Source organism: Paenibacillus sp. FSL W8-0194 (assembly GCF_037969745.1).
GTDB classification, from domain to species: Bacteria; Bacillota; Bacilli; order Paenibacillales; family Paenibacillaceae; genus Paenibacillus_AQ; species Paenibacillus_AQ cookii.
Window position 1 is genome coordinate 4850520 of record NZ_CP150205.1, and the last position, 57671, is coordinate 4908190.

Annotated in this window: 52 protein-coding genes and 1 riboswitch (1 of these 53 only partly in view); of the genes, 13 read left to right on the plus strand and 39 right to left on the minus strand. The window is 55.0% G+C overall.

Annotation, left to right across the window (positions count from 1 at the left end; translation table 11 throughout):
- Positions 1-353 precede the first annotated feature (353 nt).
- The 11 genes from MKY58_RS22210 to cobD form a co-directional block, all read right to left on the minus strand.
- A complete protein-coding gene (locus tag MKY58_RS22210; RefSeq protein ID WP_339325226.1) occupies positions 354-1898 on the minus strand; it encodes a cobyric acid synthase in 1545 nt (514 codons plus the stop codon).
- A gap of 77 nt (positions 1899-1975) precedes the next feature.
- Positions 1976-2785, minus strand: a complete 810-nt coding sequence (gene cobS / locus MKY58_RS22215; RefSeq protein ID WP_339322150.1) for an adenosylcobinamide-GDP ribazoletransferase — start codon at positions 2783-2785, stop codon at positions 1976-1978.
- A complete protein-coding gene (gene cobU / locus MKY58_RS22220; RefSeq protein ID WP_339322151.1) occupies positions 2782-3339 on the minus strand; it encodes a bifunctional adenosylcobinamide kinase/adenosylcobinamide-phosphate guanylyltransferase in 558 nt (185 codons plus the stop codon). The genes cobS and cobU overlap by 4 nt, the downstream gene beginning before the upstream one ends.
- Before the next feature lie 5 nt (positions 3340-3344).
- Entirely contained in the window at positions 3345-4400 is a 1056-nt protein-coding gene (cobT, locus tag MKY58_RS22225; RefSeq protein ID WP_339322152.1) for a nicotinate-nucleotide--dimethylbenzimidazole phosphoribosyltransferase, read from the minus strand.
- On the minus strand, positions 4400-5206 hold the full coding sequence (locus tag MKY58_RS22230; protein ID WP_339322153.1) for an ABC transporter ATP-binding protein: 807 nt from the start codon (positions 5204-5206) through the stop codon (positions 4400-4402). Before MKY58_RS22230 ends, cobT begins: the two co-directional genes overlap by 1 nt.
- Positions 5203-6249 (minus strand): iron ABC transporter permease, encoded by a 1047-nt coding sequence (locus MKY58_RS22235; protein WP_339322154.1) that lies wholly within the window; start codon positions 6247-6249, stop codon positions 5203-5205. Before MKY58_RS22235 ends, MKY58_RS22230 begins: the two co-directional genes overlap by 4 nt.
- Positions 6249-7247, minus strand: a complete 999-nt coding sequence (locus MKY58_RS22240) for an ABC transporter substrate-binding protein (protein WP_339322155.1) — start codon at positions 7245-7247, stop codon at positions 6249-6251. Before MKY58_RS22240 ends, MKY58_RS22235 begins: the two co-directional genes overlap by 1 nt.
- A 275-nt stretch (positions 7248-7522) precedes the next feature.
- Positions 7523-7733, minus strand: a riboswitch (cobalamin riboswitch).
- A 163-nt stretch (positions 7734-7896) separates the two neighbouring features.
- The gene (locus MKY58_RS22245) at positions 7897-8520 is read right to left on the minus strand and encodes a histidine phosphatase family protein (RefSeq protein ID WP_339322156.1); all 624 of its coding nucleotides are present in this window, start codon (positions 8518-8520) and stop codon (positions 7897-7899) included.
- Positions 8511-9491 (minus strand): adenosylcobinamide-phosphate synthase CbiB, encoded by a 981-nt coding sequence (gene cbiB, locus MKY58_RS22250; protein WP_339322157.1) that lies wholly within the window; start codon positions 9489-9491, stop codon positions 8511-8513. The genes MKY58_RS22245 and cbiB overlap by 10 nt, the downstream gene beginning before the upstream one ends.
- The gene (locus MKY58_RS22255) at positions 9473-10195 is read right to left on the minus strand and encodes an adenosylcobinamide amidohydrolase (RefSeq protein ID WP_339322158.1); all 723 of its coding nucleotides are present in this window, start codon (positions 10193-10195) and stop codon (positions 9473-9475) included. The genes cbiB and MKY58_RS22255 overlap by 19 nt, the downstream gene beginning before the upstream one ends.
- Before the next feature lie 218 nt (positions 10196-10413).
- Positions 10414-11517 (minus strand): threonine-phosphate decarboxylase CobD, encoded by a 1104-nt coding sequence (gene cobD, locus MKY58_RS22260; RefSeq protein ID WP_339322159.1) that lies wholly within the window; start codon positions 11515-11517, stop codon positions 10414-10416.
- A gap of 288 nt (positions 11518-11805) precedes the next feature.
- Between cobD and MKY58_RS22265 the strand changes: the two genes are divergently transcribed.
- Positions 11806-12810 carry a lipoate--protein ligase gene (locus MKY58_RS22265; protein ID WP_339322160.1) on the plus strand — a complete coding sequence of 335 codons (1005 nt, stop codon included), beginning with the start codon at positions 11806-11808 and terminating at the stop codon, positions 12808-12810.
- A 269-nt stretch (positions 12811-13079) separates the two neighbouring features.
- Here MKY58_RS22265 and MKY58_RS22270 read toward each other — a convergent pair whose 3' ends face one another.
- A complete protein-coding gene (locus MKY58_RS22270) occupies positions 13080-13280 on the minus strand; it encodes a hypothetical protein (RefSeq protein WP_339322161.1) in 201 nt (66 codons plus the stop codon).
- A 795-nt stretch (positions 13281-14075) separates the two neighbouring features.
- Here MKY58_RS22270 and MKY58_RS22275 point away from each other — a divergent pair.
- Both MKY58_RS22275 and MKY58_RS22280 read left to right on the plus strand, forming a co-directional pair.
- Positions 14076-14867: a hypothetical protein gene (locus MKY58_RS22275; protein ID WP_339322162.1), complete on the plus strand. Its 792-nt coding sequence runs from the start codon at positions 14076-14078 to the stop codon at positions 14865-14867.
- Positions 14868-14871: 4 nt separating this feature from the next.
- Entirely contained in the window at positions 14872-15333 is a 462-nt protein-coding gene (locus MKY58_RS22280) for a hypothetical protein (protein WP_339322163.1), read from the plus strand.
- Positions 15334-15472: 139 nt separating this feature from the next.
- Here MKY58_RS22280 and MKY58_RS22285 read toward each other — a convergent pair whose 3' ends face one another.
- Both MKY58_RS22285 and MKY58_RS22290 read right to left on the minus strand, forming a co-directional pair.
- On the minus strand, positions 15473-16066 hold the full coding sequence (locus MKY58_RS22285) for a hypothetical protein (RefSeq protein WP_339322164.1): 594 nt from the start codon (positions 16064-16066) through the stop codon (positions 15473-15475).
- 150 nt (positions 16067-16216) lie between these two features.
- A complete protein-coding gene (locus MKY58_RS22290; protein ID WP_339322165.1) occupies positions 16217-17107 on the minus strand; it encodes a copper amine oxidase N-terminal domain-containing protein in 891 nt (296 codons plus the stop codon).
- A gap of 300 nt (positions 17108-17407) precedes the next feature.
- Between MKY58_RS22290 and MKY58_RS22295 the strand changes: the two genes are divergently transcribed.
- From MKY58_RS22295 to MKY58_RS22310, 4 genes are all read left to right on the plus strand, one after another.
- On the plus strand, positions 17408-18073 hold the full coding sequence (locus MKY58_RS22295; RefSeq protein WP_339322166.1) for a copper amine oxidase N-terminal domain-containing protein: 666 nt from the start codon (positions 17408-17410) through the stop codon (positions 18071-18073).
- Between the two features lie 269 nt (positions 18074-18342).
- Entirely contained in the window at positions 18343-18810 is a 468-nt protein-coding gene (locus MKY58_RS22300) for a copper amine oxidase N-terminal domain-containing protein (protein WP_339322167.1), read from the plus strand.
- Between the two features lie 63 nt (positions 18811-18873).
- Positions 18874-19755, plus strand: a complete 882-nt coding sequence (locus MKY58_RS22305) for an AraC family transcriptional regulator (RefSeq protein WP_339322168.1) — start codon at positions 18874-18876, stop codon at positions 19753-19755.
- A gap of 57 nt (positions 19756-19812) precedes the next feature.
- Entirely contained in the window at positions 19813-20916 is a 1104-nt protein-coding gene (locus MKY58_RS22310; RefSeq protein WP_339322169.1) for a DUF1835 domain-containing protein, read from the plus strand.
- Between the two features lie 84 nt (positions 20917-21000).
- Here the strand turns inward: MKY58_RS22310 and MKY58_RS22315 are convergent, their stop codons facing one another.
- Positions 21001-21261, minus strand: coding sequence for a YqkE family protein (locus MKY58_RS22315; RefSeq protein WP_212952288.1), 261 nt, complete (start codon positions 21259-21261; stop codon positions 21001-21003).
- 167 nt (positions 21262-21428) lie between these two features.
- On the opposite strand from MKY58_RS22315, the gene MKY58_RS22320 reads away from it, so the two are divergent.
- Positions 21429-22331, plus strand: coding sequence for a DMT family transporter (locus tag MKY58_RS22320; RefSeq protein ID WP_339322170.1), 903 nt, complete (start codon positions 21429-21431; stop codon positions 22329-22331).
- 39 nt (positions 22332-22370) lie between these two features.
- On the plus strand, positions 22371-23168 hold the full coding sequence (locus tag MKY58_RS22325) for a Cof-type HAD-IIB family hydrolase (RefSeq protein ID WP_036715721.1): 798 nt from the start codon (positions 22371-22373) through the stop codon (positions 23166-23168).
- Between the two features lie 133 nt (positions 23169-23301).
- Here the strand turns inward: MKY58_RS22325 and MKY58_RS22330 are convergent, their stop codons facing one another.
- The 5 genes from MKY58_RS22330 to cysT all read right to left on the minus strand — a co-directional run bounded on the left by MKY58_RS22330 (position 23302) and on the right by cysT (position 28434).
- The gene (locus MKY58_RS22330) at positions 23302-24072 is read right to left on the minus strand and encodes an MBL fold metallo-hydrolase (RefSeq protein WP_339322171.1); all 771 of its coding nucleotides are present in this window, start codon (positions 24070-24072) and stop codon (positions 23302-23304) included.
- 250 nt (positions 24073-24322) lie between these two features.
- On the minus strand, positions 24323-25390 hold the full coding sequence (locus MKY58_RS22335) for a sulfate ABC transporter substrate-binding protein (protein WP_339322172.1): 1068 nt from the start codon (positions 25388-25390) through the stop codon (positions 24323-24325).
- 368 nt (positions 25391-25758) lie between these two features.
- Positions 25759-26823, minus strand: coding sequence for a sulfate ABC transporter ATP-binding protein (gene cysA, locus MKY58_RS22340; RefSeq protein ID WP_212952291.1), 1065 nt, complete (start codon positions 26821-26823; stop codon positions 25759-25761).
- A 1-nt stretch (position 26824) separates the two neighbouring features.
- Complete coding sequence (locus tag MKY58_RS22345) at positions 26825-27622, minus strand: sulfate ABC transporter permease subunit (RefSeq protein WP_339322173.1); 798 nt, start codon at positions 27620-27622, stop codon at positions 26825-26827.
- Positions 27619-28434 carry a sulfate ABC transporter permease subunit CysT gene (gene cysT / locus MKY58_RS22350; protein ID WP_339322174.1) on the minus strand — a complete coding sequence of 272 codons (816 nt, stop codon included), beginning with the start codon at positions 28432-28434 and terminating at the stop codon, positions 27619-27621. The genes MKY58_RS22345 and cysT overlap by 4 nt, the downstream gene beginning before the upstream one ends.
- Before the next feature lie 299 nt (positions 28435-28733).
- On the opposite strand from cysT, the gene MKY58_RS22355 reads away from it, so the two are divergent.
- Entirely contained in the window at positions 28734-29135 is a 402-nt protein-coding gene (locus MKY58_RS22355; protein WP_339322175.1) for a secondary thiamine-phosphate synthase enzyme YjbQ, read from the plus strand.
- A 316-nt stretch (positions 29136-29451) separates the two neighbouring features.
- On the opposite strand, the gene MKY58_RS22360 is transcribed toward MKY58_RS22355, so the two are convergent.
- From MKY58_RS22360 to MKY58_RS22370, 3 genes are all read right to left on the minus strand, one after another.
- On the minus strand, positions 29452-30036 hold the full coding sequence (locus MKY58_RS22360; protein ID WP_036715393.1) for a TetR/AcrR family transcriptional regulator: 585 nt from the start codon (positions 30034-30036) through the stop codon (positions 29452-29454).
- A gap of 5 nt (positions 30037-30041) precedes the next feature.
- Complete coding sequence (locus MKY58_RS22365) at positions 30042-30674, minus strand: YigZ family protein (protein WP_339325227.1); 633 nt, start codon at positions 30672-30674, stop codon at positions 30042-30044.
- 104 nt (positions 30675-30778) lie between these two features.
- A complete protein-coding gene (locus MKY58_RS22370; protein WP_339322176.1) occupies positions 30779-32134 on the minus strand; it encodes a glucose-6-phosphate isomerase in 1356 nt (451 codons plus the stop codon).
- A 244-nt stretch (positions 32135-32378) separates the two neighbouring features.
- Between MKY58_RS22370 and MKY58_RS22375 the strand changes: the two genes are divergently transcribed.
- Positions 32379-33278, plus strand: a complete 900-nt coding sequence (locus MKY58_RS22375; RefSeq protein WP_339322177.1) for an NAD(P)-dependent oxidoreductase — start codon at positions 32379-32381, stop codon at positions 33276-33278.
- Positions 33279-33454: 176 nt separating this feature from the next.
- Here the strand turns inward: MKY58_RS22375 and MKY58_RS22380 are convergent, their stop codons facing one another.
- The 12 genes from MKY58_RS22380 to MKY58_RS22435 all read right to left on the minus strand — a co-directional run bounded on the left by MKY58_RS22380 (position 33455) and on the right by MKY58_RS22435 (position 51883).
- Positions 33455-33775, minus strand: coding sequence for a pyrimidine/purine nucleoside phosphorylase (locus MKY58_RS22380; RefSeq protein ID WP_339322178.1), 321 nt, complete (start codon positions 33773-33775; stop codon positions 33455-33457).
- A gap of 56 nt (positions 33776-33831) precedes the next feature.
- Entirely contained in the window at positions 33832-35850 is a 2019-nt protein-coding gene (gene tkt / locus MKY58_RS22385; protein ID WP_339322179.1) for a transketolase, read from the minus strand.
- Positions 35851-36457: 607 nt separating this feature from the next.
- Positions 36458-39466: a VWA domain-containing protein gene (locus tag MKY58_RS22390; RefSeq protein WP_339322180.1), complete on the minus strand. Its 3009-nt coding sequence runs from the start codon at positions 39464-39466 to the stop codon at positions 36458-36460.
- On the minus strand, positions 39450-41420 hold the full coding sequence (locus MKY58_RS22395) for a VWA domain-containing protein (RefSeq protein WP_339322181.1): 1971 nt from the start codon (positions 41418-41420) through the stop codon (positions 39450-39452). The genes MKY58_RS22390 and MKY58_RS22395 overlap by 17 nt, the downstream gene beginning before the upstream one ends.
- A gap of 39 nt (positions 41421-41459) precedes the next feature.
- Positions 41460-42395: a DUF58 domain-containing protein gene (locus MKY58_RS22400; RefSeq protein ID WP_339322182.1), complete on the minus strand. Its 936-nt coding sequence runs from the start codon at positions 42393-42395 to the stop codon at positions 41460-41462.
- Positions 42392-43381, minus strand: coding sequence for a MoxR family ATPase (locus tag MKY58_RS22405; RefSeq protein WP_339322183.1), 990 nt, complete (start codon positions 43379-43381; stop codon positions 42392-42394). The genes MKY58_RS22400 and MKY58_RS22405 overlap by 4 nt, the downstream gene beginning before the upstream one ends.
- Before the next feature lie 58 nt (positions 43382-43439).
- On the minus strand, positions 43440-45101 hold the full coding sequence (locus tag MKY58_RS22410; protein WP_339322184.1) for a phage tail tape measure protein: 1662 nt from the start codon (positions 45099-45101) through the stop codon (positions 43440-43442).
- Between the two features lie 89 nt (positions 45102-45190).
- On the minus strand, positions 45191-46135 hold the full coding sequence (locus tag MKY58_RS22415; RefSeq protein WP_339322185.1) for an ABC transporter permease: 945 nt from the start codon (positions 46133-46135) through the stop codon (positions 45191-45193).
- Positions 46132-47061 (minus strand): ABC transporter ATP-binding protein, encoded by a 930-nt coding sequence (locus MKY58_RS22420; protein ID WP_339322186.1) that lies wholly within the window; start codon positions 47059-47061, stop codon positions 46132-46134. The genes MKY58_RS22415 and MKY58_RS22420 overlap by 4 nt, the downstream gene beginning before the upstream one ends.
- Entirely contained in the window at positions 47058-49466 is a 2409-nt protein-coding gene (locus tag MKY58_RS22425) for a hypothetical protein (RefSeq protein WP_339322187.1), read from the minus strand. Before MKY58_RS22425 ends, MKY58_RS22420 begins: the two co-directional genes overlap by 4 nt.
- Positions 49467-49791: 325 nt before the next feature.
- Positions 49792-50694 carry a formyltetrahydrofolate deformylase gene (purU, locus tag MKY58_RS22430; protein WP_036714779.1) on the minus strand — a complete coding sequence of 301 codons (903 nt, stop codon included), beginning with the start codon at positions 50692-50694 and terminating at the stop codon, positions 49792-49794.
- A 67-nt stretch (positions 50695-50761) separates the two neighbouring features.
- Positions 50762-51883 carry a deoxyribonuclease IV gene (locus MKY58_RS22435; protein ID WP_339322188.1) on the minus strand — a complete coding sequence of 374 codons (1122 nt, stop codon included), beginning with the start codon at positions 51881-51883 and terminating at the stop codon, positions 50762-50764.
- Positions 51884-52005: 122 nt separating this feature from the next.
- Here MKY58_RS22435 and MKY58_RS22440 point away from each other — a divergent pair, with 122 nt between their 5' ends.
- Together MKY58_RS22440 and MKY58_RS22445 are read left to right on the plus strand one after the other, a co-directional pair.
- A complete protein-coding gene (locus tag MKY58_RS22440; protein ID WP_339322189.1) occupies positions 52006-52476 on the plus strand; it encodes a DUF2621 family protein in 471 nt (156 codons plus the stop codon).
- A 128-nt stretch (positions 52477-52604) separates the two neighbouring features.
- Positions 52605-53522, plus strand: a complete 918-nt coding sequence (locus tag MKY58_RS22445; RefSeq protein WP_339322190.1) for a TIGR01777 family oxidoreductase — start codon at positions 52605-52607, stop codon at positions 53520-53522.
- On the opposite strand, the gene MKY58_RS22450 is transcribed toward MKY58_RS22445, so the two are convergent.
- From MKY58_RS22450 to MKY58_RS22465, 4 genes are all read right to left on the minus strand, one after another.
- Positions 53501-55477 (minus strand): DUF6382 domain-containing protein, encoded by a 1977-nt coding sequence (locus MKY58_RS22450; RefSeq protein WP_339322191.1) that lies wholly within the window; start codon positions 55475-55477, stop codon positions 53501-53503. The two genes, MKY58_RS22445 and MKY58_RS22450, sit on opposite strands and share 22 nt — an antisense overlap.
- A 12-nt stretch (positions 55478-55489) precedes the next feature.
- Entirely contained in the window at positions 55490-56002 is a 513-nt protein-coding gene (locus tag MKY58_RS22455) for an A24 family peptidase (RefSeq protein WP_339322192.1), read from the minus strand.
- Between the two features lie 72 nt (positions 56003-56074).
- Complete coding sequence (locus tag MKY58_RS22460; RefSeq protein ID WP_339322193.1) at positions 56075-57076, minus strand: TadE family protein; 1002 nt, start codon at positions 57074-57076, stop codon at positions 56075-56077.
- Positions 57045-57671: the final stretch of a hypothetical protein gene (locus MKY58_RS22465; RefSeq protein WP_339322194.1), read on the minus strand. It continues 1608 nt past the right edge of the window; only the last 627 of its 2235 coding nucleotides appear in the window; its start codon lies off the right edge, out of view — the gene reads right to left on this strand; its stop codon occupies positions 57045-57047. The genes MKY58_RS22460 and MKY58_RS22465 overlap by 32 nt, the downstream gene beginning before the upstream one ends.

Genomic DNA, 57671 nt, shown 5'->3' on the forward strand with positions numbered 1-57671 from the left:
TTTATAGCACCCCTTGTTATTCTTAAGGCCCTTCAGCGTTCCCCGTCCGCAGGCGGAAATTGCTTGGCCTTTGATGATGTATGATGACTGGCCGAAAGCAAGCTTTAACGCCGGTAGAATCGGCGAGCTTCTCAATCAGCTTCGAAAGTGATTTTAAGTTTAGCACAATTCATAGTATTTGGATAGGATTAATTTTAGGACAATTTCGGGGATATGACGCAAAAAGAAGTCATCCCTTGTAATTTTGGATGACTTCTCCTCAGTTTTTTCCTATTTCGTTCAATTTATAACCGCATCCGCCGGTTTCTGCTTTTTTATCCGAAGGCGGACATGCCCCGCAGGAACCTCGCATCTCATTTCATGCCTAGCAGCTTGTAAATCTCGTCCATGCGCACATGCTGTCTCACCGTTTCAGCGACGCGGTCGAATTCCCGTTCCTTTAGCGCTTGCACCGAAAAAGTCTCCGCCTCCCGCCGCAGCCCCTTTGCCGCGCGGATCGCATTCAGCCAGCTCCTGCGGAACCCGTCGTTATGGAAAATGCCGTGCACATACGTGCCCCACAACCGGCCGCTGGCCGTGCCGCATCCTTCCGATTTGGGTTCCCCGCCGGACTCATGGATTTGGAAAAGCGGTTGGACCTTCAAATGATCGCTTTCAAGCACGGCGGTTCGTCCCATATGTATCTCGTAACCTTCTACCGTGAGGGATTCACGGCCTGGATCGTGTTCCAGGCGCAGCGGGCATTCCGGCAGCACTTGGCCGCTGACCCGCACCGTTCGTTTGTCTTCGGCAAAAACGGTGGCAAGCGGCAGATAGCCGAGGCCATCCGTCTCCGCCGCATGCGGGTTTTCCAGCCCTGCCGGATCGGACAGCGTTCTGCCCAGCATCTGGTACCCGCCGCATATGCCGATGAGCTGGACCGTTTCGGACCGCATCGCCTCGGCAATCGCAGCTTCGAAGCCCTGCTCCCGGATGAACCTGAGATCTCCGATCGTGTTTTTCGTGCCGGGCAAAACGATGACGTCCGGCTGCCCCAGCTCGGCGGATCGGCTGACGAAACGCACGGACACGCCGGCTTCTCTGCCGAGCGGATCGAAGTCCGTAAAATTGGAAATGCGCGGCGTGCGGATCACCGCGATATCGATGCCGCCGGAAGGCGCTTTTTCAGCCGCGGGCTGTTTTCGCTCTTCAAGTGCTACGGAGTCTTCCGCTTCCAATCGAAGATCATGGATATAGGGGATCACGCCAAGCACGGGAATGCCGGTCCGCTCCTCCAGCCAGTCCAGCCCCGGCTGCAGCAGCGACAGGTCCCCGCGGAACTTGTTGATGATAAATCCCTTGACGCGCGCACGTTCATGGGGCTCCAGCAGCTCCAGCGTGCCCACGAGGAAGGCGAACACGCCCCCGCGGTCGATGTCCGCCACCAGCACGACGGGCGCGTCCGCCCAGCCGGCCAAATTCATGTTGACGATATCCCGGTCTTTCAGATTGATCTCGGCGGGGCTGCCCGCGCCTTCCATCACGACGATATCGTATGCGGAGCGCAAGCGTTTCAGCGCCTCCATGACGGTTGCTTTGGCCGTCGGTAAATACCGGCTGCGGTAGTCCGCCGCGCTCATATTCGCCAAAGGCCGGCCATGGACGACGATCTGGGAATGCATGTCATGCGTCGGCTTGATCAGGATCGGGTTCATGTCCGTCGTCGCTTCGATCCCGCACGCCTCGGCCTGCATGCCTTGAGCCCTCCCGATTTCCTTGCCGTCGGCCGTCACATAGGAATTCAGCGCCATGTTTTGCGATTTGAACGGAGCCGTGCGGAAGCCGTCCTGCACGAAGATCCGGCAGAGCGCGGCCGTAAGGACGCTTTTGCCCACATCCGAAGCTGTCCCTTGCAGCATCAGCACCGCCGCTTGTTTAACGCTCCCTGTTCCCTTGTCCTCCGTCACCTGCGGTTTCCTCCTCTATCTATATCCATTTATAACCGATACTGAATGATCGCAAGCACGAGCAGCAGCAGCGTTTCGATCCCCTCGTTCAGCGCGCCGTACGTGTCGCCGGTCAGGCCGCCGAGCTTGCGGGCCATGCGCCGCGCCGCCCACGTTCCTCCCGCCCAGGCTGCAAGAGGCAACGCCACCCAGGCCAGGCCTGCCTGCAAATACGTCCACTCCCCGATGCCGAGCAGCGGACACAGCGCTGCCGCGGCTGCGGCAAGAAGAAGGGCCCCCGGCAGTGCCGCCAAACTGTGGCGTTTCTCCATGCCGTTAAAATTGCTGCCGGCCAGTCCTTTGTTGCCGCGGGCCATCGGCCACGACGCCATCGCATGCACCATAAACCACCGGCTCCAGACCGGCGGCAGCAGCAGCATGAGCGGCGGCCAGCCCCTGATTAGCAGCGAATAAAGCAGCGATGCCTTCAGCAGCAGAAGCAGCACGCAGGCCATGACGCCCATCGCGCCGACCCGGCTGTCCTTCATAATCTCCAGCATCTGCTCCCGCGGCCTGTAGCTCAAGAGCCCGTCCGCGGTGTCCATCCATCCGTCCAAATGCAGCCCGCCGGTCAAGGCAACCCACACGGCCAGCGTCAGCACCGCGGCAGGCAGCGGCGGAAGCAAGTACAGAGCAGCGGCCGCGACACACCATACCACCGCGCCAATCGCCGCGCCCGCAAGCGGATAATGGCGCGTGCTCCGCCGGAACAGCTCGGGCGTGTAATCCAGCTGCGCTTTGACCGGAAACCGGGTCAGAAATTGAAAAGCCGCCGCTACGGCTTGCAGACCCGGATTCATAACCGGTACTCCCTGCTTTTGAGCTCGATCGGGATGCCGACCGTCACCAGAAAGACCTGCTCGCAGACGCGGGCGACCGATTGGTTCAGAATTCCCGCGTAATCGCGGAACAATCTGCCCAGCGGATATTCCGGCACGATCCCGTCCCCGACTTCGTTCGTGACGAGCACGAGCGGCCCGGGGTAAGCTTGGACCGCTGCCACCAGCCGGTCGATGGCTTCCCGGATCGACGGCTCCATATGTTCCTGTTCCTCCGCCGCCAAAATCACGTTGGTCAGCCACAACGTCAAGCAGTCCACCAGCACCGCCGGCGTCTCGGAGCCGGCATGCAGCGACGAAAGGAGCTCCGGCAGCCTCAGCGGCTCCTCCATCGTGTTCCAGCGGAATTCCGCCCGATCCCGCTGCTGCTTATGCAGGGCGATCCGCTGTTTCATCTCCGCGTCGAACGCCTGCGACGTAGCCACGTACACGGCCTCCTGCGCGTTCGCCATGATCCAACGCTCGGCAAACGAGCTTTTCCCGCTCCTGGCCCCGCCGGTAACCAAAATGCCCATCGCCCTCACGCTCCGTTTCCGGAGATGCCGGCGCTTTCGAACGTCGCCATCTCGCTGACGATGCGGCAGGCCGCATCCACCAATGTAAGCCCAAGCACGCCGCCCGTTCCTTCGCCGATCCGCATGTCCAGATCGAGTCCGGGACGAAGATCCAGCGCCTCAAGCAGCTGGAGGTGCCCCTTCTCCTGGGAGATATGGGAGGCCACCATGTACCCGGCGGCTTCCGGGGAAATGACACGCGCCAAAAGCGCCGCGGCGCTTGAGATGAAGCCGTCGATCACGACCGGACAGCGGTTCGCCGCCGCGCCCAAAATCACCCCGATCAATCCGCCGATCTCGAGTCCCCCGACTTTGGCCAGTACGTCGATCGGATCCGCCGCATCCGGCGCATTCAGCTGCAAAGCTTTTTCAATGACCCCGATTTTATGCTTCAGCCGTTCATCATCGAGGCCCGTGCCGCGCCCAGCCGCTTTCGCCGGATCGGTGTTGGTTATGGCGCACATGACGGCGGCGCTGGCCGTCGTGTTGCCGATCCCCATTTCGCCGGTCACGAAAATGCCGACGCCGCGCCGAACCTCGTCTTCGACGATGCGGATGCCGGTCTCGATGGACCGGATCGCCTCTTCGCGCGTCATCGCGGGGCCTTTGGCCATGTTGGCCGTGCCGAAGCGGACTTTGCGGGAAACGAGCGCCGGATGGGAGATATCGTTATTGACGCCGATATCCACGCATACCACCTTCGCCCCTGCTTGGCGGGCAAGCACGTTAACCGCGGCGCCGCCGGACAGAAAGTTGTGGATCATCTGCGTCGTCACTTCCTGCGGAAATGCGCTGACCCCCTCTTCGCATACGCCGTGGTCCGCCGCCATGACAATGACCGCTTTTTTTTCGAACGAAGGTTTGATTCGTCCCGTAATGCCCGCCAGCTGAACGGCAAGCGATTCCAGCTTCCCCAAGGCGCCGGGAGGAACCGTCAAGTTCCCGATATGGGCCGCCGCCGCGCGCGAAGCTTCCATATCCAGCTCGGGGATCCGTTCCACATACTGCTCTAGAAAGCCCATTAATTTCCCTCCTCCTTATTTCGCTTTAACGCTGCCTTGGACAAAAGAACCTGGGGCGCGCCATAGACGGGATGCGCCACGATGACGGGCTCCACGTCGTATACGGACCGGATCCGCTCCGATGTCAGCATGTCCTCCGGCGTCCCCATGCTGACGGCCCTTCCGTCACGCAGCACGAGCAGCTTGTCGCAATAAAGCGCAGCCAAATTGAGATCATGCAGCACGGCGACCACGGTGATCCCCGCCTCATCCCTCCACTTGGCCACAAGCTCCATAAACTGCTGCTGGTAATGAATATCCAAAAAAGTCGTCGGTTCGTCAAGCAGTAATATTTGCGGCTCTTGCGCCATGACCTGCCCCAAGGCCACCCGCTGCCGCTGTCCGCCGCTCAATTCATCCACATGACGGTCCGCCAAATCAAGGAGATCGAGCTTCTCCATAATGCCGTCGATCATCACGTCCACGTTTTCTTTCGGATCCTGCCCGAGCCAATTCAAGTAGGGGTGGCGGCCCATTTCCAGCACTTCGCGCACCCGGTAAGGAACAGGCATCATCCCTTCCTGCTGGAGGACGGCCATCATCCGCGACAACTCCTTGCGGCCGTAGTCTTCGACCTGCCGGCCCCGGATGCGGATCATCCCGGAGCTTGCGCGTTCCACGCCCGACAGCAGGCGCATCAGCGTCGATTTTCCGCTTCCGTTCGGACCGATGATCCCCCACCATTCGCCTTCCCGGACCGTCCAGTCCAATCCATGCAAGGCCGTGACGCCGCCATACGCCTTCCCTGCGCCGATGGCTTCGATCATGCGCCCATCCCCTTTCGCTGTTTCTTGCTGCGGTATAGCAAATAACCGAAAAACGGAGCTCCGACAAAGGCGGTCACGACGCCAAGCGGAATTTCGGTCGGCGCCAGCAGGGAGCGCGCGATCGTATCCGCCCAGACCATAAATATGCCGCCGCCGATCGCGGAAAGCGGCACGATCAGCCTGTAGTCGGAGCCCGCGATCAGCCGGACCACGTGCGGAATCACGAGCCCCACGAAGCCGATCACGCCGGCCATCGAGACGGCTGCCGCCGTCAGCAGGGTGCTGACGAGCAGCACCGTAAGTTTGAGCCCTTCGACGTTCACGCCCAAATGCGCGGCCTGCCGCTCTCCGAGCGCCAGCAGGTTCAGCGAGCGGGCCCGGCTCCAAACGAGCAGGAACCCCGCCAGAAAATAAGGCAAAAGGATGGCCGTATACGACCATCCACGCAGGCTCAAGCTGCCCATTGTCCAATATAAAATTTCGTTGACCGTTTCCTTGGACATCGCGGTCAAAAACGAAACCACCGCCCCGAGAAAGGACTGCATCACGACGCCCGACAAAATGAGGCTGTTCGTCGGAATTTTGCCTCTTTCGCGGGCCAGCGCCATCACGCCCCACAACGTCAACGCTCCCGTGACAAAAGCGACCGCAGGCAGCGTCCACGCGCCGATCAGCGAATACTGCAAACCGAAAAAGATCAGCATCGACGCCCCGACGGCCGAACCCGAGGAGACGCCGAGCGTAAACGGATCGGCGAGCGGATTGCGCAGCACGCCTTGAAAGCCGGAGCCTGCCACCGCCAGCGCGGCCCCGACCAGCATGCCCAGCAGCACGCGCGGCAGCCGCACCTTAAGGATGATTTGCTCAAACGACGGATCCCACGTCGGATGAATGAGACCGGAAACTCCCGGCAGACGGTGAAGCACGATCAACGCGATATCCTTCACCGGCAGCGCGACCGAGCCGATCCCCAGACAGACCAGCAGGGTCAGCACCAGCAGCGCCAGGCCGATCCCTCCGTAACCTGCCAGCTTTTTGCTCATTATTTAAACAACTCCGGATAAATGGCTTTGGCAACCTCTTGCAGGCCTTGCGTCACGCGCGGGCCCGGACGGCTGAGCAGGTTGTCGTCCAGTCCGATGACCGCTCCGTTTTTGACGGCCGTAATTTGATCCCAGCCGCTGCGGCCTTTGATGATGTCGCCCAAGCCTTTTTTCGTTTTATCGTCGACCACGCTTTTGGCATACAAAATGACGTCGGGATTGTCTTTAATAATCTTCTCTTCGCTGATTTCATTCCAGCCCTGCGTGTCCGCGGCCACGTTGATTCCCCCGGCCAAGTTGATCAGCTCATCCATAAACTCGCCTTTTCCGACGGTCCAGCCCGGGGAAAACTCGATGTACACTTTTTTCTTCTTGTCGCCGGACAAGGATTTGACGGCCTCGACGACTTTGTTTTCTTCTGCTTTCATCTGGTCGACCACTTTTTGGGCCTCGGCCTGATGATCGGTGATTTTGCCGTACGTTTCGATATTTTGAATGACGTCGTCCACCGTTTTCGGATCGGTTTTGAAAATCTTGATGCCGAGCCCGCGCATTTTTTTGACCGCTTCCTCGCTCATGGAAATGCCCGTAAAAACGATATCCGGCTGTGCCGCAATGATCGCTTCCTCGTTCGGCTTCATGATGCCGCCCATTTTCGGCTTGCTTTTGGCCTCTTCGGGATAATCGTCAAAATCGGATACGCCGACGATTTCGTTCCCGAGCCCGATCGCAAACAGCGCTTCGGTTTCGGCCGGCGACACCGACACGATTTTTTTCGGGGCTTCATTGAACGTAAAGGATTCGCCCGTCGCGTCCTGCAGCGTAAGCGGGTACGTCGTTTTCAGGCTGTCCGCCTGCGTTTGCTGCTGGGAGGCCTCCTGCTCCTGCTTAGCAGGCTCCTGAGGCGCGGATTGTTCCTTGCTGCCGCAAGCCGCAAGCGATAACGCGAGCAGCAACGCCGCAAGGCCGGTGGACCATCTTTTGATAGACAAATTCATGTACTGTTCTCTCCTCTATGGGTTCTTTTTCTTTGACGCACAAGAGGCCTGGCAATAGAACGTTCATGAATGCGGCTTTGACGGTACCTCGCGAAAGTTTATCCTTGCTGATATCGTCAAAAAAACCCTGATTCTTATCGTCAAAGAACCAGGGATCACGTTGCCTGCCGCATCTTGCGGAAAAACCGCGGGAATGGGCAGGCACACCTCATGGGCGAATGGCATGAATGCCTTCCGCCGGAAAGTGCTGCAACGTAATCCTTTTCCTCGAAGGACCGTCATTAAGCTCATGAGGCAGGTCTCCTGACTTACAGGCGGGGCGATATCGTCCCGGCCTTCCCATCCCGCCTTCGTGGCGGAACAGTGGCATATCGGGACATACCTGTTTTACAGTGGCGGGACCGTGCCGGATTTGCACCGGCTTCCCTTTTCACCCGAAGAAGCGGCGCTGCGCCGCTTTCCGGGACCTCATCAGCGTTCATTATTCATTTATTCCAGGCAATGCATCTCTAGTTGTTGATTATAGGGGAAGATGGAAGAGGTGACAATCTGATTTTGAGAGAATCGTTCGCGCCGACCGCCGGAATCCAACGAGCCATTACGGTGTTTAGTGCGGAATCCGTTTATGGCCGGGCGTGGTTTCCTTACGTCACAAACTCCCAAGCTCCGCGCCGCTCCAGCCTTCCTCCGTCCGTTCCAGCGTCAGGACAAGCAAGTTTCCGGGTTCGATACGGATATCCCAAAAAGCGACGGCGTGCATAAACACATGTACGATCTGCCGGATGACCCCGCCATGCGCCACAAGCAGGACGGGAGCGGACTCCCCGTGTTCAGGCGCTCCTGGTTCCGCTTCCTGCAGCATGCCTGCCAAAAACTTGGCGATTCGGCTATCAAAAGCCTCCCAAGATTCGCCTTGCGGCGGGGTCGCATGTTTCGGATCGTCCAGCCATTGCCGGTACAAGGCGATATCCTTGAGCTGGTCATAGGTGTGCCCTTCCCACGCGCCAAAATCCATTTCGCGCAAGCGGGAATCGTACACCGCTTTTTCGATCAAGTCCGGACGCACCTCGCGCAAACTTTCCCGGCACCGCGACAAATCGCTGCAATAGATCATGCCGAAGCTCCGGTCCCGCAGCTTTTCGCGGACGGCAGCCAGCTCGTCCCTGCCCCGAGGGCTAAGGCCGATGTCGGTGTGCCCCAAATATCGTTTCTCTTCGTTCCACGGCGTTGAGCCATGTCTCATCAAAACGATCTCCAGCCGCTTCATGTCCATAACGCGCCTCCCGCCGCCCAAACGGCCAGCAAAGCCAGCAGGACGAACAACACCGAGACGGTCAGCAGCAGCCGGTTAGCCAGCAAAATGTCGCGGGATTCCATCGGTCTGAGCGCGTCTCCCATATAGGCCCTGAACGATTCGACGCCGTGGTATACGTTGACCCCGCCGAGCCGAATCCCGAGCGCGCCCGCGACGGTCGATTCGGGAAAACCGCTGTTCGGGCTCGGGTGCTTTCGCGCATCCCGGCGCATCGTGCGCCAGGCTCTGCGCCCATTCATCCGGAGAAAAAAAGCCGACACGGTGAGCAGCAGCGCCGTCAATCTTGCCGGAATCCAGTTGGCGATGTCGTCGAGCCGGGCCGAAGCCCAGCCGAGGTGAATGTATTTTTCGTTTTTGTAGCCGACCATCGAATCGAGGGTGTTCACCGCACGGTAGGCCATGGCCAGCGGGGCTCCGCCGATCAGCGCATACAGCAGCGGGGAAATGACCGCATCCACGATGTTTTCGGCGACCGTTTCGACCGTCCCCCGGACGATCTCCGGATCGTCCAAATGCGAGGTTTCGCGCCCGACGATCATGCCGAGGCTCCGGCGCGCCGCCGTCAGATCGCCGGAAGCGAGATGACGGTACACCTCCATCCCCGCATCCTTCAGCCCTTTAACGGCAATCGTCGTGGCGATCAGCACCGCCTCCGCCGCCCAGCCAAGCCAGGGATGGATCGCGTTTAGTACCTTGAGCAGCGCCCAAGTGACAACCAATGACCCCCCGGCGACAACGACAGGCAGCAGGATTCCCGCCAGCTTGAATTGTTCGGGCCGGAATTGCCGGCGAATCCCATTCTCCATGGCTTTGATCGCCTTGCCCATCTGAATGACGGGATGCGGAATCCAGCGCGGGTCGCCGATCAGCAGATCCAGTATAAAAGCCCCGGCCAACACGGCCATCGCCGTCAATGCCGCTCCGCCCATGCCGTCAGCAATGCCTCCTTCACCGCGCCGTACACCGCGCGTCCCACCATGGCCCCGAGATCGGTAGCCGTTCCTGCATACATATGCTCCACGGGATATGCTGCGCTTTGGCTCACTCCGAGCATGATCGCATCCGAGGTCGTTCCCGTCGCCACAAGCCCGTTCTCCGCATCGCGCACGTCAAGGTCGGCGAGAGCGGCCGCCTTCGCTTCCACCGCCGTCATGATCGTATTGACCATCGCCGCCTGGGTCAGCTTCGCATCGATCATCAGCATGATGTTCACCGTTCCGGGGCGATACGCCGGATAGGTCGTCCGTTCCGAGCCCGCTTTGGCGGCATTGGAGGTTCCTGCGGTCACGCAGCAGAAGACGGCAGCCTCCCCGTTGTGCTCCTCCATAACCGAAGCGTGCTTCAGCTGAACCGCGGTCAGAAGCCCGGCGGTCGTATCCACGGGGTATCGCCATTCCCGCAGCCAATCGGCCACGTCGCGCACCGGATCGGAGCAGTCGTAATGTTTGTCCACATAAATGTTGGCCATTCTGCGCAGCCGCGCCACGCCCCCGCCGTACACCGCGCTTCCCATCGCGTCGAACGGTCCCGGCGCCTGAAGCAGCAGATGCCGCTCCCCTTTCCGAAGCACGAGCCCCGGCCAAATGTTTGATGCGTATTCGGTTTCTATTTCGGTCAAAAAAGGTGTTGCCAAACCGCTTCCCCCTTAGATTGTATCTCTTTATTTTTCCAGTCCTCGTTCAAAAATCCCTATTGATAGACACGGCTTCGGCCGCAGGTTTTCACCCGTCAAAACGCCTCCGATCCGCCCACGGACCGGCAATCGCAGCCAGCTGAAGCCAAGCGAAACACTTGAAACGTTACCTTCCCTTTAGCTGATCATCTTAATTTTTCCAAATTTTTTTTGGCTTCTTAGCTGCCAACGTTCCAGAGCGGCGTTCCGGCGATGACCTCTCCCATGACGTCCAACAGCCGCGTATTGTCCGCATGCGTTTTGACCGCAACCCGGATATGCTCTCGGCCCAGCCCGGGGTACATGGCGCAGCTTCGGATCAGCACGCCCCGCCGGCCCATTTCCGTTTGCATCTTCTCCGCCGTCCATGGAGCCGGAAGGCCCGCCAGCAGAAAATTCGCTACTCCCTCGGTCACGTCGCAGCCCAGCTTCCTTAAACCTGCGGCCAACAATCCTCTTTGTTCCGTAATGAGATTGATCGTATCCCGCTCGTAACCTTCGCCGCTTTGCAAACAGGCTTCCCCGGCAAGCAGCGCCAACCCGTTCACGCTCCACGTGACCTGCTTGCCGGTCATGGCCTGCACCAGATCCGGATGCGCCGCGGCAAACCCGAGCCGCAGGCCCGGAATCGCGTAAAACTTCGTCATCGAACGGACCAGCATCGTCCGCGGATACCGGGCAAGCTCCGGCAGCAGCGTCTGCCGGTCCTTGTCCGGTATAAAATCGATAAACGCCTCGTCGATCACCAAATAGGTGCCGCAGCGCTCGGCCGCGCCTGCCAAACGGCGCAAAACTTCCATATCGTACTGGATTCCGTTCGGATTGTTGGGCTGGCCGATAAACAGCAGATCGACGGCTCGAAGCAGCTTTTCGATCTCATCGGCCTCGGCCCTCCATCCGTTGTCACGCGTGCCGTACACCGACTGCACTTCGGCCCCGAACTGCTCCGACAACTGCCGGTATTCCGAAAAACAAGGTTCGACGATCCCCACCTTCCGGGGACGCAGCGCCAGCAAAATGAGCGCCATGCACTCCGCCGCCCCGTTGCCGATGCACAGCTGCTCCGGCCGAACGCCCAAACGGACGCTCAGCAGCTCTTTCAGCCCCCGGTGCCCCGGGTCGGGATAACGAATGACCGCAGGCAGCGCGTCCCGCAGCTTCTCCATGACGCCGGGAGGCGGCCCCAGCGGGTTGATGTTGGCGCTGAAATCCAAAAAAGCGCCCCGGCCGTAAGTTTCCGCAGCGCTTTCCAAATCCCCGCCATGCCCGTATCTTTCCAGCATATGCTGCACTCCTGTCTGTTCACCCTAATTGAATCCATTATGGCGTCAATGTTTTTGCGGCGTCAATGCAAATTCTTTTTTGTTTCTTGCAATCGATTGGTTTACAATAGATTCGTAAGCTGCTTTGAATTTTGCGAAAGCCGGTTTAAGCCGCATTCGGGCTATGTTTTTAGGGAGGTTGCAGGCGCGTTTGGCGTATGTATCCAAAAAGATCCCAGCGAAGCTCGTTTTTCGTTTTGCAAAAACCAAAGAGATCGAATACAGGCCTTTAAACGGAGGAGTCAAGCCATGCTGTTTATCGATAACCAAGGCATCACCGACCCGGCCATCAACCTGGCCATCGAGGAATTTACCCTTAAGCATTTGCCGATGGAGGAAGACAGTTACCTGCTGTTTTACATCAACCGTCCTTCCATCATTATCGGCAAGCATCAAAATACGATCGAAGAGATCAACCAGGAATACGTCAGAGACCACAATATCCAGGTGGTGCGGCGGCTTTCCGGCGGGGGCGCGGTTTATCACGACCTCGGCAACCTGAACTTCAGCTTCATTACCAAAGACGACGGCCAGTCCTTCCACAACTTCCTGAAGTTTACCCAGCCGGTGATCGACGCGCTGCGCAGCATGGGGGTGAATGCCGAACTCAGCGGCCGCAACGACCTGCAGGTCGGAGAGCAAAAAATTTCCGGCAACGCCCAGTTCGCCACCCGGGGCCGGATGTTCAGCCACGGCACGCTCATGTTCAACCTGAACCTGGATGACGTCCAAGCTTCCTTGAACGCCAATCCGGAAAAATTCAAATCCAAAAGCACCAAATCCGTCCGCAGCCGCGTCGCCAACATCAGCGACCTGATGGACCGGAAAATGACGATCGAGGAATTCCGCTCCGAACTGCTGCGTGCCATTTTCAACATGGATCCGAAAGACGTGCCGCAATATCGTCTGACCGAAGCCGATTGGGAAAAGATCAACCAAATCTCCAAAGAGCGGTACCAAAACTGGGAATGGAACTACGGCCAATCGCCGGAATCGAACGTCAAACATACGAAACGTTTCCCCGTCGGCATCATCGACATCCGGATGGACATCAAGGACGCGCGCATTCAGAACATCAAAATCTACGGCGACTTTTTCGGCGTGGGCGACGTGGCCGACATCGAGGACAAGCTCCGCGGCAAACGTTACGAAGAGTCCGAAGTTCGTGAAGCGCTTCAAGGCGTCGATATTAAACATTACTTCGGCAATATCGAAATGGACGACTTCATCGGGCTCGTCTTTTTGGAAGATTAAACTTAGGCGATTACGCTTTTTAAACATAACTGCAAAAAAACAGCATCTTGCTTCCGGCAAGGATGCTGTTTTCTTATTATTACGGGGCAATTACGATTCTTCATTGAAAGGGTCAGTTCGCCCCGGGCAGCTCAGGGTAGGATCATTCCGCAGCTGCCGGCATGAGCGCTTGGGCAGTTTCGATGCTCCGAGCATAAGCCCCTACTTCGGGTGCTCGTGGCTCCGGTATTCGTTGATTTTCCTCCTGCCGTCGCCCGCCTTGCGGCCGTTCATTTCAAGCCGGTACGAGCCAAGCGCCGTGGCGTACGCTCGGGCACGAACGATCCCTCCATCCAACCGGAAGCCGCTTGCAGCACATGCCTCTCCCCTTGGCCCGCCTCCAGCCTCCAGCTCAGTCTCGGCCGGATCGGCCCGATGCCGAGCGGACTCTGCATATATTCGCATCTCACATCGTAAACGCGCAGCCTCACGGACTGCTCCTTCTTCGCCCCATGTATCCATTTCCTGCCTCTGGTATATTGAACCGAACAACATAAAAAATGAGGCATTCATTGCATTCGAATAGGGGATACCGGATCGCGGATTAAACCAGTCATCTCAGGCCCTGAACGGACATCATCAAAAAAGAGACCATTTGGCTAATGGCAACCATTGTAATGGACTGGGGTTTATTATGATCTCAATCTTCCAATAATACGAATTAGGCAAATTATGAGTGTAAAAAACAGGAAGGGTCCATTCCTTATGGTCTATATTTTTGTGTTTTTTTTATTGCTGATCGCGGCATCCTTTTCAGTCCCTAAAAATCTAAGCAGGATCGAGATTTACGCTACGTCCTTCTTTGCCTACTCGTTTGGTCTCACAACGGATGTGGTGCTCGACCTGCATTATAACCTTTACGGTTATCTCTCCCCTGGCTTTCAGTGGCTGGCCTTGTTGGGAATTCTAATGTATATTCCTTCCATTAGCTTTCTGTTCCTGAACTTTTTTCCTGTGCATGGGAGATTGCTGTCCAAAATCATTTATATCCTGGTCTGGTCGGCGTTTTCAACCGGCTTTGAGTGGCTCACGTTGCAGACCGACTTTTTTTATTACAATGGTTGGAAACTGTGGTATTCCGCTTTGTTGTATCCCTTTATTTTCTGGATTCTTGTCTGTAATCTGAGTTTCGTGAAAAAGCAGATCGATCATAGTCAAGAACGGTAGAAGTATCAATTTTATCTGGAATTATGCGACTTTTAAATGGACATTCATGGAGGTAACCCTTGGACAATTACAGAAATGTAGAAAACAAGTTCCGCCGATACAAAGCCCATATCTCCATTGCCGGTACCACCCAAATACATATCCGCAATCCGTATTTCATTGCCTGGTGGTCTGCAGCCTTCCCTGGTTTTGGTCACCTCCTGTTAAGCAAATATTTACGCGGTCTCTCCTTGTTTATGTGGGAAGTGATTGTAAATTGCAACGCAAAGATCAATCTGGCCATGGTATATTCGTTTTGCGGCAATATTGAGGAAGCGAAAAAAGTGCTGGACCCCCGGTGGATGCTCATGTATATTCCGGTGTATCTGTTTGGCATTTGGGACAGTTACCGGACCTCGGTCGATATGAACAAAGTTTATTTGCTCGCGGAAAGGGAAAACGCGCCATTCAACTCATTTTCGATCGGAGCGATGGAGATCAATTATTTGGACAAACGAATGCCCGCCATGTCGGTCATATGGTCCTTATTTATGCCGGGGCTTGGGCAGCTGCACATCCATCGCTTGCTTACCGCGTTTTTTACACTGGCTTGGACAATCATATTTGTATATTTTTCCAAAATTCTTTTATCCGTCCATTACCTGTTTCTTGGTCAAATTGCAATGTCAACCGCCGTGCTTGACAAACAATGGTTGCTGTTTATGCCTTCCATATGGGGATTTGCAGTCTATGATTCATATGTGAACACCGTAGAAAACAACAAGCTATTTGACTCCGAACAAAAGGACTTCCTGATCAAACATTACCAAAGCCCCTCATTTCAAGTGAAAAAGGGAAAAGTGGTGGTATAAAACGATGGTACAGATATTTTCAACGTTTGAGCATTCCACGAATTTAGAAATCGCGATTACTGAGCTGGAGAAAAACGGAATTAATAAAGAACATATTTTCGCTGTCCCCTTAACGAATCGCAAAACGGAGCGGCGATTGTTGGATAGCATCCATAACGCCGACGGCATTTCACTGATTAGCACCGGAGCAACCCTTGGGACTGCGTTTGCCGTCATTGGGGCTAGCGTTGGTTTTAAACTGGCATGGGGGCCGATTTATTGGGGACTGATCGGTGCAGCAAGCGGTTTTTTTCTCGGGATTTGCATCGACGTATTCTACTATAAGGTCATCAAAAAGAAACAACGTTTGTTGCGCGGGAAAAATTCGGAAGTAATCCTCATCATTGAGTGCGATGAAGCCCAAGCTGACACGGTGGAGGATATTTTGTGGCATCATTATGCATTCGGGACAGCACGAGTCATTTAGGAAATAAATTTTGGAAGTCCGATCCTCCAAGCGTCATCAGCATCGGAATTCCATTCTTCGTCTTCAAGCCGGACTAACAAAAAAGAAGTTCCTGCTATTCCGGTATGACACCGGTTCGCCAGACCATATCTAACATTTTTCAATTTCCATCCATTGTTGCAATTAGCCATTGCCCACTCATTTTATCCTTTAATAATGAATAGGTCATCGTACCTTGCTCAAGTTCCTTATCTTTTATATTCCTTAGAAAAGTAACGATGACTTGGATACGTTTCACATCTTCGTCGTAGGTAATTTCATTGACTTCCTTGAATTCAAATTTAACTCCCTTTTCATACTTATAGCCAAACCAATCCATGTTAAATTTTATGGAACCCTCATCAAGCATGTTCTCTTTAAAATTTTTTTCATCATGCTGAACAATGGCTTCCATATTATTCGCAATTTTGTCCGCAATATCTTGCGTGAAGAAACCTTTAACATCATCCGATAAGTCGAAAGAAATTCCCTCTTTAAAATTTGAAAGTTCGGATTTTTGCGTATTAGATTCTTTTTTATAAAGAATCGTCGTGCTTCCTATCTTGTTTTTTGAACCGGTGGTTCCTTGATTGTTTCCTGAATGATTGGTATCCGCTGCTTGCTTTACATTCACACTTTTTGGCTCATGACCGCATCCCGATGTAAAAACGATCGATAAAAGTGCGATCATTCCCATTACTTTTTTAAACTCCATTTTAATCATCTCCTAATAGAGTCGATACGTTTGAATGTAAAACTAAAAAAGAACCAAAAACATAATATCGTTCCTGGCTCATAGCTGCTATTCGTATAATCAAACTTGTTAAGCCGTATGTGCTGAAATAATAATGTTCAACTACTTTTGCTAAGGAATACTGTGAATAATATCTCCATAATTATTGCCTTTATATTTGAAGGTTTTTACAGTTCCATCACTAAGTCTGTAATATCCAATATAGCTGCCATTATTATAATTAAAAGAATCGTTGTACATATCCAGAATATAATCCGGTTCGGTACCGCCTAATGTCTGTGTATTATAACCAGGTATATCCGCATCGATAAACTGCCAGACAGCTTTTGCAATTCCATTTTTAATTTCTACTACTGTTGTTACATTACCATTACTATAGGTATAGCGAGTTGCGTCATTAGATGCAAAAGTGTAGGTATAATATGAAGATTCATCGCTTTCGGCTTTCGGGTCGGATTTAAATGAATAATTAATTGGTAATGAAATAGCTGCCAGACGTGCCTGCTTTAAGTCGGATGAATTCAGTGCGTTAGCATCAGGGTTGAAATTCTTTGACTGTATGAATAATATCCCCCTAGTCTTCTCATAGTTCACATGATATCCAAATGCTTCGCTGACAAATTTCGCAGGAACCATCATACGACCGTTATAATTATTTGCTTCACTATCCATCTGCACAGGCTTCCCGTTTTTATATGCAGTACGCTCACCTTGAGTCATTTTGAATGTTTCATTAGTGGAATTCGTAATGATTGCGGTATGTTTTTTAGCGTCCCACGTATAATTGAGCCCTAGAGATGCAAGTGTTCTAACCGGTACCATAACTCTACCGGCTTGTATAAAAGGATTCGTATCAATTGAGATAAACGACCCGTTAATGTTAACGGTTATAGGTCTTGGTGTTGGGTTGTCCGTTGTAACCGTAGAAGCAGCTGAACTTACACTCGGTAACATGAAAAGAACGGTTAAGCAGAAGGGAATAAGTTTCCTAAGCAAAGACATAAATAAATCCTTCCTGATTTTGTTTATTATTATAAACATCAAAGACGTAAAAATGTTACGATTTAACCGAAACTTGGCATGGATATTTTGCAGGCCGTTTTCTCTAAGTCCGGCAAGGTATTTTTCAATATTTTGTGTATTCGATGTGAGAAATCAATCTCAATCTAACTTCACGGAATCTAAAATGATTGGTAGCAAAATGTCATTTTTGTATTTTGTAACTTTATTCCATATATTAATATTTATAATAAATTATGTTATAACAAAGTCGTCATAGGAGGTTTTTTTGAAAAAATATGTATGGTCAGGACTTGCAATTGGTTTAGCATCGGTTCAATTCTTGCAGCCACAGGGAAAATCAAAATAATTGTCAATGGAACAGAGCTAACTACCGACACGTCACCCAAAATTGAAGATGGAAGAGTGCTCGTCCCCATTAGTACGATATCCAAGGCGTTAGGCGTTGGGGTAACTTGGGATCCTAAGTCTAAGTCGGTGAAGGTGGATTCGAAGCCAAACGTTTTAAATGGTGATTTAAGTGACCTGTACACTCACTATGCTTCCGTAAGAGATGTAATCGCTGCATACTTCTCTTACTATGATTCAAAAAAGGATGGCTATCAAGCGTTGGTGACAGATCAATTTAAGAGTGATTTTGTGGACCCCAAAAAAATTATAACTTCCAATGATGAACCAATCTTAGATTACAAAATTATTGGCGGTAAATTTATTGGGACATTAGAAGAGCCTCTTCAATTTAAATTTCGTGTTGAAGTGATCCGAACTATTGATATTAACAAAGGATATGGAAGAATTGCTAAAGTTCAATTGGATTTCAACATGAAATATGACCAAGACAAAGGAAAATACTTAATTGATGGTATATTTAAAGCAAGTAAGGAAGAACTTATAAAATCGTATACAGTTTTTAAAGGTCTTACGTTTACGGACGAACCAAAAAGGTAAAAAGCAGGGGTAAATCATAAGTAGATTCACAAAAGGCCTTGCTCGCGTTACCATATGCGAAAGGCAAAAGAAGAAACGTCTTTAAATGGAGAGAACCGGCCAAATAGCCGGTTCTCTCCATTTCATCCCCAATCATGCTTATGTTACTCGTGACATCAATAACACCGTAACAATTACCGTAGATAGTCGTTATATAAATAACGTATTTAATAGGCAATGGATGCAATGATATCTATTGCCTATTAAACTTCAAAGGAGAAATTTGCAAAATGAAAACTACGGTAAAATTATTCATTTCGACTATGGCCATTTCTATGATATTTGGGGTACATGCGGCCTTTGCTTCTCGAGAAAAACCTTCAATCTTTATAAATAATGAGAAAATGGATATATATGCAAGCGTAGCATACAGTGGAGCCACCTTAGTCCCGATGAGGCCTATTTTTGAAAAATTCGGTATGACTGTAGATTGGGACAATAAGACAAAGTCAGCTACCGCAACAAAAGGTGAAACATCGATCAAACTTATTCATAATGCCAATGAGGCTTACGTAAATGGAAAAGTTCAAGTTCTGAATCAGGTCCCCAGTTTTAATCCAGACAACAGTACTTTTTATGTAAACCTCAGATTTATCGCTGAGACATTAGGAGCAAATGTCGAATGGAAAAAACAGCTAATGATGCATCCATATATATTCATTTCCCTCAAAGTTAAACCAATGAACCAAATAACGTAAAAATGGGGCATTCATTGCATACGAATAGGGGATACCGGATCATTTCTAAAGGGAGGATTTCCTTTGAGAAAAAGCTCGTTTGTGATCATGCAGATCGATTCGTTGCTGAACCCGAATGAAAGCATCTTCGTGAACCGGATCGCGGAATCATTCGAAACGCCGCAGCACGGCCATGATTTCGTCGAAATCAATTACGTCGCCGAAGGGCGGGGATTCCATTATATCGGCGAAGATCGGGTCGCCGCAGAGAAAGGCGACGTTTTTGTCCTGCCCGTCGGAACGACGCATGTGTTTCGGCCAACCGCGGTGTCGTCGAAGGAGCCGATCGTCATCTATAACTGCGTTTTTCATCCGCGGACGATCGAGCAATGGTCCGAATCGATCCCGCTTCCTCAACGGCTTCTCGAATACCTGTCGCTGCGGTCTGACGAAAATTCGCCGCCCTCCTGGCTGAAAACGACGGACAACAGCGGCGACTTCGCGCTGCTTTTTACCGGTCTGTACTCCGAATATATCCGCAAAGCGGACGGCTATCGAGCCATCCTATGTGGAAAGCTGCTGGAATTGCTGGGACTTCTCGACCGCCAATTGTTCAGCACCGGGGAGGCATGCAATCAAGACCCGTTGTTCGAAGAGATGCTGAGCATCGTTCATAAACGCTGCGGCGAATCCCAGTTTACGATCGGAAAGTTGGCCGGACAGTTGAACGTTTCTACCGGATACGTCCAGCGCATGTTCAGGCGATACTGCGGCGTGACGTTTCTGACGTATTTGCAGAATGTCCGGATTGACCGGAGCTGCCGCCTGCTGCGCGAAACTTCGTTTAAAATCCCCTACATCGCCGAACTATCCGGGTACCAGGACCCGAAATTTTTCCACGGCATTTTTAAAAGAAAAACCGGGTCGACACCGCATCAATATCGGCTAAAGCATCGACAGTCTTAAGCGGTTAAAGCGGCGTTCCAGGCTATACAGTCATTTCGGAAAGAAAGGATTCGGAAGATGGACAAAATCGTGAAGATGAAAGAAGCATTGAACCAGCTTTCCGCGCAAGAACTGAAGCAGTTGCTGTTGCAGACGTTTCATCAGGTGGAGGCAGCCGCAAACGGCCAGCTTGCAAAAGAAGAGCTGTACCCTTTTCTAATAGAGATGTACGACCATCTTCTTGACATCCGCCAAAACCAGGTCCGCCGCTGGCAGCCTGATGCGGGCACAAAAACGGTCCATGTGGTCTTCGGCCACTCGCCCGCTGGGAGTTTAAAATGCGTGATTGAGGCGCTGGGCCGTGTCGACACGGACAAAATCGTTTCGTTCGACCAGGATTATTTTGCGTTTGGCCCGCTGCATGATCTTCATACGGAAGAAGGCCGAAAACGCAGGGAAGAATGGTTCAGGGATCACATTAACAAGTCCCGAAAAGATGACGGGATTAGCTATGAAGAATACCATGAGGAGCTCGTAAAGCAGCTGTCCGAGATTCCCCCGGAAGCGCGCATCGTCATTTGGAGCTGTAAAAACGCCCATGAGCGGACGGGTTTGCTGTGGGCCGTTTATTTGCTGCGGCACCATCCGAACCCCATCCATATCATCGATGCGGACGAAGCCTGCGGCAAAAAATACAACACGCCGGATTATTGGTGCAAATACAACCATACGGGCGAGATCACCCCTGAAAAACTGCAAGAGGTATACACGGAAGCCGAACAGGAAGATCCGATCCCTGGCGAGATCCGGCGGCAGCTGGAGGACAAATGGCTGGAGTTGTCCGGTCGGCGCGAGGCGCTGCGTCTGTGGGAAGACGATGGTCTCCGGAGCGTCAGCGTGGACCACCTCGATGCCTATTTGCTTCAAACCGTAGAGGAACTTCAAAACAGCATCCCGGAGCATGAATTCATCAAAGCGGCCCGCGTGATCGGCCAAGCCATCGGCATGTGGGATGACTATATCGGGGATGTCTTTTTTGAGTACCGGCTCCGGCATCTCATTTATGAGGGGCGGCTGGAAATCAAAGGCGTGCCGCGGGCGATGCGATATTACGGGGTGAGGCTTAAAAAGCGGACCGCTCAGGACCGCATGAGTCCCGGGAGTTCAACGAATGTGCCATGATGCATGGATCACCGATCCCGGCCCTAATCATAATCCTGCCGCAGACATACGAAAAGCTGCCCGTATGGGCAGCTTTTCCGTCGGTCATTTATATTTCTTCCAGTCCATATTGCTGTTTTCAAGCAAATATTCAAAGTCGTTATCGCGGCGTTTTTGCTCGGCTTTGCGCGCTTCCTCCGCTTTTTTCAGCTCGGCTTCCTTTTGCTTCTGCTGCTCGGCTTTTAATTCCTCCGACTGCTGCTTCAGCTTGCTCAGCACCTCGCTGCTCAAAAGATCTTTCAGGGTTGCCGGCTTGTCCGCCGCCTGCGGCTTCACGGCCGCATCCTGTTTTCGTTTTTTGGCCATGTCATCAACTCCGTTTCACCCCACATTATAGCAGGTTTCCCGTTTAAGGTCAGGTAGGTTTTCGGCAATTTTTCTTGTCCGCCCGGCGGATTTGCGATACAATTTGGTCACTTGCCTTGGGGCTGATTGAAAGCGCCCGGGGTTCATGCATGAAAGGAATGACTTCATTGAACCGCTCTCGTCTTGCCGATCTCAGCCTGCTCATCGTCGCCGCGATGTGGGGATGCACGTTCTTGATCGTCCAGCATGCCGTGAGGGTGCTGCCTCCGCTGGCTTTCAACGGCATCCGCTTCGTCGGGGCGGCGGTGTTGCTTGCTTTGATCATCACGGTGTTTTACCGCGGCCAGTGGCGTGCCGTCAGCATCCGCATGCTGCTCCATGCCTGCCTGCTGGGTCTTTTTTTGTTTTTGGGTTATGCGTTTCAAACGGTCGGCCTGCTGTACACCACGACCTCCAATGCCGGCTTTATCACGGGGTTATCGGTCGTTTTGGTGCCCTTCCTGGCGCTGGTCCTGCTCAAGCATCCGATTTCGCGTTTTACATGGCTGAGCGCCCTGCTGGCGGCCTGTGGACTGTATCTGCTGACCTTTGCCGGTTCCGCGTTTGAAATGAACAAAGGGGATGTTCTCGTTTTCCTGTGCGCGATCGGGTTCGCTCTTCATATCGCCTATACCGGCATTTTCGCGCCCCGATATCCCGCGCTGCCGCTGGCGGCGCTGCAAATGGCCGTCGTCGGCCTGCTTAGCTTGATCGGATCGCTGCTGTTCGAGGATATGGGCCCGGCCTCGCAAACGGTGGAGCGGCTGCTGCAGCCGGAGGTATTATGGGCGCTGGCCGTTTCGATCGGACCTACCAGCGCGTTTGCGTTCTGGATTCAAACCGTCTGCCAAAAATATACGAGCCCGTCCCGGGTGGCGGTCATTTTTGCGATGGAACCGGTTTTTGCCGCCCTTACCGGCTTGTGGTTCGGGGGAGAAACGCTCGGCGTCGCCGCCGGGGTCGGCTGCCTGTTTATTTTCGCAGGCATGATTATTGCGGAATTGAAATCCGCGCCCCCTACGGTACAATAAAGGAAGCCGGATACTATAGAAAAAGGGAGAGAAGCCATCATGTACAAACTGATCGCCATCGACATCGACGACACGCTCATCAACGATGACAAAGAAGTGACCCCTGCCACGCAAAAGGCTTTGGAGGCCGCGATCGCCAAAGGCGCCGTCGTGACGCTGGCCACCGGCCGCGCTTACGCGTCCGCCCAAGCCATCGCCCGCCAGACCGGCCTGAACGTGCCGATCATTACGTATCAAGGTTCGCTCGTCAAAAACCTGATGGACGAAAAAGTGCTTTACGAGCGTTACGTCCCCAAAGACGCGGCGCATAAGCTTTTTGAATACTGCATTCAGCATGATCTCCACCTGCAGGTATACATCGACGACAAGCTGTACGCGCGCGAGGAAAACCAGAAGCTGATCGACTACTGCAATCTGAACCGGACGCCGTATTATATCGAACCGGATTTTGAAAAGCTGGTCGAACAGCCGACGCCGAAAATGCTGATCATCGACGACCCTGATTATTTGGACAAGCTGATCCCGATTTTCCGCGAGCTGCTCGGCAGCGAGGTGCATATCACCAAATCCAAGCCGCATTTCCTTGAGATTATGCATCGCGAAGGCACGAAAGGACATGCGCTGACCTTCCTCGCCAACCATTTTGGCGTGAATCTGGAAGAAACGATGGCCATCGGCGACTCCTGGAACGACCACGAGATGCTGGAGGCCGCAGGCCTTGGCGTGGCGATGGGCAACGCTATTCAAGGACTGAAGGATATTGCCGATTACGTGACGCTCAGCAACAACGAGGACGGCGTAAAGGCTGCGATCGAGAAGTTTGTTTTGAACGCCTGAGGCCGAAGTTCGCTCGTGTCGATCCATAATCCTAAGCCGCATCGCATCCTTGCACGGATAAAAAAACAGCCGCAGAGCAGGTTCGTTTCCGAACCCCTGCGGCTGTTTTTTACGTTTAGCTGGCGCACGGTTTTCAGGCCAAATCCACCTTCATGCCGGTGCGCGCAAGCGCGACATTCGGCGGCAACGGTATATCCCGACTCAAATCGACGTCGTGGGACATATGGGTGTAGAGCGCCCGTTTCGGGCGAACCTCGGCCAGAAGCTCCGCCGCTTCCCGCATGTCGTAGACGGAACGCGTCTCGTACGGAGCCGTTTCGTGCACAAAGCTTGTCCCCAGCACCAGCAAATCCAAATCATGCAAAGGCTGTTTTTCCTTCTCGTTCAAACCGATGGAATCGGAGCAGTACACCCAGCGGAAGCCGTTTTTTTCGAGCCGGTACGCGTAGCTGAACCCGTTGTAGCCGTGGCATACCTTCCAGCCCTGGATCATCCAGCCGCCCAGTTCGATCCCCTTATCGACCGCCGTCGTCATCAAATGTCTCGCAAGCCATGGAAACTGCTTCAGGATTGTATCGATCACTTCCTGCGGGGCGTACAGCTCCCCTTTCCGGCCCAGCCAGCGGCAGGCATCCGCCCATTCCGGAAGTCCCCCGATATGGTCGAAATGCGCGTGCGTCACCAATATTTTTTCGGCAAAACGAATCCCTTGGCTTTCCATCTGACCTCGCCAATCCGGACCGCAATCGATCAAAAAGCCGCCTTCCGCCCCCTCGACCATCACGAGCGAGCGCAATCGGCGGTTGATTCCGGTCGTTCTTGCTTCCATGCATACGTCGCATTCGCAATAAACCCGGGGCACGCCCATCGCGTCGCCGGTTCCCAAAAACACAAGCGTATCCATTTTGTTTCCTCCTCCACGCCCCTTTTGGCGCCTATCATGTTCCGGGCCATTCAAACCTCATGGAATGCTTATATTGTATCACGCCGCGCAAAGGGGTGCCCGCCGAAAACCGGCGATATCGCTCTGCACAAAAAAAACGGGATCTGCCATACAGGCATACTCCCGCTTGTTATCACTATAGAGTCCCGCCAACATGTTAGCCGCAATTTCCCGTCCTTGACCGGCGGCTTTTGCCCGAAGAGGCATCCGGCTAAATGCCGGCGAGCACCTGATACCAGATTCCTTTTTTGGAATAGAGCGTTTCCCGCACCTCGTCCCAGCCGCCCAGATAGGAAATGTCAAACAATCCGGAAGGCATCGGATACCGGCTTTCGTTGGCCTTCAGCACCTCTTCGTCCACCGGCCGGAAGCCGTATTCGGCAAACACCGTTTGCGCCTCCTTGCTTCGAAGATACTCCACGAAAGCCTCCGCTACCTTGCGCGTTCCGTGCAGATCGGCGTACTTGTCGACGACGGCTGCGGGATTTTCGATTTTGATGGTGTATTTTGGGATGATCACGTCATATTTTTGCCCCTGCCTGATGCGGGCGAGCAGCTCGTTTTCGTAGGTCACGACCACGTCGCCGACACCGTATTCGAAGGCAGCCATGGACGCCCTGCCGCTTTTGTCCAGCGATTCGATATTCCGGTGCACCTTTTCCAAAAAGGCTTTGGCGTATGCCGGATCTTTTTGTCCCTGCTCCTCCGAAAGCTTCAGTCCGGCTCCGTAAATGGCGTTGATATCCCACTGGGCCCCTCCGGAGGTTTGCGGGTTCGGATACAATACCTTGACGCCCGGTTTGGTCAAATCCGCAAAATCGCGGATGCCAAGCGGGTTCCCTTCCCGCGTGCCCAAAGCGACGATGGAGCGCGTAATCATGCCGCCGTCCGGCGCGTCCCGCCACTGCTTGCTGACGAGCCCCTCCTTGACCAGCTTATCGACGTCTCCTTCCATCGCAAGCAGCGTCACGTCCGCCTCAAAGCCGCCGATGATCGCGCGGGCCTGCGTACCGGACGCTTCATAGGATTCCTGGAATTTGACCGTTTGTCCGGTCTTGGATTTCCATTCCTTCTGGAACTTGGGCAAAATATCCGCCATGGCGTCCTTGACGATGCTGTAAGCGCCGATGACCAGCGTGACCTCTTTCCCGCTCGCCGGAGCCGCGCTGGCTTCCGTGGCGGTTTCCCGACTGCATCCGGACAACAGGGCCGACATCAGCAGAAGGAAGGCGAGCATACCCGACATATTCACTTTCAACCGGCTTAAGGATGGTTTCATATGCGCTTCCTCCTGGTTTAAAAAAATTAAGAATGATGAACTTTCATCATCGGTATAAAAAAGCGTAGGCAGCGTATGTGAGTAAAATCGACTCCTCCGAAGCTGCGGTGATCGGTGAGAGTCTCACAGAACGCTAGCCCCGTGAAAACACGCTGCCCCGAATTGGTTCAAGATCATATTTGTTTTGGACAATAAGCAAAAGTAGCGGAGGGACGGAATCGATCTGAAGAAACGGTAGTGGTCGCCTTTGTCTCCGAATTTCTACCCTTTCGATAAACAGAATAAGAGAAATTTGGAGACAACAGCGATCGGAAGAACGATCCGTAACCGCAGCTGCTACCTTGGACAATGTCTAGGACTAATTATTTTTAAATCATCACCGGCATCGGATCAACCTTCAGCCGGTTCTCCTCCATCCAGCTCCGCTCCTCGTTGAACATATACGCGCGGTGCACCAGCACCCTCACATGCTGTCCCGGCGTCAACGACGGCTTCTCCAGCGAGCGGTAGGTCATCAGCTTATGGCCGCCGACCTCCACCTCCACCATCCATTCGCTGCCGCGGAAATGAAGGCGGTGCACGACCCCTTCCTCCGTGGCGGAAGGCATGGTGAATTCATGCGCATCCCCGACTTCGATGTATTCGGGCCGTATGAGCGCGCGCGTTCCTGCGCCCGATCCCGCTTCCTCAAAGCCCCGAAGCTCCGACACGTCGTCGATGATCGTGGATTCCCCGATGAACGACGCGACGAATGGCGTTTTCGGCTCTTTGTATATGTCCCAAGGCGTTCCTTTCTGCTCCAGGCGCCCCTGATTCATGATCATGATCTCGTCGGCGACCTCGATCGCTTCATCCTGGTCATGCGTCACGAAAATCGAGGTGATGCCCACGCGTTCGATCAGCTCGCGCAGCCAGGAGCGCAGCTCCTGCCTGATTTTGGCGTCGATGGCCGCAAAAGGCTCATCCAGCAGCAGCAGCTGCGGTTCGGGGGCCAGCGCCCGGGCAAAAGCGACGCGCTGCCGCTGCCCGCCGGACAGCTGATGGGGATATCGCTTTTCGAAGCCGGACAAACCGGTCAGCTCCACCAGCTCCATCACCCGCTCCTTCAAAACCGCTTTCGGCACCTTTTTCACTTTAAGCCCGAACGCGATGTTGTCGAACACCGTCATGTGCTTGAACAGCGCATAGTTTTGAAAGACGAAGCCGATCCCGCGCTCCTGCGGCAGCAGATCGGTGACCGGTTCCCCGTGGAACAAAATCTCTCCGGCATCCGGCTGCTCCAGGCCGGCAAGCATTCGGAGCACCGACGTTTTCCCGCCGCCGCTTGGTCCCAGCAGCCCGATCAGATGGCCTTTCGCAATGTCAAAGCTCACGTCCTTGACGGCGTGGAAACTGCCAAAATGCTTGTTTAAACCGCGAACCTCAATATGCATATCAGTGCACTCCCCTTCTTTTTTTCGCCCATTCCATCAGCAGCATGAGCCCGATCGAAAACGCCGCCAGCACCAGCGCCGCCCCGTTGGCCGAAGTGACGTTGAAGTTTTCGACGTCCTGGTAAATGAGGGTCGTCGCGGTCTGCGTACGGTTGATGATATTGCCGGAAACGACCAGCACCGCCCCGAACTCCCCGAGCGCCCGGGCGATCGTCAGCACCACGCCGTAAATGACCGCCCAGCGGATCGACGGCCACGTCACCTTCCAGAACGTCGTCCAGCTGTAAGCCCCGAGCGTGGAAGCCGCTTCCTCCTGCTGCGTGCCGATCTCCTGCAAAACGGGCATCACCTCGCGCACCATGAGCGGGAACGTCACGAACAGCGTCGCGATGACCATGCCGGGAAACGCATAGACGATCTTGAAGCCGATATGGTCAAAAAAAGCTCCCGCGGCGCTGCCCGGGCCAAGCAGCAGAACGATCATCAAACCGCCGATGACGGGAGACACCGCATAAGGCAAATCGACCAGGCTGTTCATCAGCCTTCTCAGCCATCGGCTCATCCAATTGCCGCGTACGAGGTAAACTGCCGTCATCATCCCAAGCAGTGTGTTCAAAATCGTGACCGTGACGACCACAAGCGCCGTCATCATAAACGCGTGAAGGGCCTCCGGCCGGGACAGCGCGTCTCCCAGCGCCCCAAGCCCGCCGCTGAAGGCGGCCGTCGTCATTTTAACGAGCGGAATGATCAAAAGAACGGTAAATACGGCATAAGTAAGTACGATCCACAGTTTATTCATTGATTTTTCCCCCGTGTCTGTACCCAGTTCACAACCCATAGAATGATGAAGGACAACGTCAGCAAAAGGACCGACACCGCGGCCGCGCCCGCCGTATGGTCGCTTTCGACTTCCCCGTAAATATACACGGAAGCGACCAGCGTGCGTCCGGGTATGTTGCCCGCCACCAGCACGACCGCGCCGAATTCCGCCAGCGCCCTGGAAAAGGCAAGCATGCCGCCGCTTAATATGCCGGGCAGCATGGACGGCAGTACCACTTGAAAAAAGACTCTGAAGCCCGACGCTCCCAGCGTTCTTGCCGCCTCCTCCTCGGACGGATCAATTTCCTCCAGCAGCGGCTGTACCGCGCGGATCACGAACGGAAACGTCACGAATACCATCGCGATAATGATCGCGGGCGGATGAAACACGATATCGAACCCCAGCGCTCCGGCAGCCTGGCCGACCCAACTGGCGGGTCCGAGCAGCAAAAGGATCATCAGTCCGCCCACGGCGGTTGGAAGCGCAAAAGGCAAATCCACCAGGCTGTTCAGCAGCGTTCTTCCCGGAAAACGGCAGCGTACCAGCACCCATCCGATCATCGTGCCGATCAGCATGTTGATGACGGCCGCGGCAAGCGCAAGCCGGAGCGTCAGCAGAACGGCCTTCCAGGCGATCGGATCCGTAACGCTTTCCGCAAATTGGCGCCAGCCTTCCGAAAAGGAATGATAATAGACGCCAAGCAAAGGAAGGATCACCAGCAGCAGAAAATATAAAAGCAGGGTGCTGCGGAACCCCCAGGTCCAGCCCTTATGTCGCAGCAATGTATTCATACGGCTTTCCTCCCCGTTTTTTTGAATCCGTGTGACGCAATGCGCCTATTGCGCGTATGGTGCATATGGTCATCAAAATGGTTATTAAATAAAATGAATTGAATTCCTATTTGTATACTCGGCTTTTCACTTAAGAGATACTTTACCAAAAACTGTTTGTCATCGTCAATATGTAAGTTTGTATGGAAATTAGAAAATAATGTACACTGCAAAAGGAATTGAAAATAGCTGCGGCGAAGTAGTTGAGTTGCCGTAAATCATCAAATCGTATTGGAGAAAAAGAAGGGAGAATCCATATTATGCTGCATACGCTTGAATTGACCACTGCCGGCCGCGACGAAATGAGGGATATTACGCGGGAAGTCCGCTCGCTCGTGCAAAAAAGCGGAATCAAGGAAGGCACGGTGCTTATTTATTGCCCGCACACCACCGCCGGAATCGCCATTAACGAAAACGCGGATCCGGACGTCAAACGGGACGTGTTGATGCGTTTGGACGAGGTCTATCCATGGGAACACCCGAAATACCGCCACATGGAAGGCAATACGGCATCGCATTTAAAATCGATCACCTGCGGACCGTCCCAAACGGTCATCATCGCCGGAGGCGATCTGCTGCTCGGCCGCTGGCAGGGCATTTATTTTTGCGAATTCGACGGTCCCCGCCGCAGGCAGTACCATGTCAAAATCATGCAGGGGTAACTTAGATCCACGCAAACGAAAAGCAAGCATCCAAAACAAAACAGGCGTTGGGGTTCAGGCCGTTCCGCCTATCCCCTTCACCATCCCATCTGCACGATCGCTTTGACGCAATAACAATTTAGTGCTATAAAGTGAACGTCCGTCAAGAGACGGCCGATTCACGAATTTTCTCTTGTCCGCCGATCCCGTTGTCGTCGTTTTGGGGGATTCGGAGGAGGCGGCATAAACCCGCCAAAAAATGGCGCCGGGGCATCTTCCCAACGAATGAACCGCACTTTGCGGAATGTTCATCGAATCTCGGACGGCCAAACCATAGCTACCGCAAGCATTCGCAGCATATTTTGACATGCGCGAGCGCTGCAGGCTTCACTTCCTCAAAAGTAACCCGGTCTTGGATGTAATACGAGATGAACCCGTGCATAGACAAAAACAGTGTCAGCGGAAGATTCCGGCAGAAATCCTGACCGTGCTTTTCTTCGTTCATGTAACGGCGTACGATGGATGCAAACAATTCCAAACAGCGCCCCTGCTCCGTACGGCAGTAGGACAACAGCTCTTCGTCCCGGATCATGAACATGATCTCGTACTGGTACGGATGGTCCAGGCCAAAGCGGATAAACTCGAGCATGAGCTGCTCCACCTTGGTCAAATCCTGAACCGGGGAGGCCTTGATGACCTTTTTCAGCTGAACCGCCAGGTTGTTGAAATCCTCCACGACGATAGCGTAAAACAGCTCCGCCTTTTCCTTAAAATGATAATACAAGGAACCATGACTGTAACCTAAATGCTGACCTATACTGCGCATGGAGATGGCCCTGTAGCCCTTTGTGACGAACAAATGTCTGGCTGCTTCCAGAATCCTCTCCCTGGATAACTCCTGTTCCACTGCTCTTCTTGCCATAGACCTTATTCCCCTTCAATAAAATAAAGCTGCTCACCCTCCGTAATCAGGGATTGACCCTGCGTCAGATCCACCATCCACGACATGAACGCATCCTTTTCCGCATCCAGCGGCAGGCATTCCAGCGTTACCTTGTCCGTAAAACGTGTCTCCCCCATGCGAACCTCGCGGTTCCGAAGCTCATTTTCAACCTTGCCGAGCCACGTGTAATCTAATTCTACAAAAATTTGCCGATGAAGTACACGAGTAATCGCTTCCCCGGCTTCAATCGCCGCGACGGCGCCGTCCGTGTAGGCCCGGATCAATCCTCCGGCCCCGAGCATGATGCCGCCGAAATACCGGGTGACGACGATCGCCACGTTTTTCAGGCCCTGGTTTTTGATGACCTCGAGAATCGGCTTGCCCGCGGTTCCGCTGGGCTCCCCGTCATCGGACTGCTTTTGGATTTCGTCACGCTCCCCGATTATGTAGGCGAAGCAGTTATGCGTGGCGTTCCAGTGTTTTTTGCTGATATCCTCGATAAAAGCGTTTGCATCTTCTTCGCTTTCAACCGGCATGATATGCCCGATAAAGCGCGACTTCTTGATGATGATTTCTTTTTCCCCGCTCCTGCGAACGGTACGGTAACGTTCAATCATGTCCTTCGGTACCCTTTCCCAGATTGGCAAGAAAGCAGTCCCCCGTATTTTTCCAACCGGTGAACTGCTTCCTTCTGCCTTATGTCTATGCTTAAGATGCGTCGTTATTCAGAAAGTCTGGCTTCCAGATCAGCCTTTTCTTTTTCATAGCCTGGTTTGCCAAGCAATGCGAACATATTTTTCTTGTAAGCTTCAACGCCCGGCTGGTCGAATGGGTTCACGCCGGAGAGGTAACCGCTGATGCCGCAAGCTTTTTCAAAGAAATAAACCAGGTATCCGAAAGAATATGGCGTCAGATCCGGCACGGTTACGATCAGGTTCGGAACCTGTCCGTCGGTGTGTGCCAGCATCGTGCCTTGGAAAGCCTTTTTGTTCACGAAATCCATCGTCTTGCCGGCGAGGAAGTTCAGGCCGTCCAGATCGTCCGGATCGCTTTCGATCGTAATTTCATGAGGAACCTTGTCCACCTGAATGACGGTTTCGAAAATGTTCCGGCTGCCTTCCTGAATGAATTGACCCATGGAGTGCAGATCGGTGGAGAAATCGACGGAAGCAGGATAAATGCCTTTGTAGTCCTTGCCTTCGCTTTCGCCGTACAGCTGTTTCCACCATTCCGATACATAGTGCAAAGAAGGTTCGTAGTTCACGAGAATCTCGATGGCTTTGCCTTTGCGGTAGAGCGCGTTGCGAACGGCGGCGTATTGGTAAGCTTCGTTTTCGGCCACGTTCGGGTTGCTGTATTCTTTGGCCGCGTCGGCAGCGCCTTTCATCATTTCTTCGATGTCGATGCCGGCCGTTGCAATCGGCAGCAGGCCTACCGCGGTCAGCACGGAATAACGTCCGCCCACGTCGTCAGGAATCACGAAGGACTCGTAGCCTTCTTCGGTCGCAAGCTTCTTGAGCGCGCCTTTTGCTTGGTCCGTGGTAGCGTAAATGCGTTTTTTCGCTTCTTCCTTGCCGTATTTTTTCTCCAGGGCTGCGCGGAAAATGCGGAATGCGATCGCCGGTTCCGTCGTCGTTCCGGATTTGGAGATGACGTTAACGGAGAAATCCTTGCCTTCGATCAGGTCGAGCAAATGCGTCACGTACGTCGAGCTGATGTTGTTGCCGGCAAAATAAATTTCAGGCGTTTTGCGCTTGTCCTTCGGCAGGTAGTTATAGAAGGAATGCGACAAAGCTTCGATCGCCGCGCGCGCGCCGAGGTAGGAACCGCCGATGCCGATGACGATCAGGACGTCGGAATCGCTTTGGATTTTGGCCGCCGCTTTTTGGATGCGGGCAAATTCTTCTTTATCGTATGCCGTCGGCAGATCGATCCATCCCAGGTAGTCGGAACCTGCGCCGGTTTTGTTGTGCAGCTGCTCGTGAGCCAGCCGGATCGGATCGGCGAAATAATCCACTTCATGCTGGTTGACGAACGCAAGGGCTTTGCTGTAATCGAATTTCAACGGTTTTGACATTTGTCTGTACCTCCTGGTTTCATCTCTACTCCACGCTCTAAAAAATAGCTTTAGAATAGGATACTGTAATTTCTTGCCGCTAGCAAGCACGAAAGAAAGCTTCCATGAAAAGCGTCTCCTCGTGGTATGCCGGCCGGGCTTCATGGTAAAATAGATCCAGCTTCATAAATTCTCCGGGATGCGCCGGGGGCTTCATCCGAAGCCCCTTCGCGCGTTCCTCCACGGAAAGAAAAGGTGATCTGCTATGAAAAAAATAGGTTTTATCGGACTGGGAACCATGGGAGCGCCGATGGCTTCCAATCTTCTAAAAAAGGGCTACGAAGTAACCGTATATAACCGCACGCCGTCCAAATGCGAGCCGCTTGTCGCCGAAGGCGCAGCAGCCGCCGCAACGCCGCGCGAAGCCGCGGCCGGCCGGGACGTCGTCATCACGATGGTCAGCAACGACGATTCCATCCGCGAGGTGTTTTACGGCGAAGACGGCATTCTGCGCTCGCTGGAGGCCGGCGTGACCGTCATCGATTCGAGCACCATCTCCCCCGGGCTGGTCAAGGAAATCGCAGCTTCCGTCGGGGAGCTTGGCGCTTACTTCCTGGATGCCCCGGTGACCGGCAGCAAGCCGGCGGCGATCGACGGCACGCTCGTGTTTATGGTCGGCGGCGAGGCTTCCGTACTCCAAAACGTCACCGACGTGCTGGATACCCTCGGCAAAAAGATCATCCACATGGGACCGAACGGCAGCGGCTCCGTTGCCAAGCTGGCGCATAACACCATGGTCGGCATCAACAACCTTGCGCTCGCCGAAGGTTTCGCCATCGCCGCCAAATCCGGCATTCCTGCGGACAGCTTCCTGGAGCTCGTTCAGCTCGGTTCGGCGGGAAGCAAAGCCGCGGATCTGAAAGGCCGCAAGATCATCGAAGCCGATTTCAGCAACCAGTTTTCGCTGGCCTTAATGCTGAAGGACCTCAAGCTCGCTTCCTCCCTGACCGACGTTTCCGGCATTCCCGCGCCGATGCTGAACATGGCCAAAAGCCTGTTCCAGGCCGGAGCGACGCAAGGTTACGGCGACGAGGACCTGTCTGCCGTCGTCAAATGCTACGAAGCTTGGATCGGCCAAACGATCGGCGGCAAGCCGCTGGATTAAGTTTGGCCCGTTCCTCCGCCCGTATGCATCGAAGTTTCGGCAATCCCGATGTTCGAACCTGCCAAGGGCCCTCTTGAAAAGATGACTAAAAGGGTAAGGCTGCGTATGACGCAGTCTTACCCTTTTATAATTATTCGTTTTTCGGATTCGGCCGCCCCCGTAGCATGGGGAACGTCTTAAGCTTCCTCCGGGTAGGAGCAGCAGTAATCCGTTACGCCGAACACTTCCAGGGCAAACTTCGAACGGGCGGGTACATGGAACGTCGCGGAGCCGTCAATGTCCTGCCAAGCTTCTTGGCCCGGCAAAAGCACTTTAAGCTTCCCGGAGAGGATTTCCATGATTTCAGGACCCTCCGTACCGAATTCATACTTGCCCGGAAGCATGATGCCCAGCGTAACCTTGCTTCCGTCTTCCAGGATGACGGTCCGGCTCGTGACCTGACCGTCATAATAAATATTCGCGGCTTTGACAACCGTCGCGTTGTTGAATTCCGACATGAATACCACTGCTCCTTGTCCCATGAAACTTAGATTGATGCCGATAGCGAAACGTATTAAAGCAGCGCTTTGACGCGTTTAACGACGTTTTCTACCGTAAATCCGTATTCTTTCATGACGACGTCCCCAGGAGCGGATGCACCGAAGGTCGTGATGCCAAGGATATCGCCTTTGTCTCCGACATAACGTTCCCAGCCGAAGGTTTGCGCCATTTCCACCGCAAGACGGGCTTTGACGTCAGGCAGGATCACGGAATCTTTGTAAGCCTGATCCTGTTTTTCGAACAGATCCCAGCTTGGCATGCTGATAACGCGCACTTCAATGCCTTCTTTGGCGAGTTCTTCCTGGGCTTTGACAGCCAGTTGAACTTCGGAGCCCGTTGCGATGATTTGGGCAACCGGTTTGCCGTTTTTCGCGTCGGATACGACGTAAGCGCCGCGCTTGATGCCTTCTCTTGCGTTTTCGACGGTTCCTTCAAGGATCGGCAGGTTTTGGCGAGTGAGCACCAGCGCTACCGGATTTTCCTTGTTTTCGACCGCATAAGCCCAAGCCGCGGACGTTTCGTTGCCGTCAGCCGGACGAATGACCGTCAATCCAGGGATGATGCGCAGGGAAGCCAGTTGTTCGATCGGCTCGTGCGTTGGTCCGTCTTCGCCGACAGCGATACTGTCATGCGTCAGAACGTAAGTCACAGGCAGTTTCATGATCGAGGACAAACGTACTGCAGGGCGCAGGTAGTCCGTAAATACGAAGAACGTACCGCCGAACGGCTTCAGGCCGCCATGCAGCATCATGCCGTTAATGGCTGCAGCCATGCCGAATTCGCGTACCCCGAAGTAAATGTTGCGTCCGTCGCGGCTTTGCGGCGTATAGTTGCCCACGCCGTTCAAGTGCGTCATCGTGGAGCTTTCAAGGTCGGCGGATCCGCCGAGCAGCTGAGGCACGTTGCCTACCAGCCCGTTCAGCGCATTGCCGGATGCCACGCGAGTGGATACAGCTTTGTCGCCTACGGCATATTTCGGCAGGTCTTTATCCCAGCCTTCAGGCAATTCGCCGGCAACGGCTCTCTCGAATTGGGCAGCGAGTTCCGGATAAGCTTTTTTGTAAGCCGCGAACTGCTCGTCCCAAGCCTTGTTCGTTTGGATGCCGCGTTCTTTTACTTTTGCAAAATGCTCGCGCACTTCTTCAGGCACGTAGAAGTCTTCTTCGTATACCCATTTGTAGAATTCTTTGGTCAGCTTCGCTTCTTCGGAGCCAAGCGGGGAACCGTGCGTACCGCCATGGCCGCCTTTGCCCTGCTTGTTCGGGCTTCCGTAACCGATGACCGTTTTCACTTCGATCAGGGTCGGTTTTTCCGTTTCGGCTTGCGCTTCGGCAATCGCCTTTTCGATCGCGGCCAAATCGTTGCCGTCCTCTACGCGCAGCACTTGCCATCCGTAAGCTTCAAAGCGTTTTTGCACGCTTTCGGAGAAGGACAGGTTCAGTTCGCCGTCCAGGGAAATGTCGTTGGAATCGTAAAGCGTGATCAATTTGCCAAGCTTCAGGTGACCGGCAAGGGATGCAGCTTCGGAAGCTACGCCTTCCATCAGGTCGCCGTCGCCGCAAATGGCGTAAGTATAGTGGTCGACCACTTTGTATTGATCTTTGTTGTACGTTGCAGCCAGCTGCGTTTCGGCAAGCGCCATGCCGACAGCCATCGCAATGCCTTGGCCGAGAGGACCCGTCGTAGCGTCAACGCCTGCGGTATGCCCGAATTCAGGGTGGCCCGGAGTCAAGCTTCCCCATTGACGGAACTGCTTCAATTCTTCCATAGGAAGATCATAGCCGCTCAGGTGCAGCAAGCTGTACAGCAGCATGGAGCCGTGTCCGGCGGACAGGACGAACCGGTCGCGGTTGATCCAATTCGGATTTTCCGGGTTGTGGTTCATCGTTTTGGCAAACAGTTGGTATCCCATTGGAGCAGAGCCCATAGGCATGCCGGGATGACCGGATTTCGCCTTTTCGATGGCATCGATGGCCAGCGTACGGATGGTCGTAATCGATAGGTTATCGATTGTCTGATTTTTGTCAGTCATGTGTATCCTCCTTAAAGGTTTTCGGATGAGGTAAAGCCAGCGGCGCCAAATCGCGTAACCGGGCGAACCAGCTGCAATAACACGACAAAAGAAAGCGCAAAAGCCTTCTCCCGCTTACGGATTTTTAAGAAGCTCCGCTTGAATGTTTCATTTTGACTTATTGTAACACTTGGCAGTCTTCTTTTCCATATCCTTTATCACCATTCCCTGCAGCGAACGTCATTATGCGGCAACAATTGACAACGGACGGAAGGTTGCAAAATCGTAATATACCGCGGATTAAAGCGGTCACATTTAGCTTGGCGCGCCTTACCCTAATGCACAACATTTGTCATAATTTTTTTTTGCCCGAAGGGGCTTCGCTAGAAGTTCAAGGGGATAAGCTGGAATGATTCGTCTTCCGGGATCGTCCATCAAGAATCATGGGGACGGTCTTCGACCTGCCGGCGAGATCCCCATTTTGCAAAAGAAAAAGGACCCTCGGACGAGGCCCTTATGGAACAATATGGATGTACATACACGCCTTGAGTGGACGCACCCTCCGAAAGGAGGTGATGCGATGAACATTTCGTTCGGTGAACTTTTTTTCGATTGGACGCCGCCTTCTTTAGGATTGGGCATAAGCGCTGTCGGCTTTCCGTTGGCAAGCAGCACTTACGCCCTTAGCTTTGCCTTTTTGGCTTCGCATAGCTAACGCGAATTGCGTTTGCGCGCGGCCAGCAGGCGGTCCATCGCCGCGGACCGCTCGTCCTGCGGCGGCTTCGCTTCGGCCGCCGCCGGTTGGCCCGGCCCCGCCGCAGGCGGCCGGGCCCCTTCCCGCCCGCGCGCGCCGCCCTGGCTCTGCGCCGCGGGGCGGGCCTCCGAAGCCGGACGCTCCGCTCCGGCTTCGGGCTTCCCGGCGCGTGCCTGCGGCTGCGGCCGTTCTCGGGCGGCGGCGCTGGGCGTTCGCCGCCGCCGTAAAAGGCTGCCGCGCGCTGTTTCCGCGCGGCAAGCCTGCCCAGGCCGGCGTCCGGGGCTTCCGCCCCCCCGTGGCAAGCTGCGGCCGCCTGCGCAGCGCGGCGGCCAGGCGTGCGCCGATCCGGCCCCACGGGAGGGCCAGGCGGCGCACGGCGACATCCGCGACCCAAAGCATCAGGGCCGCGGCCAGCAGCGCATAACGGAGATCATGCAGCTGCCGGCTCGGGCGCGGAGGCGCCGCAAACAGCTCCTCCGGCCGGTCCCAGGACAACACGCGACCGCCGGTCATGTCGGCGAGACGTTGCAGCTCCCGCTCCGCGTCCCCGGTTTCGATCCGGTATTCGGGAGAATACGGGACGATCAGCCCGGTCGGCATGGCGACGTTTTGGCCGCTGCCGTCTTCCAGCGACAGCAGGAAAGATCCGGGCTGCTCCACCGTCATCTCCCCGCTGTAAGTGCCCGGCGATTCCTGAACCAACTCCGTCGTCACCGGCTCCAGCTCATCGCCGGTCACGATCGCCTGCAGCTGCTCGGGCCCGGTTCCGGAGGCGGAGCTTACTTCAAACCGCACCTTGTTCCCCTCGACCTGCGTTTTGACATCGTACGGGGAAGCGGCAAATTGCGGGAAGGTCCATTTCACCATTTGCGTCAGCACGTTGGAAAATGCCGGCCAGGACACCCAATCCTTCGACCATTTCCCCATCATGTCGCTCGTCCAGGCCACCGTGCGGCCCGAGCCGTACTGCCAGCGGGCAAGGAGCGGATCCGGTTCGGGGCTGGTCAGCACCGTCTGGGCCGCGGGCTTGGCCGTCGTTGCCACGTAACCGTAAATTTGCGGCACGCCGCTTTCAAACAACGATCTCCAGTCGCCCGGATCCTGCAGGGCGGGAACAAACGGCTTGTCCACAATATACGATTTCGAGATCATCGCCGCTTCGCGGCTGAAAATCGCCGGAATCGTCGTCTCGTCAAACGCCATGTAAAACCGTCCTTTGGCTCCATCGGCAAGCGTTTGAAGCAAGTTGACGTCCGCGTCGCTGCCTACGGCTACCGTGGACATCGTAATTTTGGCGTCGTTCATCTGCTCCAGAAGCGGCCCGTATCCGCCGTTGCCCGCGGACTGTCCGTCCGTCATCAGGATGATATGCTTGCGCTGGGCCTGGATCTTCAGCATTTCCTCTACCGCGGAAGCGGCGGCGGGATAAATGTCCGTTCCCCCGTCGCTTTGGATCGACTGGATTTCGTCGATCACTTCCTGTTTTTTATCATTCAGCGTCATAGGCGGGACGACCCACAAATTGTTGGTATCGAAAGCCAATACGCCGACCGTATCCTTGGACCGGAGCATTTCGACTGTGCGGATCGCCGCTTCTTTGGCCATTTCCATTTTATCGCCGGACATGCTGCCCGAGCGGTCGATGACGAGGATGAGTCCCAGCGACGGGATTTGCCTTTTGCCTTCGAGCTCCATCGATACCGGCAAAGCCCGTTCGATCGGCGTTTTGAAATAACCGCCCATGCCGAAGGAATCCTCGCCGCCGACCATCATAAAACCGATGCCGTAGCTCTTGACGGCCTGCTCGATCATTTCCAGCCGCCGTTCGCCGACCTGATCCCCGGATACGTCGTTAAAGATAATCGAATCGTAGGCGGCATATTTCGCGAGCTCCGTCGGCAGGAGCGCGGGGCTCGGCAAGATGTCATACTTCACGAGTCCGGATTGCAGCGCGGCCGCAATGTTCCCGGAGGTCCCCTTTTTGCCCTCCACGATGAGCACCTTTGGGGGACCGTCCACGCGGGTGAACGCATAACCGGCATTGTTCGCCGATTGGCCGTCGCCGTCCATGAACATTTCCGCCCGGTAACGGTGGAGTCCGGTCTGTTTCGCGAGCGCTTTGACGGCAAAACGGTTTTCGCCTGCGCGGATATCCACCGTTTCCCTGCCGATTTCCCGGCTGTCCTCGTAGAGCCTCAGTTCGCCGCGCCCTTTGTAGGTGCTCCTGACGAGCACCTCGATCGAAAAGGATTCGGCTTGGTATAGCTTGGATGGCACGGTAACTTCCTCCACCGAGACATCTTGGAGCTGCCGGGAAGGCGACGGCAGCACGTCGACGGGAACTCCCCGGTCCTTCAGCATCCGCCCTGCGGCCAGCATGCTGCCGACGTTTTCCTTGCCGTCGCTGATCAGCACGATCCTGGAATCTCCGCTGCCGCCCAGCAGGTTCCCTGCCAGCATAAGGCCTGACTCCAGGTTGGTGAACTCCGGCTTTCCGGCGGCGTTGAACCGGAACGGGTCCGGCAGCAGCTTCAGCAGCTTCTGCTCGTAAGAACCTTGGAGCGTCGAAGAGACGACGCCGACGGCGTCGGCTTCCTTTTTCGAAGCCGACGATTTCTGCACCCAATCTTCCGCCGGCCCGGCTTCCGGCATGCTTGCGGACCGGTCCACGACATACACGACCTTTTTTTGCTCGAGTACCGTATACGATTGCAAACCGGAAATGGCCAGCACCAGCAGCAGGAGCACGGCGGAACGAACCGTCGCCGCCCCGATTTTCCGTGCGCCGGACAGCCGGTAATCCGATTTGAATGCGTACAGCATCAACGCCGCGAGCGGAAGCAGCAGAAACAGCAGCCAGGGATGATTAAATTGAACGCCCACGCTGGTACACCCCCCATTCCACGAGAATAACGAGCAAAGCGAGGCAGGCAAGCAGCGTCATCAGCGGTGTTTGGCGCCGCTCCCCGCGGCTGTTGTCCGCGGCTACTTCAGCCGCCTTACCGGCGGCAACATCCTTCCCGTCTGCCGTTTGGCCTATCGCCGCAAGCTTGGCATTCGGCGTTCCCTGCTTCCCCTCGAAAGGATCGGCCGACGCTTCGGCGTAATACTCCGTCACTTTCCCTTCGCGATCCCGCTGCTCAAAAACGTACAACCCCGGAACCGGAGGCAGCTGCTGCAGCGCATTGATTCCTTTTTCGTTCGCATCGGCCTGGATTTCCGGCACCTGGAGCGTTTTGGCCAGCCCCTCTTTGGCCACCCACCGGGCCGAAACGGCATCGGCCGCGACCGGGATTTCGACCCGGGATCCCGCCGTATGGCGCCCCAGATTTTGGCCTCCGCTTCCCGTCAGCCAGGAGACCGCCTCATGAACGACGATCGGGAACTCCGCCGACAGCGGAAAATCCGTATCCTGCAGGTCGAACAAAAACGACAACCTCGGCTGTCCGTTTTCCATCCCCGCAATGACCGCGGGGTGGGTGCCGATGCTGACGATCGGGGACGCCCAATCCGGAAGCTTCCGGTTCAAGAGGCTCCCGATGTAGACGCCGTTATAGCTCGCATATTGGTTCACCGGGTGATTTTCAAGCTTCGGCTGGGCTCCGCCCGCGTCGATCTTGCTTTCGCCCCCGCCCACGGTCCACACCGGCGTACGGTCCATCAGCTTTTTCCAATCGTCCTGAGCCGTAAAAGACGGCGCCGGCCCGTCGATGACGACCAGATCCGGCGGGTTCCCGGGAACGGCTGCCCTGCCTGCCCCGCCGGGAACGGACTCCTCGCCTTCTTTCCCGGGCAGCGTCATTTTGACGACTTCGGCTCCCGTCAGCTGCAGCGCTTTTTCCAGAAACAGATTGCCCCGGGTCAGCAGCAAAATCCGCGCCGTTTCATTCCGCTCCGAAAACGCGTACGCTTCGTTGTCGGCGGCGTAATCGTCCGCCTCCTCCACTTCGGCCCGGTACACTTCCGCCTCCGGCACCTCCCGGAACGTAAGCGTGGCCGTTCCTCCCGGCGCCAGCATTGCGTTTTCCGTTTGCAGCAGCTTGCCGTCGCCATACAGGTTGACGTGCGCTTCTTTCGCCGCGCCGCCGCTTTGGCCGACAACGGCCACCGCCGTTTTGCCTTCCGCTCCGTTTTTAACGCCAAATTGCTGGAGGGCAAGATTAAAACCGGCTTCCGCCTCTACATTCATCACTTTTACCGGAACCCCAAACGGCACCGAGTCCGGCTCCCCTCTCCACTGCCCGTCGGTAAACACGACGACTTCGGCATCCGTTTCATCCCGGGTGAGCGCGGAAGCGATGGACAGCGTTTCATCGTAAGCGGCCCTTCCAAAATAGGGTTCCAGCGAATCGACGGCCTGCAAGGCGCGGCTGCGGTCTTTTTCCCGGGAAATAAGCAGGTTCGGCTCCACATTCATGCCAAGCAGCGTAATCTCGCCGTCTTTGGCTTCGTGTTCGAGATAGTCTTTGATCATCCGCTTCATCAGCGCCAGCTTCTCCTCGCCCGGTTGCCCCTGTGCCGAACCGGAACGTGCGCTCATGCTTCCCGACGTATCGGCCACCAGCACGACATGCGCTTTACCAATGTCCGCAGCAGACCAATAGGGCTTCATTAAGGCGAAAACGAGCAATGCCGCGGCAAGGAGCTGCAGCCAAAGAAGAAGCCTGTTTTGCAGCTTTTGCCAGGGCCGGTTGGCCTCCAGGTTTTTTATCACCCGCTGCCACAGCAAATGGCTTGGCACAGTCGTATCCAAAAATTTGCGCTTCAGCAAATACATCGCCAAAATCGCCGGTATGCTCAGGCCGAACCAGAGGCCCAGCCATGAACCGATCCCCACTCGGATTCCTCCTTCCCCCATTAGGATTCAAGTCCGGCTTTACGCCCGGATAAGCCCCGAGCCGGCCAACGCGCCAAACACCGCTTCTTGAAGCGTCATGCCGCTGGACAACGCGACAAAGGAAATGCCGCGCTCCGATGCGATTTTTCGCAGCTCGTTTTGGTAACGATGCAACTCCTCCCGATAACGTTCGAGCACCCGTCCGGTAATGGCCACTTCCTTCCCGGTGTTCAGTTCGCTGTCGACAAGCCGCAAATCGCCGCTAAGCTCGGGACGGATCTCCTCCGGCGACAGCACCTGCACCAGCACGACCTCCTGACCGGCGCCCGCCAAGCGGGAAAGCGCGTTTCCCACATCGACTTCGCCTTCGGCAAGCCAAAAATCGGAAAAGATCCAGGTCATGCCTTTCAACCTTGGGATTGCGCCAGGTTGCCCCAGCGCCGCTGATAAGCTTCCTTCCCTGCCGGGGGGCATGTCCTGCAAAAACTGAAACAGCCGCACCGCCGAGCCTTTCCCCCGCAGAACGGGCAAACGGGCGTCGATCCCGTCGCTGTAGCAGCAGACGCCGACCCGCTCGTAGGAGCAAAGGGCGATGTACCCGATGCTGGCGGCAAGCCTTTTGGCAAAAAGCAGCTTGTTTTCTCCGGACTTCCGGCCCCCTTTTTCATCCGGCGACGGCGCGCCGCCAAAATCCATCGAAGCCGAACAGTCCACATAGAGGCTCAGCATCAGCTCCTGCTCGTCCATGAACTGGCGCACAAACGGTTTTCCCGTGCGGGAATACACGCCCCAGTCAAAGCGGCGGATGTCGTCTCCGGGCGTATAGGAGCGGTAATCGGCAAATTCCAAGGATGAACCGAGCCTGCTCGAACGGCGTTTGCCCTGAAGCGTGCCCGCCACCCTTCTGCCGGAACCGAGCGTGAGCCTTTCAAGGCGCGCCATCCAGTCCGAAGGCAGCAGATGGTCGCTGGTCATGGCCGCCCTCCGAGGGCTTGCAGCATTTCGCCTATGATCTGGTCGGTCGTGATGCCGAGGGCTTGTCCCTCGAAATTCAAAAAGATCCGGTGCCGCAGGGCAGGCACGGCCACCGCGTGAATGTCGCTTTGCGCCAGATGCATTCTTCCCTGGCAAACCGCCCGCACCTTGCCGGTCGATATGATGGATTGAATCCCGCGCGGCCCGGAGCCGAAACGCACGTATTTTTTGACGCCTTCGGGGGCCGAGGCTTCCTCCGGATGGGACATCATCAGCAGCCTGGCGGCATAATCGAGCACATCGTCGGCAACCAGGACCTCCCTGACCCCATGCTGGATTTCCAGAAGCTCCTCCGGTCCCGCCTGCTTCGCGATGGACGGGGCAAGATTTGCGGTCGTTCTTTTGACGATTTCCTTGAGCTCGTCGGAGCTTGGATACGGCACGAGGATTTTGAGGAGAAAACGGTCAAGCTGCGCCTCCGGCAGCGGATAGGTGCCTTCGTTTTCGAGCGGGTTTTGCGTCGCCAACACGAAAAACGGGCTTGGCAAACGATGCGTTTCGTTCCCGACCGTCACCGTTTTTTCCTGCATCGCTTCCAGCAGCGCGCTTTGCGTTTTGGGCGTGGCGCGGTTGATTTCGTCCGCCAGCACGATGCTGCTGAACAGCGGTCCGCGCTGGAACGTCATGCCCGTCTCGCCCTGCTTGCCGAAGGACAGGATTTGGGTTCCCGTAATGTCGCTCGGCATCAGGTCGGGCGTAAACTGGATGCGGGAGAAGGAAAGATCCAGCGTATCGGCAATGGTGCGGACAAGCATCGTTTTCCCGAGTCCCGGAATCCCTTCCAGCAGCGCATGCCCGCCCGCGAAAATGCACCAGAGCATCTGCTCGACGACCTCCTGCTGGCCGACGATGATTTCGCCGATTTGGCCGCGCACCCGCGCAATCGTTTCTTTCCAGGCTTCAGGCTGGATGATAGTTTCCTGCATCTTCGTGCTCCTTCCCGTTCCCTTATATGTGTTAGACCCGGTTACATCCCGGATATCGTTACGGATTCGGATTGATCCCGGTAAAATAGCTTTCGACGAGGTTCTGCATCTGCTGCGGCAGCTCCTGCCGCCCCAGCGATTTTTTCGCTTCGGCTTCGTATTCCTTATAGACTTCTTCGTACGGGCGGCTCGCTCCATCTACGGCAGGGGCCGGGCCGCCTTTTTGGATCGTTCCGCCTTGGCCTTGCAGCGGGCCTTTGTCGTTTTGCTTATTCCCGCTGCCCGCAAATTTGCGCGGCGTCTTGACGAAATTTTGTTCCCCGGCGCCAAGCCCCGCTCCGGGTCCTTGACCCGTGCCCCTGCCTGCGCTTCTTCCCGACCCGGAACCGCTCCCGGAACCGCTGCCGCTGCCGGAGCCGCTCCCCTGCCCGGACCCTTGCGTTCCGCTGCTTCCCGGCGAAGCCGAACCCCCGTTTTCCGCATCGCTGATGTCGTATTCCTCGGCCAGGGCCAGCTCTTCTGCACTCCCTCCGCTGCTCCAGGCGTCCGAGACCTCCATGCCGGAGGCGGTCATTTGCGAAGCCAGGCCCAGCCCTTGCGCAGCCAGCTTCGAACTGAGGCTGGCGGCTGCCGCCGATTGGCTCGCGGCTTGCGCTTGGGCGGCAAGCGCTTTGGCAAGCGCGGCCTCCAGTTCGTCCAGCGCCTCTTCCGTCTCTTTGTCTTTAGCCCCTTCGGCAAGGGCCTTTTCCGCCTTTTTCAAGGCTTCCTTCAATGCCTTCGTTTCCGGGTTTTTATCGGCTTCGGCAGCCAGCTTGTTCAATGCTTCCCGGAGCTGCTCTTTTTGCTCCTTTGAAAGCCGCTTCACTTCCTGCTTGAATCGTTCCATCGATTTTTTCAGGTTCTCCGCTTGGCCATCCGCCAGGCTTTTCCCTAAAGAGGACATGTTCGGAGCGTTTTGCATCTTTTTCCCGAGTTCCTTGACGTTCCGCACGGCCGCTTCCTGTTTGGCCGCCGTTTTTTCCATTTCCTTCATCGTTTTTTCGAGCTCGGCCAACGCTTTTTCCGGATCCTTTTGTCCATCCAGCTTTTGTTGCAGCGATTGGAGCCGGTCTGCCAGCGGTTTTTTCACGGAAGGATCGAGTTTTTGCGTCTGAAGCTGCTGCACCAGTTCATCGGTTTTCTTTTTCTGATCCTGAACCCATTCCTTGCGGCGGTCCGCTTCGGCAAGTTTGGCGTCCATCGGGCTCGGCAGCAGCGAAAGCGCGATCGTCCCGATGAACAGCAGACTGGCCGCGATCGCGATTTTTTTATGGCTTGGAAACGGCAGCCTGCGGCTCAGCTGGGAAACGAAACGGTCCCCGTAAGCTTCCGCTTGCTTTCGCTGCCAAACGGCCGCCGGAGCGTCGGAACCGGCAAAAGAAAGCGCCGTGACCATCATATCTGTCCGCTCGGCTCCGCCGGTCGCCGCATCCATGGCCTCCGCGGCCTCGCGGTCCTTCACGCGGTGCGCAAGCCCCCACGCCATGCCGGCGGCGAGACCGAGGATCGCAGCGGCCAGCGCCAGAAAACGGTAAGACGGAACCGGCCACAGCCGGGCCGCGAGCAGAATCAGCAAGGCACCCGACAGCCCTGCGGCGATCCCGTATAAGGAACAGCGCAAAAAACGGAACTGCTGCAGCCGAAATTTCGTTTTGCCGATGGATTTGCGAATGGCGTCCACCCGTGTCCCTCCTTTAACGTCGCGCGTTGTCGCCACAAACGTTTAATGCTCTTAAAGCAAGTCCAACCTTCCCCTAAAACGTCCAGGTCTCAAGAGGGATCGCTTGCGCCCGTTTCGACGGAAGGCGCGTCGTACCTCTGCTTTCTATGCTTGCGTCTCGCCACCGGTCGGATTTTGCGGATGCTGATCCACAACGATCCGATGATGACCACGCTGTACACCAACAAAAATTCCTGCCACAGCTGGATCGGGGCGTCGGAATTGAGATTGCCGTTCCGAACGAGAAATGCCCCCTTCGAAAAGCCGGGCTCGAACAAGCTGATCAGCGCCCCTGCCGGGTTCAGCCCAAGAATGTAACCGACAAAAGAGTACGTCGGCCCCGTTGCCGTCGTCGGCATCGAATAATAATTGCGCTGCACGATGCTCATCACGAACAAATAAAGCAGCCCCGTCATCAGAAATATGCACAAACCGACGCCGTACGTGACAATGACGGAAATCATCGTCCGCTTGAACAAGGTCGAAAACAGCACCCCGAGCGAACCCAGCAGCAGCATGACAAACAAGTAGAACAAGAAAATATAGATCATTTGTTTCAGCGAAATGCCTCCGTACAGAAACACGATGCTGTAAATGGGCATGGTCGCCACGACGATCAGCGTCATAAAGCTCAAGGAAGAAAACAGCTTGCTCAGGATGATCGTGGACGAGCTTTGCTGCGTCGTCAGCAGCATGCTCAGCGTCTGTTTTTCCCGCTCGCCGCTGATGACGCCGGCCGTCAGCGCAGGGGCCATAAACGCGATCAGGACGAGCTGGGCAAAACTCAGCACGTAAAACATCATGCGGCCGGCGCCCGAATTAAAGGCCTGGTTCCCCTGCCGGTCAAGATAAAGCGAAACATAAATGTAGCCAAGGGCGATCAGCCCAAGCACCAAAACGTATGCCAGCAGGGAAATCGCCGACCGCGGGGTCCGCATGCGCAAGCGGAATTCCTTGTCGAGCACCGGGTTGATCCATTTGCGGCTCCAGTTCATTCGGCAGGCCCTCCTTTGGTGATTTCGAGGAATACGTCCTCCAGGTTGGTTTGCGCTTCATGGAAAGATATGACGGCAAATCCCCAGGAGATGATCTTTTGCAGCAGTTGTACCTGCTCCAGGTCTCCGCCGCCGAAATGGACGTGTACGCCCGTATTGTCGGACAGCACCGCCGAGACCATGGCTTCGTCCTGCAAACGCGCGGCCAGTTCTTCCTGGCGTTCCATGACGCGGACGTGGAGCACTTTTTTGACGCGGAGGCGTGCCTGGATGTCGGCTACCCTGCCCTGCGCCACCATTTCCCCGTGCTCGATGACGCCGATCTCGTCCACCATCTCCGCCAGCTCCGGCAAAATATGCGAGGAAATGATGATCGTTTTGCCCATCTGCTTCAGTTCCTTCAGGATTTCGCGCATCTCGATTCTGGCCCGCGGGTCGAGCCCGGAAGCCGGCTCGTCCAAAATAAGCACCTTGGGGTCATGGATCAGGCAGCGCGCGAGGCATAAACGCTGTTTCATCCCCCGCGACAGGCCGTCGACGTAAACGTCGCGTTTGTCGCTCAAGTTGACGAGCTCCAGCAGCTGCGGAATGAGCTTTTCGCGTTCGGCGCGCGGAATGTTGTAGCTCGCCCCGTAGAAATGCAAATATTCCGTCGTTTTGAGCTGGTCGTATACGCCGAAGAAATCCGGCATATACCCGATCCGTTTGCGGACCTCTTTCGGATGCCGGGTGACGTCGAAGCCGTCCACTCGGGCCACGCCCGAAGTCGGCAGCATCAACGTCGCCAAAATCGCCATGGTCGTCGATTTTCCGGCCCCGTTGGGACCGACGAAACCGAACACCGTCCCTTCGGGAATATGCAGATTGATATCTTTTAAGGCGGCAAAGTTGCCGTAACGTTTGCTTAAATGTTGAATATCGATCATGGTTTGACCGCCCCCTCTACCGCAAGCTCGGGCAGAATCAGCTCCGTTGCCGCTTTGGCCGTCACCTTCATGCGAATCCGTCCTTGCGAAGCATACTGGTCGTTCGGATTCGCTGCGCTCCACTGCTTGGAGGTATCCCATTGGATGAGCTCCCAATCCTGCTTTTTGTAATTGAAGATATGATATTCCGTTTGCTTGCCCGCATTTTTGCTCCGCAGCTTGAGGACGCCGCCCGCCATCTTTTTCAAATCCGGAACGTCGTAATCGAACGTGACGCTTCCTTGCTCGATATGGCTGATTCCGTTTGGTTCCTCGTACCACCCCGGCGCCGAGATCTGATTGACGACCGGCGCAATGAAGCCGAACGGAAGGTTTAATTTGCCGTTTTGGATCCAATGGACGTTGACCGGCTGCAGCCACAGGTTCAGCTGGTCGCTTTCGATTTCGTGATTGTCGCTGCGGTAATTGAACAGTTTATCGTTGCTGAACGCCAGCACATAGGCATCCCGGGACGTCCAGGCCGAACCTTGAAGGTAATTATCCACCAGCCCTCTCTCCCGGACATAAGGGTCGTTGCCGTTCGGGTATTGCTGGAACAGCGCCATGCTGAGCATGCCGTTCCGGGCCGTCTGCACGTTTTGGACCGATGCCAGGGAGACGGTTTGGCCTTTCTCCAAATCCCCCAGCGGGTAAAGTTTCCCTCCGACGACGAGAGCGGCGTTCTTCAAGTTTGTGTTGGTCGTGTTTGCGACGTTTCCGTCGATATTGCCCTTGTCGTTGATGAACAGGTTCACTTTCAGCTGCCCTAAACCTTCGTTTTGGCGGCGTTGTTCCACCCAAAGCTTGGCGAGGGACCACTGCGGCATATCGAGCAGCTGGACTTCCGTGCTTTTCGGTCCGACCTCGACCAGATTGCGGCTGCTGTCCGACCCGGAAAATGCACCTCCGTCCCGTTGGACTTTCACGTACGTGTTTGCGGGAAGCTCCAGTCGGTAATCGCCGCTGCCCGGGGAAAAAAACGCGGTTGCGCTTTTGACCTTCCCCAGTCCGCTGCCATCCAGCTCGACGACGTTGAGCGTGTGGGCAAGCTCCTTTGTTTTGTCCGAAGCGCCGATCATGTACACCGTACCGCTGGCAATAACCGCGACGAGCGGGATGATCCACCATGCCCATTCCCGCTTGTCCGCCTTTTTCAGCAGCCAATAAAGCAAAGGGGCGACCACAATGGCGTAAACCGCGATCAGCCAGGCGAGAACCTTGAACGACGGCATTTTAAGGGTAGGGAAAAAGTTCAAAACATAGCTCAGGTTCATCAGCGGACTGTAATTTCCGGTCATCGATTTCATGTTGTTTTTTTGCAGCTCATTGCCAAGCAGGGCGGACCATGCAAACGGATGGCCGGGCCAAGAAGCGACCGGCTCCTGAGCCAAATCGTAAGCGGCATACAGCACCCGCCCGTTTTCGATCTGCCTGCTTGCAAACAGCGGTTTCCCTGCGGTCGAATACAGCACCGTCGCTCCTTTCGCCAGCTGGACGTCAGCCAATGTCAGCTCGCCGTCCAAACTCAGCTTGCCGGGACTGCCTTTGCCGTTTCCTTGCTTGTACGCCCCGAGCTTTTCCAGTTCGGGCAACGCTGCAACGCTGAAGGTGCCTTTATATTCGACGGGCGAAATCGCGGCAAAAGGGGCAGCCGTTTTCGGATAAGCCGCGCCGCCTCCAAGCACCAGCTTGCCTCCCGTTCTGACCCACTGCTCGATCGCCCCCACTTGGGCAGGAGTCAGGGAGTCGGATGCGAAGCGGTTCAATACGATCACGTCCAAGCCGTCCATCAGCATCGGATCGCCAGGCACGTCCTGCTGCTTCATGTGAAGCACGCTTACTTTGGAATTGCCGCTCGGCAGGAGCGTCAGGAAATTCATCGCATCCGGATCCTCCGACAGGACGGCGACGTTCGTCGGATTCATGCCGGCTCCGGAAACATAACTTTTCCCGGACGAAAAACCGACAAGATTTCCTTTGTTTACGGATCCCTCATAAAAACGGATTTCGTTATTGTTTTTGTCGTATTGCTGCCCCGGAATCGCCAAAACGACCTCTTTCGCCGTATCCTTCGGCAGCTCGACGTGCTGAATATAGGACGCCGGGCTGTTCCCGTAACGGTCCTGAGTCACTTGGAACACGATATCCCCGGAAAGGTCCCGGTTGCTCGTCAGAGTCAGTTTGAGCGGATTCCATGTCCCCTCTTTGATCGTTCCTCCGTAACCTGCTTCGCTTTTCAGCGCGATGGACGGCTTGTCATCGGCGTACACCGTGCCTGTGCCCGATACCAGCGGAAGCAGCAGCAAAAGCGCGATCGCCCATAAAGGAAGCCTTGTCCGCTTTTTATTACGTGTCGTAAAAAACAATATTTCCGCTCCTCTCTTCTCATGGGTTGAAATGATTTTATCTACACTGGCAAAATTGTCCTCATAATAAAGACGCATTTTTTTGCCGTTTCACTTCAATATTTTTAAAATTTTCTAAGAAATTTCCTGCCCGATCGTCAAAATTTGCGAGAAAAAGGCCGGTTGGAATCCTCCGAATCCCATCGGGATGCGCCATACATGGGGTTCCGAAGGCACCCCCCGCAGCAAAGGCCCTCCGGATTCGGGATGTATAAAAAAAGCCTGCTTCCATCCGAAGCAGACTTTTTTGTAAGTGAATATGGTTTTGACGATTTAAGACGAAGGTTTAGCCGTTAAATACGACCGTTTTGTTTTCATGCACCAAAATCCGGTCTTCGATATGCCATTTGACGGCTCTCGCCAGAACGACGCGTTCGATGGTCCGGCCGATCCGCTTCAATTCGCCGACATTATCGCGGTGGCTGACGCGCTGCACGTCCTGCTCGATGATCGGGCCGCCGTCCAGCACTTCCGTGACGTAATGGGCGGTTGCCCCGATGATTTTGACGCCGCGCTCATAAGCTTGGGCGTAAGGTTTGCCTCCGACAAATGCCGGGAGGAAGGAATGGTGGATATTAATGATCCGGTTCCGGTAATGTTCGATGAAGGACGGCGAAATGATCTGCATGTACCGCGCCAAAATGATGACATCGATATCGCTGCCGACCACTTCAAGCTGCCGTTGCTCGGCTTCTTTTTTCGTATCGGGCGTCACCGGAATGTGATGGTACGGGATGCCGAACGACTCCACGTATTCCTTCATGTCCGGATGGTTGCTCACCACCATCGCGATGTCGGCGTCCAAATCGCCCGCCTGCCACTGCCACAGCAGCTCGACCAGGCAATGGTCCTCTTTGGAAACGAAAATGGCGAGTTTTTTCTTGCGGTTAACGTCGTATATCTTCCATTGCATGCTGAACTTCGCCGCTACGGCCGCAAACTCTTTTTCAAGCTCGGGCAGCCGCTGCTGCAAATCCGGCAGGTCGAATTCGACCCGCATAAAAAACATGCCGCCTTCCGGGTCCATCGAATATTGGTCGGACTGAACGATATTCGCTCCGTGTTGATGCAGAAAATGCGATACGGCCGCGACGATTCCCGGTCCGTCCGGACAGGAGATCAGCATCCGCGCGCGGTTGGCATGTGCTTGGGATGTACTGGATGCATTTTTCTTGACGTGTAGTTCCATGAAGCTTCTGCTCCTCCTCGTTCTCTCTATAATCTTCTTTTGGTTCCAACGTTTCTTGGCCCGCCGGTTACTTCAACGCTTCTTTGCCGGCGAGGCAGGCGATAAGCCGTTGGTTGATTTGCTCCTCGCTGAGATCCGGGAACAGGTTCGCTTCGGCGATCATGTCGTATAAGCGTTCCAAAGGCTCCCGGGAATCGGCTTTTTTCGCTTTGGCATCGTTTTTGAGCAGCGTCCATACGTCCAGGACGTATTGGCTTGGCTGGATGTCCTGCTTCGCGAAAAACGAGTGCAGATCCTCCACCTGATTCATAAAGTCGCCGCCGAAACGCTCGGATACGCTGCCGCGCAAAAGCGCGATTTCGATTTCGTACATCGGACGCTGCGTTTTGGCGTCTTTGCCGATCCAAGGCGTTTCCAGGATAAATGGTCTGCCGGCCAGCTTCTCATGATGCACGACGGAGCGAATCGTATCGAAACCGATCCATCCGGAACCGATCGGGGCGTGACGGTCCTTCCCGGCTCCGCGCGGGTTTTTGCTGTCATTGATATGCACGACCCCGATGCGATCCAATCCGATGATGCGGTCAAACTCTTCAAGGACGCCGTCCAGGTCGTTGACGATATCGTAACCGGCGTCGTGGATATGGCATGTATCCATGCAGATCGTGAGGCGGTCGTTTTTTTCCACCTTCTCGATCATGCGGGCGATTTCCTCGAAGGTCCGTCCCATTTCCGTCCCTTTGCCGGCCATCGTTTCGAGGGCGATGTGGACTTCCGTCTCATCGGTTCCGTTCAGCACCTCGTTCAGGCCGTCGGCGATCCGCTGAATGCCGTATTCCGGGTCTTTGTCTGTATATGCTCCCGGATGGAGGACGATATTTTTCACGCCGATGGCGTGCGTGCGGCGGATTTCCTCCTGCAGGAAGCTGACCGCAAGCTCGAACGTATTCGGCTTGTAAGATCCAAGGTTGATAATGTAAGGCGCGTGAACGACGATTTCCTCAAAGCCGCTCTCCTTCATTAATTGCTTGCCTTCTTCGAGATACATCGATTCGATCGGTTTGCGGCGCGTATTTTGCGGTGCGCCTGTATATATCATAAACGAGCTCGATCCATAGCTGTTGGCTTCGTTGGTTGCGCTTAACAGGCCCTTGTCCGAAAAGGACACATGAGAACCGATTTTTAGCATAATCCATCCCCCTCATTCGAATTAAACCTTATTTTATCGTGAATGCTGAAATAAATCTAGGAATGGGTTATAATTCTAAGAAGGTAAAATGAAAATCGAAGAATAGTGTAGAGGTGAACCGCATGCACAGTACATGGGGCGTGAGGCTGCTGTCCTCGTCCATGCCTTCCGATATGTTCATGAATTCCATCATGTTATGGGCCGTCATCCTGCTCGTATTGATGATGATCGGCGGATATTTCATGATCCGGAAATTTTTGAAGGTCCTGCCGAAAAACGACGGCAAGTCCAAGCTCGATTGGCAGAACCATTGGGTCGAATCCAGCCGCCATCTTTGGACGGACGAATCCAAGGCATTTTTGGAAAAACTGGTCAAACCCGTGCCCGGACCGTTCCGGGACATCGCCAAACATTCCATCGCCGCCGAAATCGGCAGAATCGCTTTGGAAGAGGGAGCCGCGGAAGTGACCCGCGACCATTGCATTAAAGGGTACATCTCCGCGACGCCAAAAAAGGACAACAAGTTCCTCGTCGCTTTTCTGAACAAAAACCAGATCGACTACAAGCCGTACGAGCATTTGATGCAAAAGTAGGTTCCGAGATACTAGCGAAACAAGCCCCCGGCAGGAGCATCACTCTTGAAGAAATGAATCATTTCGTCAATTGGATCCCATGCCCGGGGGCTTTTGCATTCCGAGAACCGGATAAGAAGGTGATCAAGTTGAAGAACATAGCCATTGGCGGCGGAACGGGGTTCGTCGGGAAAGCACTGACGGCGCATCTGGTGGGACAAGGATGCGAAGTCACTATCATTTCCCGAAAAAAGCCGGCTGATGCCCAAGCCGGCGTGCGATACCTGACCTGGGATCAGCTCAAAACCGCCCCGGATCTTCTCGAAGGCACCGAAGCGATCGTCAATTTGGCCGGGGCTTCGCTAAATCAGCGCTGGACGCCAAAAGCCAAACAAAACATTATCGAGTCGCGCCTGGCCACCGTCCATGCCGTCGCCAAACTCGTTCAAGCGCTGCGCGAGAAGCCGGCGGTCGTCGTCCAAGGTTCAGCGGTCGCCATCTATGGCACATCGCTTACCGAAACTTTCCGTGAGGACAGCGAACGCCGCGTCGTCGATTTTCCTTCCTCCGTCGTCCAGGAATGGGAAGATGCCGCCGACGAAATTCAGGGCGTTCGTTTGGTCAAACTCCGGACGGGAGTGGTGCTAGGGAATGACGGCGGAGCGTTTCCGCTCATGAAGCTGCCGTATATGCTCGGTTTCGGCGGCCGGATCGGCAGCGGCAAACAGTGGGTCCCATGGATCCATGTGCAGGATATGGTTCGCCTGATCGAATACTCCATCCTCCATCCGGAATTGCGGGGGCCGGTAAACGCAACGGCTCCGGAGCCCGTAACCAACAACCGGTTCGGGCAAACGGTCGGCCGGATCTACCGACGCCCGCATTGGTTCCCGGTGCCGTCGTTTATGATGCGGGCCGTTCTGGGCGAACTCTCCCTCATGCTGCTGGAAGGCCAGCGGGTGATCCCGGAAAAGCTGCTCTCGCAAGGTTTCCGCTTCGAATATCCGACTTTGGATCAGGCTCTGCGGCAATTAAAGAAGGGGCATCAAGCGGATCGGAACGTATAACGTCCTTTGACGATCACGAACGTATCCCCGTCCTGCAACGGATATTCCTTGTAAGGCACCATCTCTTCCCCTTTGAGCCGCGTTCCGTTTTTCGAGCCGAGATCCTTGATCAAAAACCTTCCGTCTTCGCTCCGGCTCAATTCCACATGCGCACGCGATGTTCCTACGGAGCGCTCGACGTACTGCGATACCTCTTCGGACCTGCCGATAACAAAATGCTGCTGCCTCAGCTCGATCCTTTCGGCTGCCCTTCCTCCCTCGCTTTCCCGAAGCAGGTAACCCGAAAGAGGGGAGGACACCGGTGCATGGCTTTCCCGACCCGACGAGGGGAGTGGACTTAAGAGCACGGTAGCGCCGGCGCCTTTTCCAGGCTGCAGGGTTTCCGTTTTTAGGCCAATGCCGCCGTCCCCCTCCCCCTCGTCTGTATCCGGAAAACGCAGCGGCACATGATCTTCGGCCCGGTTCCATCCTTCCCGGCGATGCGGGAGCCCCGTAATGCCCACGGCTCCAGCGCTGCTCTCTTTTGTCCTCATTTCACGGTTGCCCTCGCGGTCTTGCACGGCATCCTGCGGAGGGAATTTCCACTTCCACGCCGGCTCTGGATCCTTGTCCGCTTGAAAGAAAGCCTCTTCTTTGTTTTTTCTCCCGCCTCTCAAAAATCCCGTAAACCTTTCAATTTCAAAACGGGAACGGCCCTGACGAAGGTTCGGTTCGGTGGAAAGCTCGGCGGAGCCGAAATCGGGCAGCGCTTCGAACGAAGCGGAATCCGCCGCGGCATATTTGGGCGCGAAGAGTTTGCCCATCCAGCTCAGAGTAGCGACGCCTCCCAAAATCACGGTCAATATGGCGCATAAGATCATCGTCCCGTTGCCCGGATCCGGCATATAAATCATCCTCCAGACAACTGCCGCGGCCAGAAGGCAGCCAAGCGCGATGTATGTTTTGCGCGCAGAGGCGGATTTTTGCGCCGCCCCATCGACGTTTTCATCTGCTTCCGGTTCCGTTTCCAGGTCACCGCCGTTCCAGCTTTTCAAGAAATCGGGCAGCGCATCAACGTTCCGGCCGGCCGGATGAAGCTTCGAACTCAAGAGATCATCGCCAGGCATGGCAGCTTCGGCCTGCAACCCGCTTCGCGCCGCCGCAAGGCTCTCCGAGTCCCTGCGTAACCCCCGCTCTCTCACGGGGCTCACCGGTTTTTCCTGCAACCGGGAAACGGCTCCGGGACGTTGCCAAGGAAAGGTCCCCCCATTCATCGCCGCGGGTTCATCTGTTCCCCAACGGCCCGAATCCTCAATGCCTGGAGCTTCCTGCATCCGGTCCCGTTTCCTGGCGGCAGGAGGAGTATGATTGTTCGCGCCTGACTGAATCCGGACATCGCCTTCCTTAGAGAGAAGACCCAGGAGCAGCTTTTTAAATCCTCCCGGGGAAAAGTCCTCGGATGCCGTATACTGCAGCAGCTGCTGCACTCCGCTGCCGCTCAGTTCGGTTACGGATGCCATGAACCGAGTGACCAGCTCCTTCAAGGCGTCTTGGACGGGCTTTAAGCCTTCCGTCCGGTCAAGCGGAACGTAGGTCAGGTAAAGCGTCCCTTCCTGCAGCGACCCGTGCACGAAAATGTATTCTTCGTCCAACACGTATTTGAGCGGCTGCAGCATGTAAAGCGCGCTGTCTTCCAACGCCTCGGCCACCTGCAGCAGCAAAGCGTAATATTCCGTCATGTTGATTTTTTCGCTTTTCAGCATATGGGACAACATCTTTTTTTCCGTGATGTCGTACCAAAGCGTAACCCGAAGATCGACTTCTTTGACATGGAGGGGCAGTAAGCGCGGGATCCGCGAAGCCCCGATCATCGCCACCTCTACCTTGCTCAGTTCGTCCGAACCGATGCCGGAGGAGTCCGACAATACCATATAGGTTCCGCCCTGCTGCATAAAATCGCGCGACAAACCCATCATTCCTGTTCACCTCTAACCGAGTGTATAGACGCTGGCCGCAACATAACCGGGAAGCACCGCAAGCATAAACGGAAAACGCAGCTGCTTCTCCTTGCCTGCCGTCAGGGACCGAAAATTCCTCAATATAAAAAACCCGGCCAAATTGCGTGCCACATTCCGCATTCTTTGCATGGTCTCGCGTCTCCACAATAAAATCAGAATACCGATGAATCCGGCGCATAGCACCGAATAAACGATGCACTGGATCGTTAACAGCGTCCCCAGCCATGCGCCAATCCCTCCAAACAGCTTGACGTCTCCGGCGCCGACCGCCCCCATCATATGCATCAGCAGAAGCAGCACGAACCCCGTTCCAAGTCCTTTGACCGAAAACAACAGTCCCTGGAAACCATCCGCTGCGAAATGGATCAGAATCCCGCTAAGCATCGCCGACAGCGTCAACCAATTCGGAATTTTCATCGTGCGAATATCCGTGACGAATGCCGAGATGATGATCAGCGCGCAACCCCAAATCCAAAAAGTCATGTCCGAACCTCCTTTTCTTTCACGATGTGCCCGACGCTATGAGACTTCAAACAGACTTTTTTGCGCCCGGGCTTATCCTTTGACAACCGTAAACATCACCTCGGTCCTTTTCCCGTCCGAGGTCGTAATGACAAACGGCCACGTGCCCGGCGTGGTATTGGTTCCGACGAACCACTCCCATTCGACATACCCTTCCGCATCCGCTTGTTGATCCCCGAGGTATTTGGCCGTGCTTTGTCCGCTTTTATAGAACACGGAAAGGTTGGCCGACGCCCCGGGTTCGATTTTGACGCGCACCTTTGCCTTTTTGCCGACGTAGGCAGGGTCCGGTTTTTCAATAATTTGCACCGCCGATCCTTCGGATCCGGACTCGTCCCCTTTGCCCGCGTTCTCTTCCGTTTCCCCAATCCACAACCGTTCCTGGGCTTTCGCCTGGATTACGATTTTTTTATTCAGAAGCGGCACCTTCATCGGCAACTCATAGCTGACCTCGATCCCGAAATAGGGCTCCGTGCGGGTCCGCAAATTCGGAATTTGAATGTTCGATACATGGATGCGCTCATAGTCAAGCAGCCGGCTTTCCATGTACGGCTTAAGAATCGGCTTTACGACCGGGTCAAGGACAGCCTCCGCCGCCTGATTTTTCAAATCCTGAAGCGGTTCGTCCGCCCTGGCGGCCGCGTCCGCCATCCATTCGTTCAAGGGAGCCGGCAGCGTATCCGTGTATTGGGCGGCCCAATCGCTCAAAGAAAGCTTCGGGATACTCCAGCTGCCGGCAGGCTTTTTGCCGTCCTCGTTATCCCCTGGCTTTTTGGGCTCAATGGCCAGCGCAACCGGGTACATATGGGTGGATACCATTTTGACGGTATCGCTAACCGTGCTTTGCAGCGCCGTAGAAACCAGCGTCATCTGCACGATATAAATCAGGAAAAGGACAAAGAAGATAAACATCGGCATCACCAGGGATGCCTCGACGACCATGCTCCCCTGCTCGGTGCCGCCGGATCGGGGGCATCCTCTCCCGAAACTCGCCCGCATTCGGTTAATAAGAATAATCCGCTTGTTTGACCGCATAATATCGGCTTCCTTCCACCTTATCCGGACTGCCGCCGGCATATCCGACCCATTTCATCACGCCGGGGAGAAACCATAGTCTCATGCCCATCTTCACCTCTCCCGAAGCGTAAGTGGTTCTTTCCGCGGGGTTGATTCCCGTATTGAAACGGATCAGCGCTAGCATGCGCGACATTTTTTTCTGATTGTTGCTGTGCAGGAGTAAAAAAAGACGCAAATGGTCGCGGTACGTCAATTTCGCTTTAATGTAGCTGGACAGTTCTACGGATCCCGTCGTACACAGGGTGATCATGTCAGCCATCGCCATTTCGATGCCGTAGAGCAGAGCAGCGGCGAGCACAAGCAGCGGATGGCCGAGGCCGCTGTTTTTGACCAGCCCTTCCATCGTACGAATCGCCAACCTGGACGCGAAGATTTCGGCATAGGCCGCCGAAACGTTGCCTACGGGGTTATGAAACCCGTATACGATATACTCCAACTCTTGGTTTTTGACGCTTAGCTGGTCTGCGACCGCGTCTCCCAAACCCGCCTTCGGATCGGATGCTGCATCCTTCAGACGGCTGATATCAAAATGATTAAAGTACATGGCCGCATA

Coding starts and splice junctions, on each gene's coding strand:
- MKY58_RS22210 (WP_339325226.1), bottom strand. CDS start 1,898: ATGCTGCAAGGGACAGCTTCGGATGTGGGCAAAAGCGTCCTTACGGCC.
- cobS (WP_339322150.1), bottom strand. CDS start 2,785: ATGAATCCGGGTCTGCAAGCCGTAGCGGCGGCTTTTCAATTTCTGACC.
- cobU (WP_339322151.1), bottom strand. CDS start 3,339: ATGGGCATTTTGGTTACCGGCGGGGCCAGGAGCGGGAAAAGCTCGTTT.
- cobT (WP_339322152.1), bottom strand. CDS start 4,400: ATGGGCTTTCTAGAGCAGTATGTGGAACGGATCCCCGAGCTGGATATG.
- MKY58_RS22230 (WP_339322153.1), bottom strand. CDS start 5,206: ATGATCGAAGCCATCGGCGCAGGGAAGGCGTATGGCGGCGTCACGGCC.
- MKY58_RS22235 (WP_339322154.1), bottom strand. CDS start 6,249: ATGAGCAAAAAGCTGGCAGGTTACGGAGGGATCGGCCTGGCGCTGCTG.
- MKY58_RS22240 (WP_339322155.1), bottom strand. CDS start 7,247: ATGAATTTGTCTATCAAAAGATGGTCCACCGGCCTTGCGGCGTTGCTG.
- MKY58_RS22245 (WP_339322156.1), bottom strand. CDS start 8,520: ATGGACATGAAGCGGCTGGAGATCGTTTTGATGAGACATGGCTCAACG.
- cbiB (WP_339322157.1), bottom strand. CDS start 9,491: ATGGGCGGAGCGGCATTGACGGCGATGGCCGTGTTGGCCGGGGCTTTT.
- cobD (WP_339322159.1), bottom strand. CDS start 11,517: ATGCTGGAAAGATACGGGCATGGCGGGGATTTGGAAAGCGCTGCGGAA.
- MKY58_RS22265 (WP_339322160.1), top strand. CDS start 11,806: ATGCTGTTTATCGATAACCAAGGCATCACCGACCCGGCCATCAACCTG.
- MKY58_RS22280 (WP_339322163.1), top strand. CDS start 14,872: ATGGTACAGATATTTTCAACGTTTGAGCATTCCACGAATTTAGAAATC.
- MKY58_RS22285 (WP_339322164.1), bottom strand. CDS start 16,066: ATGGAGTTTAAAAAAGTAATGGGAATGATCGCACTTTTATCGATCGTT.
- MKY58_RS22290 (WP_339322165.1), bottom strand. CDS start 17,107: ATGTCTTTGCTTAGGAAACTTATTCCCTTCTGCTTAACCGTTCTTTTC.
- MKY58_RS22295 (WP_339322166.1), top strand. CDS start 17,408: ATGGTCAGGACTTGCAATTGGTTTAGCATCGGTTCAATTCTTGCAGCC.
- MKY58_RS22300 (WP_339322167.1), top strand. CDS start 18,343: ATGAAAACTACGGTAAAATTATTCATTTCGACTATGGCCATTTCTATG.
- MKY58_RS22310 (WP_339322169.1), top strand. CDS start 19,813: ATGGACAAAATCGTGAAGATGAAAGAAGCATTGAACCAGCTTTCCGCG.
- MKY58_RS22315 (WP_212952288.1), bottom strand. CDS start 21,261: ATGGCCAAAAAACGAAAACAGGATGCGGCCGTGAAGCCGCAGGCGGCG.
- MKY58_RS22325 (WP_036715721.1), top strand. CDS start 22,371: ATGTACAAACTGATCGCCATCGACATCGACGACACGCTCATCAACGAT.
- MKY58_RS22330 (WP_339322171.1), bottom strand. CDS start 24,072: ATGGATACGCTTGTGTTTTTGGGAACCGGCGACGCGATGGGCGTGCCC.
- MKY58_RS22335 (WP_339322172.1), bottom strand. CDS start 25,390: ATGAAACCATCCTTAAGCCGGTTGAAAGTGAATATGTCGGGTATGCTC.
- cysA (WP_212952291.1), bottom strand. CDS start 26,823: ATGCATATTGAGGTTCGCGGTTTAAACAAGCATTTTGGCAGTTTCCAC.
- MKY58_RS22345 (WP_339322173.1), bottom strand. CDS start 27,622: ATGAATAAACTGTGGATCGTACTTACTTATGCCGTATTTACCGTTCTT.
- cysT (WP_339322174.1), bottom strand. CDS start 28,434: ATGAATACATTGCTGCGACATAAGGGCTGGACCTGGGGGTTCCGCAGC.
- MKY58_RS22355 (WP_339322175.1), top strand. CDS start 28,734: ATGCTGCATACGCTTGAATTGACCACTGCCGGCCGCGACGAAATGAGG.
- MKY58_RS22360 (WP_036715393.1), bottom strand. CDS start 30,036: ATGGCAAGAAGAGCAGTGGAACAGGAGTTATCCAGGGAGAGGATTCTG.
- MKY58_RS22365 (WP_339325227.1), bottom strand. CDS start 30,674: ATGATTGAACGTTACCGTACCGTTCGCAGGAGCGGGGAAAAAGAAATC.
- MKY58_RS22370 (WP_339322176.1), bottom strand. CDS start 32,134: ATGTCAAAACCGTTGAAATTCGATTACAGCAAAGCCCTTGCGTTCGTC.
- MKY58_RS22375 (WP_339322177.1), top strand. CDS start 32,379: ATGAAAAAAATAGGTTTTATCGGACTGGGAACCATGGGAGCGCCGATG.
- MKY58_RS22380 (WP_339322178.1), bottom strand. CDS start 33,775: ATGTCGGAATTCAACAACGCGACGGTTGTCAAAGCCGCGAATATTTAT.
- tkt (WP_339322179.1), bottom strand. CDS start 35,850: ATGACTGACAAAAATCAGACAATCGATAACCTATCGATTACGACCATC.
- MKY58_RS22400 (WP_339322182.1), bottom strand. CDS start 42,395: ATGACCAGCGACCATCTGCTGCCTTCGGACTGGATGGCGCGCCTTGAA.
- MKY58_RS22405 (WP_339322183.1), bottom strand. CDS start 43,381: ATGCAGGAAACTATCATCCAGCCTGAAGCCTGGAAAGAAACGATTGCG.
- MKY58_RS22415 (WP_339322185.1), bottom strand. CDS start 46,135: ATGAACTGGAGCCGCAAATGGATCAACCCGGTGCTCGACAAGGAATTC.
- MKY58_RS22420 (WP_339322186.1), bottom strand. CDS start 47,061: ATGATCGATATTCAACATTTAAGCAAACGTTACGGCAACTTTGCCGCC.
- purU (WP_036714779.1), bottom strand. CDS start 50,694: ATGGAACTACACGTCAAGAAAAATGCATCCAGTACATCCCAAGCACAT.
- MKY58_RS22435 (WP_339322188.1), bottom strand. CDS start 51,883: ATGCTAAAAATCGGTTCTCATGTGTCCTTTTCGGACAAGGGCCTGTTA.
- MKY58_RS22440 (WP_339322189.1), top strand. CDS start 52,006: ATGCACAGTACATGGGGCGTGAGGCTGCTGTCCTCGTCCATGCCTTCC.
- MKY58_RS22450 (WP_339322191.1), bottom strand. CDS start 55,477: ATGATGGGTTTGTCGCGCGATTTTATGCAGCAGGGCGGAACCTATATG.
- MKY58_RS22455 (WP_339322192.1), bottom strand. CDS start 56,002: ATGACTTTTTGGATTTGGGGTTGCGCGCTGATCATCATCTCGGCATTC.
- MKY58_RS22460 (WP_339322193.1), bottom strand. CDS start 57,076: ATGCGGTCAAACAAGCGGATTATTCTTATTAACCGAATGCGGGCGAGT.